At 63.4% G+C, this 56,291-nt stretch carries 52 protein-coding genes, 3 tRNA genes, 4 pseudogenes and 1 riboswitch (1 of these 60 only partly in view); of the genes and pseudogenes, 22 read left to right on the plus strand and 37 right to left on the minus strand.

Features of this window, described 5'->3' with window-relative positions; translation table 11 throughout:
• The first annotated feature begins 654 nt into the window (after window positions 1-654).
• Window positions 655-4,770, plus strand: coding sequence for an FtsK/SpoIIIE domain-containing protein (locus NXY83_RS04070; RefSeq protein WP_258804816.1), 4,116 nt, complete (start codon window positions 655-657; stop codon window positions 4,768-4,770).
• Between the two features lie 66 nt (window positions 4,771-4,836).
• Here the strand turns inward: NXY83_RS04070 and NXY83_RS04075 are convergent, their stop codons facing one another.
• From NXY83_RS04075 to NXY83_RS04085, 3 genes are all read right to left on the minus strand, one after another.
• Window positions 4,837-5,073 carry a hypothetical protein gene (locus NXY83_RS04075; RefSeq protein ID WP_258804817.1) on the minus strand — a complete coding sequence of 79 codons (237 nt, stop codon included), beginning with the start codon at window positions 5,071-5,073 and terminating at the stop codon, window positions 4,837-4,839.
• An 88-nt stretch (window positions 5,074-5,161) separates the two neighbouring features.
• Complete coding sequence (locus tag NXY83_RS04080; protein ID WP_258804818.1) at window positions 5,162-5,572, minus strand: hypothetical protein; 411 nt, start codon at window positions 5,570-5,572, stop codon at window positions 5,162-5,164.
• Window positions 5,573-5,634: 62 nt separating this feature from the next.
• Window positions 5,635-5,982: a hypothetical protein gene (locus NXY83_RS04085; RefSeq protein WP_258804819.1), complete on the minus strand. Its 348-nt coding sequence runs from the start codon at window positions 5,980-5,982 to the stop codon at window positions 5,635-5,637.
• Window positions 5,983-6,203: 221 nt separating this feature from the next.
• Between NXY83_RS04085 and NXY83_RS04090 the strand changes: the two genes are divergently transcribed.
• A complete protein-coding gene (locus NXY83_RS04090) occupies window positions 6,204-6,590 on the plus strand; it encodes a hypothetical protein (protein ID WP_258804820.1) in 387 nt (128 codons plus the stop codon).
• A gap of 70 nt (window positions 6,591-6,660) precedes the next feature.
• Here NXY83_RS04090 and NXY83_RS04095 read toward each other — a convergent pair whose 3' ends face one another.
• The 5 genes and pseudogenes from NXY83_RS04095 to NXY83_RS04115 form a co-directional block, all read right to left on the minus strand.
• On the minus strand, window positions 6,661-7,143 hold the full coding sequence (locus NXY83_RS04095) for a hypothetical protein (protein WP_258804821.1): 483 nt from the start codon (window positions 7,141-7,143) through the stop codon (window positions 6,661-6,663).
• Window positions 7,144-7,171: 28 nt separating this feature from the next.
• Window positions 7,172-7,597: a PadR family transcriptional regulator gene (locus NXY83_RS04100; RefSeq protein WP_258804822.1), complete on the minus strand. Its 426-nt coding sequence runs from the start codon at window positions 7,595-7,597 to the stop codon at window positions 7,172-7,174.
• Window positions 7,584-8,015, minus strand: a complete 432-nt coding sequence (locus NXY83_RS04105) for a hypothetical protein (protein WP_258804823.1) — start codon at window positions 8,013-8,015, stop codon at window positions 7,584-7,586. Before NXY83_RS04105 ends, NXY83_RS04100 begins: the two co-directional genes overlap by 14 nt.
• A gap of 245 nt (window positions 8,016-8,260) precedes the next feature.
• Window positions 8,261-8,740, minus strand: coding sequence for a DinB family protein (locus NXY83_RS04110; RefSeq protein WP_258804824.1), 480 nt, complete (start codon window positions 8,738-8,740; stop codon window positions 8,261-8,263).
• Window positions 8,737-8,862, minus strand: a pseudogene (locus NXY83_RS04115) (VOC family protein); the annotation flags it as partial. The gene NXY83_RS04110 and the pseudogene NXY83_RS04115, both read right to left, overlap by 4 nt.
• 1,071 nt (window positions 8,863-9,933) lie before the next feature.
• Here NXY83_RS04115 and NXY83_RS04120 point away from each other — a divergent pair.
• Window positions 9,934-10,461 (plus strand): GAF domain-containing protein, encoded by a 528-nt coding sequence (locus tag NXY83_RS04120; RefSeq protein WP_258804825.1) that lies wholly within the window; start codon window positions 9,934-9,936, stop codon window positions 10,459-10,461.
• 131 nt (window positions 10,462-10,592) lie between these two features.
• On the opposite strand, the gene NXY83_RS04125 is transcribed toward NXY83_RS04120, so the two are convergent.
• The 5 genes from NXY83_RS04125 to NXY83_RS04145 form a co-directional block, all read right to left on the minus strand.
• The gene (locus NXY83_RS04125; protein WP_258804826.1) at window positions 10,593-11,378 is read right to left on the minus strand and encodes an alpha/beta fold hydrolase; all 786 of its coding nucleotides are present in this window, start codon (window positions 11,376-11,378) and stop codon (window positions 10,593-10,595) included.
• 78 nt (window positions 11,379-11,456) lie between these two features.
• Entirely contained in the window at window positions 11,457-12,356 is a 900-nt protein-coding gene (locus NXY83_RS04130; protein ID WP_258804827.1) for a diacylglycerol/lipid kinase family protein, read from the minus strand.
• Between the two features lie 99 nt (window positions 12,357-12,455).
• Entirely contained in the window at window positions 12,456-12,617 is a 162-nt protein-coding gene (locus tag NXY83_RS04135) for a hypothetical protein (protein ID WP_258804828.1), read from the minus strand.
• Between the two features lie 301 nt (window positions 12,618-12,918).
• A complete protein-coding gene (locus NXY83_RS04140) occupies window positions 12,919-13,170 on the minus strand; it encodes a hypothetical protein (RefSeq protein WP_258804829.1) in 252 nt (83 codons plus the stop codon).
• 222 nt (window positions 13,171-13,392) lie between these two features.
• Window positions 13,393-13,668, minus strand: coding sequence for a hypothetical protein (locus NXY83_RS04145; RefSeq protein WP_258804830.1), 276 nt, complete (start codon window positions 13,666-13,668; stop codon window positions 13,393-13,395).
• A gap of 178 nt (window positions 13,669-13,846) precedes the next feature.
• Here NXY83_RS04145 and NXY83_RS04150 point away from each other — a divergent pair, with 178 nt between their 5' ends.
• Complete coding sequence (locus tag NXY83_RS04150) at window positions 13,847-14,542, plus strand: TetR/AcrR family transcriptional regulator C-terminal domain-containing protein (protein ID WP_258804831.1); 696 nt, start codon at window positions 13,847-13,849, stop codon at window positions 14,540-14,542.
• Between the two features lie 974 nt (window positions 14,543-15,516).
• On the opposite strand, the gene NXY83_RS04155 is transcribed toward NXY83_RS04150, so the two are convergent.
• Window positions 15,517-16,134, minus strand: coding sequence for a hypothetical protein (locus tag NXY83_RS04155; RefSeq protein WP_258804832.1), 618 nt, complete (start codon window positions 16,132-16,134; stop codon window positions 15,517-15,519).
• An 862-nt stretch (window positions 16,135-16,996) separates the two neighbouring features.
• On the opposite strand from NXY83_RS04155, the gene NXY83_RS04160 reads away from it, so the two are divergent.
• Window positions 16,997-17,350 (plus strand): phage holin family protein, encoded by a 354-nt coding sequence (locus tag NXY83_RS04160; protein WP_258804833.1) that lies wholly within the window; start codon window positions 16,997-16,999, stop codon window positions 17,348-17,350.
• A 217-nt stretch (window positions 17,351-17,567) separates the two neighbouring features.
• Here the strand turns inward: NXY83_RS04160 and NXY83_RS04165 are convergent, their stop codons facing one another.
• Complete coding sequence (locus NXY83_RS04165) at window positions 17,568-18,056, minus strand: APC family permease (RefSeq protein ID WP_258804834.1); 489 nt, start codon at window positions 18,054-18,056, stop codon at window positions 17,568-17,570.
• Between the two features lie 325 nt (window positions 18,057-18,381).
• On the opposite strand from NXY83_RS04165, the gene NXY83_RS04170 reads away from it, so the two are divergent.
• Window positions 18,382-18,651, plus strand: coding sequence for a hypothetical protein (locus NXY83_RS04170; RefSeq protein ID WP_258804835.1), 270 nt, complete (start codon window positions 18,382-18,384; stop codon window positions 18,649-18,651).
• A gap of 104 nt (window positions 18,652-18,755) precedes the next feature.
• Here NXY83_RS04170 and NXY83_RS04175 read toward each other — a convergent pair whose 3' ends face one another.
• The 4 genes from NXY83_RS04175 to NXY83_RS04190 form a co-directional block, all read right to left on the minus strand.
• Entirely contained in the window at window positions 18,756-19,118 is a 363-nt protein-coding gene (locus NXY83_RS04175; RefSeq protein WP_258804836.1) for a hypothetical protein, read from the minus strand.
• A 6-nt stretch (window positions 19,119-19,124) separates the two neighbouring features.
• Window positions 19,125-19,577: a hypothetical protein gene (locus NXY83_RS04180; RefSeq protein ID WP_258804837.1), complete on the minus strand. Its 453-nt coding sequence runs from the start codon at window positions 19,575-19,577 to the stop codon at window positions 19,125-19,127.
• Window positions 19,574-20,041 carry a hypothetical protein gene (locus NXY83_RS04185; RefSeq protein ID WP_258804838.1) on the minus strand — a complete coding sequence of 156 codons (468 nt, stop codon included), beginning with the start codon at window positions 20,039-20,041 and terminating at the stop codon, window positions 19,574-19,576. The genes NXY83_RS04180 and NXY83_RS04185 overlap by 4 nt, the downstream gene beginning before the upstream one ends.
• Window positions 20,042-20,349: 308 nt before the next feature.
• Window positions 20,350-20,805, minus strand: coding sequence for a hypothetical protein (locus NXY83_RS04190; RefSeq protein ID WP_258804839.1), 456 nt, complete (start codon window positions 20,803-20,805; stop codon window positions 20,350-20,352).
• A gap of 595 nt (window positions 20,806-21,400) precedes the next feature.
• Here NXY83_RS04190 and NXY83_RS04195 point away from each other — a divergent pair.
• Complete coding sequence (locus NXY83_RS04195; RefSeq protein WP_258804840.1) at window positions 21,401-22,015, plus strand: class I SAM-dependent methyltransferase; 615 nt, start codon at window positions 21,401-21,403, stop codon at window positions 22,013-22,015.
• 66 nt (window positions 22,016-22,081) lie between these two features.
• Here the strand turns inward: NXY83_RS04195 and NXY83_RS20985 are convergent, their stop codons facing one another.
• The 3 genes from NXY83_RS20985 to NXY83_RS04205 all read right to left on the minus strand — a co-directional run bounded on the left by NXY83_RS20985 (window position 22,082) and on the right by NXY83_RS04205 (window position 24,382).
• Window positions 22,082-22,261, minus strand: a complete 180-nt coding sequence (locus tag NXY83_RS20985) for an RNA-binding S4 domain-containing protein (RefSeq protein WP_397427590.1) — start codon at window positions 22,259-22,261, stop codon at window positions 22,082-22,084.
• A 653-nt stretch (window positions 22,262-22,914) separates the two neighbouring features.
• A protein-coding gene (locus tag NXY83_RS04200; RefSeq protein ID WP_258804841.1) for an IS3 family transposase occupies window positions 22,915-24,059 on the minus strand; the annotation gives its coding sequence in 2 pieces (ribosomal slippage) (window positions 22,915-23,783 and window positions 23,783-24,059; 1,146 coding nt in all).
• A 233-nt stretch (window positions 24,060-24,292) separates the two neighbouring features.
• Window positions 24,293-24,382, minus strand: a tRNA-Ser gene (locus NXY83_RS04205).
• A 109-nt stretch (window positions 24,383-24,491) separates the two neighbouring features.
• On the opposite strand from NXY83_RS04205, the gene NXY83_RS04210 reads away from it, so the two are divergent.
• The 5 genes from NXY83_RS04210 to NXY83_RS04230 all read left to right on the plus strand — a co-directional run bounded on the left by NXY83_RS04210 (window position 24,492) and on the right by NXY83_RS04230 (window position 29,159).
• Window positions 24,492-25,946, plus strand: a complete 1,455-nt coding sequence (locus tag NXY83_RS04210) for an HNH endonuclease signature motif containing protein (protein WP_258804842.1) — start codon at window positions 24,492-24,494, stop codon at window positions 25,944-25,946.
• A gap of 185 nt (window positions 25,947-26,131) precedes the next feature.
• Window positions 26,132-27,211, plus strand: coding sequence for a zinc-dependent alcohol dehydrogenase (locus NXY83_RS04215; protein WP_258804843.1), 1,080 nt, complete (start codon window positions 26,132-26,134; stop codon window positions 27,209-27,211).
• Window positions 27,212-27,214: 3 nt separating this feature from the next.
• Window positions 27,215-27,610, plus strand: a complete 396-nt coding sequence (locus NXY83_RS04220) for a 6-pyruvoyl trahydropterin synthase family protein (protein WP_258804844.1) — start codon at window positions 27,215-27,217, stop codon at window positions 27,608-27,610.
• 3 nt (window positions 27,611-27,613) lie between these two features.
• Window positions 27,614-28,720, plus strand: a complete 1,107-nt coding sequence (locus NXY83_RS04225; RefSeq protein WP_258804845.1) for a glycosyltransferase family 4 protein — start codon at window positions 27,614-27,616, stop codon at window positions 28,718-28,720.
• Window positions 28,721-28,796: 76 nt separating this feature from the next.
• Complete coding sequence (locus NXY83_RS04230) at window positions 28,797-29,159, plus strand: hypothetical protein (protein WP_258804846.1); 363 nt, start codon at window positions 28,797-28,799, stop codon at window positions 29,157-29,159.
• Between the two features lie 65 nt (window positions 29,160-29,224).
• Here the strand turns inward: NXY83_RS04230 and tadA are convergent, their stop codons facing one another.
• A complete protein-coding gene (tadA, locus tag NXY83_RS04235; protein ID WP_258804847.1) occupies window positions 29,225-29,728 on the minus strand; it encodes a tRNA adenosine(34) deaminase TadA in 504 nt (167 codons plus the stop codon).
• Between the two features lie 60 nt (window positions 29,729-29,788).
• On the opposite strand from tadA, the gene NXY83_RS04240 reads away from it, so the two are divergent.
• From NXY83_RS04240 to NXY83_RS04255, 4 genes and pseudogenes are all read left to right on the plus strand, one after another.
• Entirely contained in the window at window positions 29,789-30,595 is an 807-nt protein-coding gene (locus NXY83_RS04240; RefSeq protein ID WP_258804848.1) for a phosphatase PAP2 family protein, read from the plus strand.
• Window positions 30,596-30,607: 12 nt separating this feature from the next.
• Window positions 30,608-31,243, plus strand: a complete 636-nt coding sequence (upp, locus tag NXY83_RS04245; RefSeq protein WP_258804849.1) for a uracil phosphoribosyltransferase — start codon at window positions 30,608-30,610, stop codon at window positions 31,241-31,243.
• Between the two features lie 28 nt (window positions 31,244-31,271).
• Window positions 31,272-31,454, plus strand: a pseudogene (locus NXY83_RS04250) (VOC family protein); the annotation flags it as partial.
• A gap of 14 nt (window positions 31,455-31,468) precedes the next feature.
• Entirely contained in the window at window positions 31,469-32,149 is a 681-nt protein-coding gene (locus NXY83_RS04255; RefSeq protein ID WP_258804850.1) for an HAD-IA family hydrolase, read from the plus strand.
• A gap of 97 nt (window positions 32,150-32,246) precedes the next feature.
• On the opposite strand, the gene NXY83_RS04260 is transcribed toward NXY83_RS04255, so the two are convergent.
• Both NXY83_RS04260 and NXY83_RS20990 read right to left on the minus strand, forming a co-directional pair.
• On the minus strand, window positions 32,247-32,954 hold the full coding sequence (locus NXY83_RS04260) for a hypothetical protein (RefSeq protein WP_258804851.1): 708 nt from the start codon (window positions 32,952-32,954) through the stop codon (window positions 32,247-32,249).
• A gap of 5 nt (window positions 32,955-32,959) precedes the next feature.
• Window positions 32,960-33,120, minus strand: a riboswitch (cyclic di-AMP (ydaO/yuaA leader).
• A 227-nt stretch (window positions 33,121-33,347) separates the two neighbouring features.
• Window positions 33,348-33,447, minus strand: a pseudogene (locus NXY83_RS20990) (DNA-binding response regulator); the annotation flags it as partial.
• 700 nt (window positions 33,448-34,147) lie between these two features.
• Between NXY83_RS20990 and NXY83_RS04265 the strand changes: the two are divergent.
• The 3 genes from NXY83_RS04265 to NXY83_RS04275 all read left to right on the plus strand — a co-directional run bounded on the left by NXY83_RS04265 (window position 34,148) and on the right by NXY83_RS04275 (window position 36,647).
• On the plus strand, window positions 34,148-35,011 hold the full coding sequence (locus NXY83_RS04265) for a winged helix-turn-helix domain-containing protein (RefSeq protein ID WP_258804852.1): 864 nt from the start codon (window positions 34,148-34,150) through the stop codon (window positions 35,009-35,011).
• 44 nt (window positions 35,012-35,055) lie between these two features.
• Window positions 35,056-35,583, plus strand: a complete 528-nt coding sequence (locus NXY83_RS04270) for a SixA phosphatase family protein (protein ID WP_258804853.1) — start codon at window positions 35,056-35,058, stop codon at window positions 35,581-35,583.
• 62 nt (window positions 35,584-35,645) lie between these two features.
• Window positions 35,646-36,647, plus strand: coding sequence for an EamA family transporter (locus tag NXY83_RS04275; RefSeq protein ID WP_258804854.1), 1,002 nt, complete (start codon window positions 35,646-35,648; stop codon window positions 36,645-36,647).
• A 487-nt stretch (window positions 36,648-37,134) separates the two neighbouring features.
• Here the strand turns inward: NXY83_RS04275 and NXY83_RS04280 are convergent.
• From NXY83_RS04280 to NXY83_RS04290, 3 genes and pseudogenes are all read right to left on the minus strand, one after another.
• A pseudogene (locus NXY83_RS04280) lies at window positions 37,135-37,323 on the minus strand (TetR/AcrR family transcriptional regulator); the annotation flags it as partial.
• A gap of 7 nt (window positions 37,324-37,330) precedes the next feature.
• The gene (locus NXY83_RS04285) at window positions 37,331-38,785 is read right to left on the minus strand and encodes a dihydrolipoyl dehydrogenase family protein (RefSeq protein WP_258804855.1); all 1,455 of its coding nucleotides are present in this window, start codon (window positions 38,783-38,785) and stop codon (window positions 37,331-37,333) included.
• Window positions 38,786-38,934: 149 nt separating this feature from the next.
• A tRNA-Arg gene (locus NXY83_RS04290) sits at window positions 38,935-39,008 on the minus strand.
• 277 nt (window positions 39,009-39,285) lie between these two features.
• Here NXY83_RS04290 and NXY83_RS04295 point away from each other — a divergent pair.
• Window positions 39,286-41,112 carry a phosphoenolpyruvate carboxykinase (GTP) gene (locus NXY83_RS04295; RefSeq protein WP_258806059.1) on the plus strand — a complete coding sequence of 609 codons (1,827 nt, stop codon included), beginning with the start codon at window positions 39,286-39,288 and terminating at the stop codon, window positions 41,110-41,112.
• A gap of 94 nt (window positions 41,113-41,206) precedes the next feature.
• Here the strand turns inward: NXY83_RS04295 and NXY83_RS04300 are convergent, their stop codons facing one another.
• From NXY83_RS04300 to NXY83_RS04315, 4 genes are all read right to left on the minus strand, one after another.
• A complete protein-coding gene (locus NXY83_RS04300; protein WP_258806060.1) occupies window positions 41,207-42,367 on the minus strand; it encodes a globin domain-containing protein in 1,161 nt (386 codons plus the stop codon).
• A 159-nt stretch (window positions 42,368-42,526) separates the two neighbouring features.
• Window positions 42,527-42,979 carry an RrF2 family transcriptional regulator gene (locus NXY83_RS04305; RefSeq protein ID WP_258804856.1) on the minus strand — a complete coding sequence of 151 codons (453 nt, stop codon included), beginning with the start codon at window positions 42,977-42,979 and terminating at the stop codon, window positions 42,527-42,529.
• Window positions 42,980-42,993: 14 nt separating this feature from the next.
• On the minus strand, window positions 42,994-43,482 hold the full coding sequence (locus tag NXY83_RS04310) for a hypothetical protein (protein ID WP_258804857.1): 489 nt from the start codon (window positions 43,480-43,482) through the stop codon (window positions 42,994-42,996).
• Window positions 43,483-43,487: 5 nt separating this feature from the next.
• Window positions 43,488-44,906 (minus strand): phosphomannomutase/phosphoglucomutase, encoded by a 1,419-nt coding sequence (locus NXY83_RS04315; RefSeq protein WP_258804858.1) that lies wholly within the window; start codon window positions 44,904-44,906, stop codon window positions 43,488-43,490.
• 160 nt (window positions 44,907-45,066) lie between these two features.
• On the opposite strand from NXY83_RS04315, the gene NXY83_RS04320 reads away from it, so the two are divergent.
• Complete coding sequence (locus tag NXY83_RS04320) at window positions 45,067-47,259, plus strand: RecQ family ATP-dependent DNA helicase (protein ID WP_258804860.1); 2,193 nt, start codon at window positions 45,067-45,069, stop codon at window positions 47,257-47,259.
• Here NXY83_RS04320 and NXY83_RS04325 read toward each other — a convergent pair.
• From NXY83_RS04325 to NXY83_RS04340, 4 genes are all read right to left on the minus strand, one after another.
• A complete protein-coding gene (locus NXY83_RS04325; protein WP_258804861.1) occupies window positions 47,183-48,694 on the minus strand; it encodes an MFS transporter in 1,512 nt (503 codons plus the stop codon). The two genes, NXY83_RS04320 and NXY83_RS04325, sit on opposite strands and share 77 nt — an antisense overlap.
• Before the next feature lie 114 nt (window positions 48,695-48,808).
• Window positions 48,809-48,897: transfer RNA gene (locus NXY83_RS04330), tRNA-Ser, on the minus strand.
• Window positions 48,898-48,998: 101 nt separating this feature from the next.
• Window positions 48,999-49,553, minus strand: coding sequence for a GNAT family N-acetyltransferase (locus tag NXY83_RS04335; protein WP_258804862.1), 555 nt, complete (start codon window positions 49,551-49,553; stop codon window positions 48,999-49,001).
• A complete protein-coding gene (locus NXY83_RS04340; RefSeq protein ID WP_258804863.1) occupies window positions 49,523-51,799 on the minus strand; it encodes a prolyl oligopeptidase family serine peptidase in 2,277 nt (758 codons plus the stop codon). Before NXY83_RS04340 ends, NXY83_RS04335 begins: the two co-directional genes overlap by 31 nt.
• 73 nt (window positions 51,800-51,872) lie before the next feature.
• Here NXY83_RS04340 and NXY83_RS04345 point away from each other — a divergent pair, with 73 nt between their 5' ends.
• A complete protein-coding gene (locus NXY83_RS04345) occupies window positions 51,873-53,807 on the plus strand; it encodes an FAD/NAD(P)-binding protein (RefSeq protein ID WP_258804864.1) in 1,935 nt (644 codons plus the stop codon).
• 186 nt (window positions 53,808-53,993) lie between these two features.
• Here the strand turns inward: NXY83_RS04345 and NXY83_RS04350 are convergent, their stop codons facing one another.
• Window positions 53,994-56,291: the 3' portion of an ExeM/NucH family extracellular endonuclease gene (locus NXY83_RS04350; RefSeq protein ID WP_258804865.1), read on the minus strand. 2,232 nt of this gene lie beyond the right edge of the window; only the last 2,298 of its 4,530 coding nucleotides appear in the window; its start codon lies off the right edge, out of view — the gene reads right to left on this strand; it ends in the stop codon at window positions 53,994-53,996.

Here is a 56,291-nt window from a genome sequence, read left to right on the forward strand (position 1 = left end):
GAGGAATGAAAAAATGCGTCGATGACGTCATGACAATGTCAGGAAGGGAAAAGCACTCTTATCGACCTCTGGTACTGCAAGATTGTCAATTTTCTGGTTGTAAGCCCCGTTAAGGGCTCTCAATGCAAGCCAGACCCAAATACAGACAAAGCCTCAAAAGGGACAGCCTGCTGTAGACGATGGCAAAAGAGACACCGAGACGCTTGCGACAGAGATTCTGATCAATCCGTAATTGTCGGCGTCCCTACCTCCATGTCGGTACCGTAGGCAGACCTAGGGCTCAACAGGGCTGAACCCGCAGCGATTGTTCCGTACTTTGGTGCGCCGTTGGATTTGAGGGAGGCCGGTATCGTTCTGGACGTCGCTTCATTGTCATTTCGGTAGACTTTCGTGCTTGCTTCGCTTGTCCGTTACTCTTTGGGGGTTCGTTTGTATACGCAGTTCACCGTCGTCGACGCTTCAGGTTCGCGTGCAGTGGATGTAGTCGTGGAAGCGGAACCCGATGCCGATGCCGCCCGGGTATTGAGAGCAGCAGCTGGAAATTGGGCCGCCCCACGAACCGGGGACACTGCTGTTGCATGGGCTGAGGCCGGTGTTCGGGATGGGGCGGTTGTTAGTGCCGCTACCGATCTGCCGGTCAGCTCTGCCATTGCGTTGTCTGATTCCGGCGCTGCGCGAATCCTGGTGGTGGCCGGTGATGCGGGGATGGTGCACGTGGTCGGTACCGGGCGGCTGAGTATCGGTGCTGGCGCTGATTGCTCGGTGGTGCTTACGGGTGACGGGTTGCCCTATCTGGCCGCCATCGTCGACGTCCAAACCGATGGCGTGTGGGTTGAGAGAGCTCACGCCGATGTAGAGCTGATGCTGAATTCCGAGCCGGTACCGCACAGAGTGCGCTGGCCTGACGGCGAACTGCTTCGGGTCGGCTCGATGTTGTTGGCTATCGCGCTCGATCCAGTCCAGGGCGCTTCCCTGAAGGCTTCCGACGATCCCGGGAAACTGGACTTCAACCGGCCCCCGCGGTTGTTCCCACCGTCCCGAAGCACGAAGTTCCGGCTCCCGAGTGAGCCCCAGGAAGACAGCAAACGCTCGCTTCCGATCATGATGGCGCTGGCTCCTTTGGCGGTCTCAGCAGGCCTGGCCATTGCCACGGCCAGGCCAATGTACCTGCTGTTCGGGTTGTTGTCTCCAGTATTGATGATTACCAGTTACTTCCAGTCCAAAAGGGCCGGCAGGGAAAGCTACCGGGATCGGTTACGGACCTACCGGAACGCGAAACGCACCATTGTGGCGGACGCACGACAAGCCTTGGTCGCTTATGAGAAGGAGGCACGACTGGTCAGCCCGGATCCTGCGACAGCCGGGCTGATTGCCACGACTCCGGGCACGCGTTTGTGGGAGCGCAGACGCAGGAACCCTGACCATCTCTCCGTGCGGCTGGGTGTGGCCACGATGCCCTCAGATGTGGTCCTGGAGGATCCCGCGCAGGTCGAGCACAAGCGTCAGGTCACCTGGGATGCTCGTGATGTACCGGTCACAGTCGCTTTGCCCAGGCACGGGGTGATGGGCATGTGCGCTGATCAGGAGAGCGTACGGCGGACGGGAGCATGGGTCATGGCGCAATTGGCTATCGCCCAAAGCCCACGGGATGTGCGGTTGTACTTGCTCACAGCATCTGATGCTCGCACTGCCTGGGACTGGGTCCGCTGGCTGCCGCACACACAGTCACCAACGCCCGAGCGGTCGTTTGCCTTGGTGGGTTCGGATTCGGTCAGCATCACTGCGCGTCTTGGCGAGCTCGCGTCGATAATTGCAGAACGGAATCGGGTGCGAGGTACGGATTCCAGGATCGAATTCGCTGATCCTGATGTGGTGGTGCTCATCGACGGTATATGGGATCTTCGGGGACGCCCCGGGCTGGCCCAGCTGTTGCAGGATGGACCTGCGGTCGGGGTGTACACAGTATGTCTGGACACCGAGGAACGGCTGCTGCCCCAGGAATGTAACGCTGTTTTCCGGATGAACCCGGACGGGCAATGGGCGTTGCGGCAGCAGCGTGAACCCGATCGTGAGGAGGTCTGCGCGGACCAGGTCAGCGCCGCGTGGCTGGAGTGGGTGGCACGTGGGCTTGCTCCGCTTCGTGACGCCGGGGACGATGCCGAGGGTCTGATCCCGGTCTCCGCCAGCTTCATGGAGATTGCCGGGGTCGAACCGGACATTGTGGGAACTGTTGTGGAACGTTGGTCCCGTTCGCCGCGAAGCACGGAAGCGCTGTTGGGCCTCGACGCGGACGGACCCTTCAGCGTTGATCTGCGCCGCGACGGCCCGCACGCCCTGATTGGTGGTACCACAGGGGCCGGCAAGTCCGAGTTCCTGCAGACACTGGTGGCGTCGCTGGCGTTGGTCAACACCCCGGACTCCCTGAACTTCGTACTGATCGACTACAAGGGCGGTGCTGCATTCAAAGACTGCGTGGCTCTGCCGCACACCGTCGGGACAGTCACTGACCTGGATGCACACCTGGTGGAACGGGCCATCGAGTCCCTGGGGGCCGAGCTTCGCCGCCGCGAGCACATGCTGGCAGCCGTAGGAGCCAAAGACATCGAGGACTACACGATCATTTCAGACCGGGATCCCGCTGTTTCGAAAATGCCGCGGCTTGTGTTGGTCGTCGATGAGTTCGCTGCCATGAAAACGGAACTGCCGGACTTCATCTTCGGCATTGTGAACATCGCTCAAAGGGGCCGCTCCCTGGGCATCCACCTTGTACTTGCGACACAGCGCCCGAGCGGGGCGATAACCGCTGACATCCGTGCCAATACCAACCTGCGCATCGCCCTGCGCGTCAGCGACGTTGCGGACAGCGTAGACATTCTCGCCGCGCCGGATGCTGCGAAGATTTCCCAGTCCACACCCGGACGCGCGTACTCGAGGACCGGTGCTGAAGTGTTGCGCCCCTTGCAGACAGCCAGAGTCGGCGGGCGACGTCCGGGCCACAATGCATCCATAGCACCTGAACCTGTAGTGGTGCCAATGCCTTGGTCGCAACTGGGCCAGCAACGACCTGCGGCAACGACTGAGAAGAACGACCAGGAGGAAACCACGGACCTCATGGTCCTTGTTGCGGGCATTGCCCAGGCGGCCCGGCAATTGCAGATTGAGCCCCAGAGCACCCCGTGGCTTCCACCATTGTCCGAGAACATCCTTTTGGCTGATATCGCCGCGCCGGCCCGGCCCGATGATGCTCCACCCGGATGGATCGCTCCAATCATTTTCGGTCTGGAGGATCTACCCAACCAGCAGCGCCAGCGGCCCTTGACGCTGGACCTGCAGGATTTTGGTCACCTGTACCTCACGGGCTCAGCGCGCAGCGGCCGTTCTCAGGCCCTGCGCACGATCGCAGGATCAACCGCCCAAACGGCTGCCGTGGACGACGTTCATATTTATGGCCTGGACTTCGGCAATGGAAGCCTCGTAGCGCTGACCGGTCTTCCACACTGCGGGGCGGTGGCCACCAGAGCGCAGCCCGAACGCGTCGAACGGGTCCTGGATCACCTCTTGGCACAGATTTCGGCCCGCCAACGGGACTTCGCGGAGGTCGGCTTCTCGAATCTCACTGAACAACGATCCAACACAGGCCCTGGGGAACGGTTGCCGCACATTGTTGTGCTCTTTGACCAATGGGATGGATTCCTGACCACTCTGGGCGATGGCGGAACCAGCATTCTTGCTGAGAAAGTCTTGAAGATTCTGCGTGAAGGACCCTCAGCCGGCGTTCACTGTGTCATCACCGGCGATAAACAGCTCCTCACGCCGCGGATGTCCTCGCTGGTCGACTGGAAACTCATGCTGAAGTTTTCCGACCGCAGCGACTATGCGATGGGCGGGCTGCAACCCCGCAAGCTCCCGGACACCATTCCCGCCGGTCGCGCATTCGCAGCCGACACCGGAAGCGAATCCCAAATCGCCCTGCTCGCACCGAACCCCGCAGGGCAAGCCCAAAGCCAAGCGCTCCACAGCATCGCCCGCGAAGCAAAAGAGCTGACCGCGAACAAAAATGCCCTACACCGGCCACTGGCGCTGCGGACTTTGCCCACCCGGATCCATTTCGACGAAGTATGGACCAACCGCACAGGGCACATGTCGCCACTAACTGCCGTGATCGGCGTAGGTGGTGACGACTTGGACCCTGTCAGCATCGACCTGCAATCCGGCCAGCCCAGCTTCCTCATCGTCGGCACACCCGGGAGCGGACGAAGCACCATGGCTCTCGCGGCGGCGGAGTCCTTTCGCCGGAACGGAGCAGAGCTTGTCATCATCGCATCCCAAGCCTCGCCCTTGCGGCAACAAGCCCAGTTGCCCGCCACACGGGCGGTATTGGATCTACTCACTCTCGACGCTGCGGACCTCACGGCCATCGTGGCAGAGCCGGGAAGCCTGGCTTTGGTCATCGACGACGCGGAACTGGTCCAGGACCCGGGTGCGCGCGAATGGCTCAGAACCTACCTCCGATCAGCCCGAGGGGCGCGACGCGCGCTCATCGCAGCCGCAAGCGCCGAAGACTTCGGTGCCAGTGTCTTCAGCGGCTGGGAGATCGACATGAAAAACAACCGCAGGGGAGCGCTACTCAGCCCCACAACCACTCTCCAGGGAGGACAGATCGGCGTATCCCTGACCCGAACACACCTTGCCCAGAGTGGCATACCAGGACGCGCACTCGCCAACCTCGGCGACGGCGTCATCAGGACCATTCAAGCGCCCCTGATATGAGTTGCTGCGCAAGTACACCAGGAAAATGACAAGAGGCCCACAGACGGTGTTAGTTCAACGCCTGTTCTAGGTGCCTTCGTCCCTCCGGTGAACGAACATGTCACCGAGTCCTCCGGCCCCTCCCTTGATCGTCAGGCGGACCCATTCACGAGTGTCTTCAACGTCCTGGCTTGAGGGATCGGACCATCGAAGCTTCAGCGTTTGGCTCTCATAGTTCTGAGCCAGATTGGGGAGGTCAATGACTCTCAGCAGGAGAGCAAACCGGAGCATGTCGATAGTCAGTGCGTTTATGTCTGTAATCATCTCAATCTCTCTTATTCGGAGATGAGCCGGAGGTCGAATGCCTTGTCTGTGTTCCACCCAGGACTCAGTGACTTTGTCTTGGGATTCTTCAGGAAGTCGCTGAGCGCGTTCTTGCCACGCTCTTCGACTGTGGTCGGCGTTTCCGCCGCCGTCGCCGCGAGCCGGGGCCGTTGAACGGTGGACGGGGAGCGCCGAACCGGGGACCGCTCCAGTACCGCCCGCCGATCAAAATGCCGGCCAGGGCTCCGTAGGCCCACGCATAGGGAAGAGCCATCTGGTTGGTGGCACCGCCGACGAAGATCAACGCGAAGAAAACAACAGGCAGGCCCAGGATGATGAGTGCGTACCTGATTTGTAGTGGAGGCGGGAACCGGAAGACAGCCCAGCCCGCAATAACAGCAGCAATAAGCACCGCAACAGCAGGCGCCGTCGGGGACAGGAGTACCAGTTGAGCAGTTCCGATGCTGAGCAATACCAGCGCGCAGGCGGCGTTGATCACCGCCAGTCGCCAGCCTCCGGAGAAGCTGCCGTCGGCTTCGGGCTTGCGCGGGCGGGACTGTTTTAGTGCTGACCCGGCACGCGGACTGGACCATACGGGCGCGCCGGCTGTACAGCCGACGAGGAACCCGATGAACCAGGCCCCGCCGCTGGTATGTCCAGGACCCCTTCGACGTCAATCGAGATCAAGGTCCAGAAATTCAGCTGGAACGTCCAGAGCATCGCCGTGAACGCCCGGAACGAGTGTGCGGCGACGCGCACCACGAGGACTGCGTAGGTCACCGCGATCGCCAAAAAGGGCAACGACCCAACCAGGTTGTTGCGGGCGAACCACATAAAGGCCGCGAGCATCAGGGCGACCATGCCACCGTAAAACAGCCGCGAACCCCACTGGTCGTTCTTCTTCAGCACAGTAATTCCCCCGTGGACACAAGGGTAGGCCAGGACCAGCCGTGCCCATGCCGAGGAAACACTGACCCTGGTGACGCGGCGTACGCCCCATGCTCGTCTCAGGGGCGCTGCCTAGATCCCAGCGGCGGCAGGTTAGCATTGTGGCTGCCCGGGCTCTCCGGGCTGGGCGAGTAAGAGGGGGTGCCCAGGTGAGATTGCATCGCAGCGCCACAACAGCTGGCTTGGCCGCCCTGGCAATGCTCACGCTGACGGCCTCGTCCTGCGACGAGCGGCCGTTCACGCGTGAAGATGCCCTGGCTGTTCCGCACTCTGTAATCCAGATTGGCGAGTATCGCGACAAAGACTGGGAGTACGTCGACAACGACGGTATGACGCAGAAGCTCAACAGGTGCGAGGACGTAAGCCCTTGGACCGTCGAATACAGGTGCACCTCTCCTGATGGCAGCGTGGAGCTTACCTTCAATAACTCGAAATACGACAGGATGAAGAATGCCACGCTCCACATCAATGACAAGGATGTGCCTCTCCATTGCATCAACGGCGGCTTCTGGACTGACGGGAAGATGTTCTGCATGCCGAATTCAGCCACTCCGAAGCCGACCAGATAGCCAGACCCGCTGAAGACGGGCTTGGATGCTTCCATCGGGCAGGCCGGAAACGGATCCCCGGAGCCCACGCTTATCCAGCTTCCCAGGCCTGCACCAGGTACCGCTCAACTACTTCTGTAGCGACCAGGTCCCTCATGAGGTCCCGGCCGGTGGCATAAACCCGAAAACGGTACAGCGTCGGCTTCTCAATCGTGCCGACTTCGAGGACCTCCGCTTCTCCGGGGCCGTGAAGGTAAGCCCTGCCTTCCGGCAGCATAAGGTCGAGATCCTCCCACACGTCTTCCCAAGGGGACGCTACGTCCTGGTCGGCTGGGTCCTGGGCGTCGTCGGCCGGCTCAGCTGGTTCTTTGGGCTCAGCTGGTTCAGCGGCAAGAACTTCAAATTCCACGTCCACCGGGCCGGCATTGATGCCGGTCTCCATCAGGATTTCGCTTAGTCCCCGCTCTTCATCCGGCGATGCCACGGCCTCAGCCAACGTCCTGGGCGGCGGTTCAACATTCAGGACCAGGCATCCTTCCCAAGCCCTCACGATTCCGCTGGTTGGTCTCAGCATGTGTGGAGTCTACTGCTGCCCTCATCAATCAGCTCGATTGGATGTGGCAGGCGGCAGCGATTGAATCCCGGAAGAGTTCGGTGTTCACATACAACATCGGCCCCTGAAGGTAGCTCGCCAGGACCCGCTCACCGGAGGCGGTGAGCTCGTAGATCTTGCGCTTGGCGCCGGTGCCTGCCACGGATTCCTGACTATGGGTGATGAGGTTTAGTCCTTCCACCCGCCGTAGGGCCCGGTGCAGACTCTGCTCGTCCACCGCCAGGTGCGCTTCACTGAGGTCGGTAATGAAGTCGTGGATCTGTCCGGACCACCGCGGTTCTTCGGATAGGGCAAGCAAGATGAAGAGCATCAGTGTGCTCTTTTTGTGGGTGTCAGTCCATGCAGCGAGGACCTTGCGCTCATAGTCAGAGAGTTCAAGGTCGGGTCCGACTGCTGCCGGCTCAGACTTCGACATGCTCGTAGCCCCTGCTGAGCATGGCGCCGATCGTGTGCACCAGAAGCCCGGCACCCCACAGCACGCTCATCGACACCAGAGGACCGGACCACCCCTGCTGCAATATCTCATCGCGTCCACTGAGCATCAGGATCCAGGCGTGCACCCAGAAACTGCCGTTGATGATCAGGTAGGCGACAGCATGTGCGAAGTAGGCCCCGTACGCGCGTTGGCGCAATGCGGTTCCATACCTCACCGTGAACACCACCATGTAGAGGGCCACCGCAGCGAGCAGCAGCGCCGTGCCGGCTGTTACTCGTCCATCAGCCACGAAGGCGGTGTATCCCTGGACAACCAGTACACCGACGAACAGGGCACCGGTGTACCGGGCGAGTCCTTGATTAATGATCGGGGTGACGCCGTCAGGTCTGGTACCCATAGCCAAGCTCCTTAGTAGACTATAGGTATAGTACCTATGGCTGTTATATCGGTCCAGAGAGAAGTTTAGGAGTCGTGGGTGTTAGCGGTCGTACCTGGCGACGTCGACGTTGTTTAGCTTCGTCGAACTAAGGAAAGACACGAGCTTCAGGGGAACCAGGCACGGCCCAGGGCCCGACAACTTCGACCGCGTGGGCAGACCCGGCGGCAAATGGGCTGCGGTCTGAAGCGTCCAGAGGTCGGGGACTATTCCACTACGAGATTCTGATGTCCGTCGATTAGCTCTCGAACGATGTCGAGGTGGCCCGCGTGGACGGAAGTCTCAGTGAGCACGCGAAACACGACCTCACGCCCATTGGACATCGGTGGTGCGTCGAACACGGTGGCTGGAGGCCACCAGCGGGGAGGGGCATCCAAATCGAGCATCGCAAGAACCTCATCACTTCGAGTGATTTCACGCTTGTAGATGTTGATGGCCTCGGCTCCGGTCATCGGTTCGGACGTCCAACCGTTGTGAAGTTCGGCAATTGCCCTGTCATCACCACCGAGAACGGCCGAAATCCAAAACATCTCGTCGTCGAAGGCCAGGTGGTTGAGCAGCTGCGTCATTGTCCTGCCGGACGGGACTAAAATTGGACGCATCGCATCGTTCTCAAAGCCGTCGACTGTTCGAAGAACATGTCTTCGCTCACCCGCCAGCTGAGCAAGCAATTGGGCGTCGCTCATGTCGCGGGCTCGTATCCGACAAGCCAGTGAAGCCCCTGGCGATCAATGACTTGGCCATCGGACGCGCCCCAAGGCTTGGGCGAGAGTGGATCGAGCACCGACCCGTCAACGGAGAGTTTATCGGGTATTGCGCCCCAGGCAGTCCAGCTTCCAGACAACGAACTCGTTACCGTCCACCAGGTTATCGAGCATCTTCTCCCAACTCGGGCCGGCTGGCCTTTGATCTGCGCACGCCATGTCGGTGAAGATCCGGTGACACCCCTGCGACCTTAAACGCTGCCTGCTGCAGGTCCGCGTTCTGGTCAGCGGTGCTGACCCTGGCATATCCAATACGCCCCAAACGGACTCCCGATAGTTCATCAAAGGCTACTTTCCCTTTTGGTGAGAATGGCCGAGGTGAGACATATTGTTGCAACGGTCAGTGCTCCTTGGAACTGCCTGGAACTCGGGCATTGAAATCATCGGTGAATTTGCTTGGACGTCTTACTAAAGGATCCGTAGATGAGACGGGAGACAGGCGGATATCCGGCTGTCCCGCGCCGAAAATTTCTCTTGACCCTGTGAGTAGCTGCGGGACCCTGGTCTTTGCCGGCTCACCTCTGAGCGCGACTTCCGGGGCTGACTCAGCCCTTTATGCCGGCTCGACAGCTGGTCTGGCGCGGTTCGGGCACACGCTGTCCTGCGTCAGGTTCTTATGTCCTCTGTACAGCCGCCCCAGAGATGAATTGCGAAAATTCCGGGATACTTTTTGTCGCAGTCGTGGGCGTGAACTTGTACGCCCAGCAGCACAATGTCCTCCCTGCGTGCCGGAAGGGTTACCTCAAGCCAACGTAGTAAGTAACCTTATTAGTGCGCTTTGACGCAGTTGCGGGGGTTTGGTCTCATGTACGCGACGTAGTTGGAGGTGGACCGGTGTGGACATGAAGCGCGTGAATGAAGAGGTTGAGCGGCGACGTGAGCTCGCTGCCGCGGTCGGTCTGGATCCCCGGATACTTTGGCCTTCACAGTCCGGTCGATCCCGGTGGTCAGCATTCGAGGTGGACGCTTACTTCAATGGTGCCCGGGCCCTGCCCAAGTTCGACCGCGGTGGTGGTGCTACGACGGGCGCGGGGCTCAAAGCGGGACGGCGGCGGGCTTCGACAGTGGCTTCAAACGCGGGCACCACATCCGGGAGGCGCATTACTCGTCAAAACATGAGTGAAGAGCACGCGCTTTCAGCGCTGGGAGCTGTCGGCAGGTTCCTGCTGACCCCGGAACGGGCAGAAGCGGAACGTTTGGAATCCCTGCGGGAATCGGATCTTCTTCATAGCGGTGCTGAGGATGTCTTTGACCGGGTAGTTAGTGCCGCCAGGAAGTACTTCAATGTGGGCGCTGCGTCGTTGTCACTTATCGCCGAAGACGCCCAGTACTTCAAGTCCGTCGTCGGGCCCCTCCTGGAGGCTCCCCGGGCGGTCGCGCTCTGCACCGCAACGGTGGAAGGGAACGCGATGCTGATCATCAACGACACGCTGACCGATGAGAGGTTTGCCACCAACCCGCTCGTAACCGGGGAGCCTTTTATCCGTTTCTACGCCGGCTATCCCTTGCACGGGCCCCGCGGTTGGAACATCGGGACCCTATGTGTCATCGACCAGAAGCCCCGGGCCTTCCCCCCATCCGATCAGCAGGTCCTGCGGACACTCGCCGCAGTCGTCCAAAAGGAGATTGACGCACGGACCTAGCCGCTGACCGTCCTCCTACCTCGAAAACATGGGGGTTGCCAAGAACCATTTCAGTTGGGGATGACGGCGCCTCTCCCGCCACTGGAGTTCCTCGAAATCCGGAAGTGGTCTGTGAGTCCCGTGGTTAAGCGTCATTGCTGGCGGGTTAGGGCCAGGATGCCTGCGGCTGTCGCGGCGGCGCCGCCGTGTTGAACGATATGGGGTTTGCCCGGTATTTCCAGGAAGCGCCCGTCGGGGGCGGTAGCTGCCAGTTTTTGGCACCAGAGCAGGGGCGCCACAGGGTCCCGTGATCCGCGGATCACCAGGGCGGGCTGATTCGCCAGGGCAAGCCTGGATTGAAGGTCGTAGGTCATCATGACGGGGAGTTCGGTGAGGTACCAGCGCAGGCCGGAGCGGGCATAGTCGGTAAAGACTGTGGCGTTGCCGGCTGGGCTTTCTAGCAGCGAGTCAAGACCCAGGGACAGGCTCTGCTGGAAGACTGTTCGCCGGGTTGGGTCCACCACCGGTCCCAGGAGCACGAGGTGGGAGACCAAATCGGGGCGTTGAACCGCGAGTTCGGTCGCGAACTGGGTGCCCATCGAGTGCCCGATCAGCACCACGCGGGAGGCGCCCATCTTTTCCAGTGTCGCCGCGGTGTGGGCTGCGTAGTCGGCGACTGAAAGCTGCCGGTCCGGTGTGGGCGTTCCACCGAAACCGGGCAAGTCGATGGCATGGGTGCTCCCGTGACGGGCCAGAAGGACCTGAAGCCGCCGGTAGTAGCGGTGGGACATGCCGATGCCGTGCAGCAGCACAAAGACCGGGCCCGATGAACCCGACCGGCCGGCCAGGGTATGCACATGGGAAGTCAAGGAGCTGGTGGTGACGATCCTGGGCGTCAGCCGCGGGCCCCTCCCGGGCACGAGCAGACGGTAAGGCATGGATTCAGTATCTGGTTGTTGGTCGGTTGCGGCGTGCACCGGTTGTCCTATTCCTAAAGGGGTGGTTCGATTTGTTCGTTATCCCAAGGTGGCGAGGGCAGCCGGGGCGGATTCGATGGTGACCCGGGTGTGCGCTTCAACGGATTTCACTTCTCCATCGATTTGATACGGGATGGGTTTGAGGGTGGTGAAGGCGTAGCTGCTGACGCTGGGCTGGTGTCCCAGGCCTTGGGTGGCAGCGCGCAGTGCCGTCAGCAGGATCTGGAACTTTGACCTGTGGGGGAAGATCACGACTTCGAATTTGCCGTCCGAGATCTGGTTGTCGGCTTCGCTGAGGGTTGCGTACTTGGCCATTTCGGCGATGTTTGCGAAGACAAGGCTGTCGAACTTCTGGCGTTTGCCCTCTGTCGGGCGGATTTCAAACGGCTTGAACTTGGAGAAGGTGCGCATGACGGAGAACATTTCCTTCAGGGCGCCTTTGCTGCCCTTTTCCAGGTCGATCGCCATGACCGGGGTCAGACCGAAACCGATGTAGGAGTGGGCGTACTCCGCGGGCGCGTCTGCTGTTGCGCCCTTGATGATGCGCAGGAGGTCGATCTTTCGCACGGCACCTGCGGCGATGGCGCGCTCCAGGGGCTGGGTGGCAATAATGCGGCTGTGGTCGTTGGCGTTGCCCGCAGCCAAGACGGCGCATACCGCGTGCGGGTTTGCCGCCTGCATCACACCGTTGACGACTTCGTTATAGCCCCCGTCCCCGCTGACCGAGACGACCAGCACGTCCCGACCGGTGCGGGCAGCATCCCTTGCCAACTCGACGGCATGGCCAGCATGAGCTGTGGGTTGAAGCCTGATCTCTGCAGCATAGGGGAGAAGCTCACCGAGCTCTGTCCGCAGTTGTTCGGCGAGTGTAGGTGCGTCGCCGGTGCTGTTGGGGTTGAAAATGATGACGATCGATTCGAAGGTCCGTGCAGTGGTCATGATGCGCTCCGCGGTCATTATGCGCTGTGGTTGATTGATGAGTCGCGCCCCCGGCACCTGGTCCAGTCCTGATTTGGCCTCGGCTGGGGGGGCTGGTGCCTAGCTGTTTCCGGTGTGGACGAGGCTGTCGGGATCCTGCTGTAGGGCGGGTGCGTCGGCGAGGCCGCGTGGGGTGAGATCGAGGTCCTCGACGGCGGTGGGGGTCTCTGGCCCGTCAGCGGAAGTGGGGCCGGGTGCAGTGCTGTGGCTGTCGTTCGTCATCTGGATATACCTTCTGCCCGATAGGGCGGGGGCTTGTGAGAGGTTAGTGCCGCTGCACCCGAAACCGGCACCGCCTGGGCAAGGCCTGCGACATGTGCTGCCGTGGTTTCCAGTACCTTTGACCGGCGGCACTTCGAGCAGTGGATGGCCACCGCGAGGGTGTCTGCCTGCCGGCTTGGGACCGCCGGCGACTCTACCGAAAGGTGCTGGTCGGTGTCGCACGTCGGGCACCAGGGATGTTGGCCGCGCGGCTGGTGCACGCCACGGGGAACGTAACTGTTCGTAGCTGTGGTCATCAGGGTTAGACGACAGCCCGGTAGCTGTTCAGAATGTAGTCCGCCGCCGCTGGGCCCTTCATGCGAAGGCACTGTCCGGGCCTGACGCGGTGCTTCATTGCGGCCCAAAAGGTGTGCTCTGTCCGCAGGGTGCTGTGGGAGACGTGGCACCAGCTGGTGTACAGGCCGTAGAAGGAGTCTGCATCAAGAGTGGAGGCGGAATCCTGGTCGCGGTAGGTAGCTTCCTGGAGGAACTGGTCGAACTGTGAATGTGCCATGAACGGCTCTTTTCAAACACGGTGCAAATTATCCGCCGTTCGGCTACAGCGGCCTCAAACCCGGTGCCCTTGCACGGGACACCAAGCGGTACTGCCGGAAGTATCGGGTTCTTCGTCCCAGGCAGGCCAAACAAGGGTAAGACAGGACATTCCTGGCGCAGCACCGTTAGGGGCCGCGCCAGGATCAGTCAGTTCCCGGCGCGGGGGCCGGAAGAGCGCGTGTTAGGCGTGGTTGTTGCTGACCCGGTTGCCGGCCTTCGCCAGGCCGCGGGCCACCATCAGGCCAACCGTGAGGAAGGTGATGTACTGCATTGCGTCATTGGCGTTGAACACGTCGACACCGTTTTCGCTGGCGTCGTCCCCGACAACTGTTGCGGTGATGATCGTGGCGATGACCGCCGCAACATAGACCGCGAACTCAAGGGTCCGGGTCGAGATCTTGATGTCGTTGGCGTTGCGGACAGTGCTGGAGTGCTCGTTGTGGGTGTGCGTAGTCAATGGTTCTCCTGAGACGGTGATGTGAGCGACCGTGGCGGCCATGCAAACCCTGATCCCTTTACTGAAACCATGTCGACAACTTCTCTACACTGTAGACTTTACCCGTAGACTAATTGATAAGCAAGCTTAGGTATCGTCCCGATGGGCGGACCTGACTCCGCGACAGGACGGATACAACATGGGCTTTCCCGATCAATCCACCAACCCAGCCGGGACACGGAAAGCGCGGCTGAGCAGGGAGCTCGTGCTCTCCACAGCGCTGGCGCTTGTGGATAAGGAGGGTCTGGAGGCCCTGTCCATGCGCCGCCTGGGCCAGGAACTACAACGCGACCCCATGAGCCTTTACCGCTACGCGGTCAACCGGGCAGCCCTGCTGGACGGGATCTCCGAAATGGTCTTCGATGAACTGGCCATCTTTCCCGATGACCCCGACTGGCAGGCGCAGCTGCGCAGGATCGCCCATGATCTCCGGCTTTTGGCCCTGCGGCACCCCAACGTGGTGCCACTGCTGGTCACCCGGCCCCTGTCCACACCTCTGGGCCTTCGCCCGCTGGGGACACTGCGCCCACTGGAGCAGATCCTGGCGCTGCTGATCGAGGCCGGCTTCACCCCGGCAACAGCCCTCCACGTCTACCGGGCGTACTACGGATTCCTCTACGGGCACATCCTGAACGAACTCCAGGAATACATCGTGGACCCGGAAGAAAGCGAAGCCATCCTGCGCCTTGGCCTCCACCGCCTGCCAGCCAAGGACTTTCCGCACCTCCGCGCGCTGGGCCCGGTCCTGGCCGAGTACGACGGCGCCGCCGAACTCGACCAGGGACTAAGCATCCTGCTCACCGGCCTCACAAACCACCTAACCACCCATCCCTGAACCGGCCCCTGCCATGCCCGGTCGCGTACTTCACCTCTGCAAGGAAGGCCCTGGCCTGGCTTCGCCGCGCCTATGGCGACATGCCATTAACCAATGAGCACGACGCACACGAACGCCCGGCCGACCGGGCAAACTTTCGCTGTAGGCATACGCGGAAAGTGCCGGAAGGTCTACCAGCACATCTACCGGTGGCAGGAAAGCTGAGACCACGGCGGTACATAGCTGGAGTGCGCTGCGGGGAGTCCTGCACGTATGCTCCGATGTCTCATAACTAACGGCAAATGCCCCGATCTACCCAAAGGTTAGGAATCATAGATAAGAGAATCGCCGGCCGCGGAGGAACTTGCACGGTTCCACCACAGTTAGGGCACTGCCATCGTCACGGTCCTTCCGTCGTTGAGACGTCGCTTATCCCAAGGGTTGAGAGACTGTCAGGTGTACACCCGACATTTTGCTCGCAGAGTTTTCGTGGACCGCATACAGGGCCCTGCGCAACAGCTCGGCTTCGACTAACTCGGGTGGACTTGTGCAAGCAAGAAGTAACTCTTGAGTCAATGAAGTGACACAAGAACGTCCCCTGACACGACCCCAACTATCTGGCGGTTGTTCTGTCGGCGGTACGTGACGGGTTACGTTCGACGAACCTGTTGGCGCGAATTCCCGTCACCATGTCCCGGTTGATTTGACGGGGTCCTTTCCACGGGCGTATCCGAACTACCCCCAGCAGCTTCCACTCCTTCAGCAACCCGGTCTGAACTGTCCAGTTCGGGATCGCGATCATTTCGATGGGCTGGGGCTGGTGGAGTTGCTTATGATTCATAGCTGCGGACGGGTGATGACGGGGGAATTTGGGCCGAAACGTTCTGCTGGTGATATTCACCCTGGTTGCGCTGTCGGGAGCGTACGTCGGCGTCAGACGCCTGAGGTGGCAGCGCCGCTCCACCCGGGTTATGGGCTTTTCACTGTGCTGCTCTCTACAGCGGACCGAACTTCTCCGGGCCTTTGGGGTCCGTTCCGTGTAATGCCAGGTCTTCGAGCTGGCGGCGGGCTTCGGGGCTGTTCTGGATGTGCCGTCTGAAGATCGCCCCGGCATGTTCGGAGTGCCACGCGGGGACGAGCAGCGTATTGGCCATGAACAGCCCGGCCATTACGGAGCCAATAACGTCGCCGGCCGTTATGGAGCGGCTGGCGCCGTAGAACAGCGAAAACAGGATAAAGCCGCACATGAAGATCATGAACAGGGCTAGTGCGGTGACGGCTCCGTTGACGGTACGCGGGGCACGCGAGGATACCCAGCGCCGGTAGGACGCCAAGGGATTTTTCAGGTGATGACTCCGGAGCAGGAGGGCTGTGCCGCCAAGGGCCAGCCCTATTCCTGCAAGCGAACCCCACAGTGCTGGTGCAAGGTTGGCTGCTGCCAGCAATACGGCAAGGACGAGGAGCCAACTGCCCCAGCCGGCCATCATGAGGTAAGTGGCGCGGCGCGCGGAGTAGTTATTGGCCATCACCCGCAGAACGGTTGTTTCACTCTGCCCAGCTTGCGAGAGCTGCGGGGAAAGCCAATACTGCAGCGGGCGTGGGTCCATACTCATTCTGCAAATCCTCCTCTTCACCAACACCAGGGGCGCGCCGGAAAATCCAGATGTATGGGACATGGTCTCCGTCATAGATGGGTTCATTGCGGCCCGGCCACGAGAAAACCCTACTTGCATCCGTAGGTGGTAGGGGACGGGTTTCGCTACTCTTTCGATTGCGGCGACCTTTGATGTTGGGATGCCCTTCCTGATGTTGGGATGCCCTTCCGGTACATCACCACGAATTCCGGGTCAGGGGCGAGGCGCCTCATAGACGACCCGCTTCTCCTTTAGCGGCGCGGTGCGGCGCAACTCAACTATGCGTACTAGCATCCAAACATCAGATTAGTATCATGCCGATCCACGGGGGACGGATCCATATGGACACTTATATTGCCTTGGCCTTCTTAGCGGTGCCGATTGCACTTGCGATTGGCGTCGTATGTAGAAGCGTCCACCAAGACAAGAGGGCCAAAGACAAGCCACCCGCCCACAGGGGGACGTTCCAGTCCCAGCGTGGCAGGGTTTACCGGGAAGGCGGGACTTATCGCAACGCGAGTCCTAGCGACGGCGGCGGAAGCGGCTTTTAACTTAGGGCATCGAAAAGCGGCCATCGGGCCATTGTGCTGATGCCTTCGGTGACGCTGCAGAATACACGTTAGGGCTGTCCCGGCCCCCCAGGAAGTTGGATACTGCCGGTCGGCTGAGGGCGGCCCGGATGCTAGGGCAATTTAGCTCGGGTGGTAGTGGGTTCGCGGGGGTGGCGGCTTGGTTCCGCAGGAGTTGACGTTTTAGCCGTGGCAGACTGGCGATGCTTCAAGATCGGTCGGGCAGAGGCCTGAGCCGGGTTACTAAAGTAAGGATGAACTGAACTGTGAGCATGTTGCACCGTCCAGGGCAGTGGGATCACCATGTCCCGTCTGATTTGAAGGAGCCCTTCCCGTGGGCGCACCCCAACTACCCCAACAGCATCCATCCCTTCAGCAAGCCCATCGGAACCTTTTTATTCGGGGTAGCGGTCATCCTGATGGGGCTGGCGGCGGGGGGAGTTGCTTACGGTTCATGGCTGCGGACGGGCGATGAAGGGGCGATCTGGGCTGGGGCGTTCGGCGTAGGGACATTCGGCCTGGTCGGCCTGTGGGGAGCGTTCGTTGGGGCCAGGCGCCTGAAGTGGCAGCGCCGCTTCACCCGGGTAATGGGCTTTTCACCCTTTTCACAACGACCCCAGCACTAAGCCCCGGGTTTACTGCCGCCTAAGCCGACCGAATTTTGCATACCCTCGATCGGTGCCGTGTAATGCCATGTCCTTGACCCCACGGCGGGCCTCCCCGCTGTTCCCGGTGTGCCGGTGACTGAGGGGATTACCCGGTAGGAGACCAACAATCCGCTGCTCCTACGCTGAGACATTGGTACGACTACGTTCGCTGGTCCCTCGCGTCGCCTGCCGGGCGCTATTCAGGCCGGATGAGCGTCTTACCCCGTTCCCTGCGCAGCTTCTCTGCACGCCGTTCGACGTAGTAGTACCACCAACTCCATGGGGTAAAGATGTAGACCATCACCAGGCCAAAGGCGATCTCACCCCAGTTGAAGGGCTCCCCACCAAGGAGCAGCATGATGAACATAACCGTGCAGAACAAAGTGATGACCGTCAGCACGATCGAGATGGCCAGCAGGCCTCCGGCGGAGTTGACCGGTTTGACCGCGCTGCCGGCCGAGCCCTTGTAGACGCCGTATTCCTCGACGGTGAGTCCTTGTCGGGCGGCGTCTTCCTCTACGGCCCGGCGGTAAAAACCCCGCCTCAGAACCGGCTCCCTGCCTTCTGCTGCCGCTTGCCTGCGCTCGGCGTCCTCCTGCTTTTCGACGCGCTTGTAGTAGGGCACACGGTTCGGTTCTCCCCGGCGGCGTCCGGGGGACTGGCCCGGTTTATTTTTTTCAGACAAGGCTTTACCTCTCGTAGCTCAATAAACGTTCCGTCGTAAATCATCCTGCCCTGTCTCGCTGCATCGCACCTCCGCGGGAGAGGCACAACTTCGCGGTCAGGGACAGTAACCGCCGCCAGCACTGCCCGATTCTCGTCGTCCCCCTTGCCCGGAACACACTGGCAGTCCTATGAGAGGTTCCCGCCATGAATATCCCCGGCCTCCGCCTGGGCCTTGTGAGCCGTGGGAGCACTGTTTTTTCTCTGACCCCGGACGTACTGTAAGCGGAATCCCTCTAACCTGGGATTCCGTTTCAGGGGGAAATGGTGAGGATGGGCTGAAGGAGATGACCCTCAAAGAGGAGTGGGACCGACTTGATTCAGAGACACGCCACTGGCTTCTCGACAATCCAGGATGTGTGCTCGTTCCGAACACGATCACAGCCCGGATCCGGCAAAACTCCGAAAAATCCATCGAAATCGATGAGCACGGCCAGATGGTCCTCTCCCGCGAAGATCTCGACTTCATCCGTGGAAAAGGAACTGGCTTGGGCGCGGCCCACGTCAATGACAACCTACGTTTCTTCGATGCAACCCAACCGAGGGAAAACGAATAAAGCCTCTCCCTGGGAGCCGGAGGCTGGCAGGGACGGCGCATTCTCCTGCTTACGCGGGAACTTCTCCAATCAGTGCAGACGACTTCTGAAAACGACAACCAGATTCAGAGGCTGTTGGGGAAGTCCAGGACGGGCGAACCGGGTCCGTAGTGGGCTTTCCTGATTTCAGCGCGCCAGGGGTCGTACTGTTCGATCGCTGTCTTTAACCGCTGGCGATCCACCTTGTACGCTTTGGGATACTTCATTGCAGCATTCATCAGCCCCCAGCGCTCCGCGTGGGGTTTGAGGTCCTCGCCCGGCTGGATGTCCACACCAAATTGCTCCACGTGTTCCAGTGCGGCGTTCAGTTTCGGTATATCCCGGCGGGGAAGCTTGACCTTGAAGTGGTACCACAGCGGTAGGTACATCAAGCCAAGAAGCACCACCATGCCGATGAGTGCATAAATGATTTCTTCGGATTCACTCATCGCCGCTCACTTCGGTCCGTCATAGCGTTCCCTGACTCCTTCTTGTTCCCAGTAGCGCTTGTATATGCCGTCATTACCGTGGTTTGTTTCAAACCCGAGGTCATTCAGGTAAATAGTAGAGGCCCTGTCTGCACTGAAGACCTCCCAGCGCAACCTGTTCCGCCCGTCCTCCTGAATCTTCGGAATGATCGCTTCCCAGGCACGGTACTGAACTGCCTGCATCTCGGTGTAGTCGTTGGTGTCGGTGTAAATCCGTGTATCTAGAAACTCACCCGCTACCCCGCCCCCTTTTCGGAACTCCACCTCGACGGCTGTGACTCCTTCCACCGACGAAAGGGTCTCAGTCCAGGAGCTCTCTACCTCCCGTCCGACTTTTTCCCAGTTGGCGCAGGAGGACAGGGTAAGCAGGACGAGAAGTAACCCCGCCAGTCTCCAGGAGCTGCGCGACTGCTCTTTCATGTGGATGTCTTTGGCCGGTCGGGAGCGTTCTGATCCAGATCCGGGAAATGGGCGTTGAGGTTGCCCGTGCCGGGCTCAGGAGAGCCGCGGAGTTTTCGCAGCTGTTTTCCCCGGTATTCAGCGCGGGCCAGGATTAACGCGTAGGGCGTGAGAAACCCTGTCATGCCTATGATCCACAATGCGCCCCAAAAAGGCCCTTCTCCATCCCATATTGGGGACAGCAGCATCCAGCAGCCCCAAATGAATAAAAGCACTGAGAACACCAGGAGAATCCCCATACCCCACCAGGTACTGACTTGGGCGTGGCCTCGGCCGGGAGTGAAGCCAATTTCGTCCCAGGGGTAGCTGTACAACTCCCCAGTCTTTGTCCTGCGGAGAACTCGCTTCTCTCCGGCAGCCACTGCCGTTTGATGCTCGGCATAGACGGCACGATCCCGCTGGTCACGCTCGCGGTCATAGACCATCCTGATCCCCTTGCTTGCTTACTGACCCTATTGATGCCGGCCTGCACGCCCTCGCCCCGCAAAGACATTCTCATTTCAGGCCATTTGGGCCGTGACATCAGCACACCCTCTGAAGCTAACAACACGAAGCCGCACATCCAACCCGAAGCCGTCTGTCGTTTTCAGAAGCCAACTGCACAAAATCCCGCTGAATGCCGGGGTTTGTGCAGACGGGTTGTGATTAGCGACTGGCCGGTACTCCTGTGCACAAGTGCCCGTTTGCTCAGCACTCCTGTTCACAATCCGCGACATCGATTTGTCTCGAAACCTTAGCGTTTCGAGGCATGTGGGTTAGGAGACTCCTCAATCTCAGCGGCTAGGTTGTTGTCGTCTACCCCCGGGCGGCCAGGCACAAGCTTGTCGCGATCCTGGATATACGTTGCGATAGCAACTTTCAAGCCTCCGTCTTCGTCCTTCACCTGGGCCTTATAGACGGCTTTCTGGGACGCATAGATAGAGTCATTCCACCAGTGGGGGTGAAACTTCAGAGCTACAGACGTTGCCGCGGCCAGCAAATCATTGTTTGCTGATGCGAGGTGGTAATCGAAGTCCTCGCCGATCTCATCCGCGAAGTGTCGAAGTAATGCTTCCCAGTCGGGGAGGCCTAAATATCTCCGTGAGACGCCGCTTCCTAAGAACAGGTACGGCAGTGCGGAACGAGCAGCAAGAGATGCTTGCAGGTCTTCCGTCTGCGGAGTGACACTTGTGCTCGTATCGGTAGGCATTGCTCAATTATCTAGGTTGCAATGCTCCTGTTTTCCGCGGCTCGCTGACCCCCGAACTATAAATCCAGACTAGGCGTCTAAACGATGGCATTGCGCCCTTCAAGGTGCGAGCGTATTCATCACTGACCTAAGAAGAGCACGGTGGCCTTACCGTGTCCGGCGCCAAGTGCTGACTGGACCATAGGGCCCCCGATAGGGACACCGACGTGCTTCACCTGGGCTACGCCCAAGTCCGACACAACGTCAATGCCCTGATCGTTGCCGGAACCTGTAGTCCTTGCCCCCTTCATCCCTAGGGTTTCGCGCATGTACCAGGCAGCCAATCCTCGCCGTCGCGCCAATCGGCAAGCAGTATTTCCCTATGATGGCGGGAACGAAACGGTACGGTCATAGCCCAAACGATAGCGTTTCAGGCCACGGGCAGCGAAAGTGGAAGTCGTGGAATGGCTGTTGGCGGGACCGACCCAATTCGCCCGGCGAGGCGTTGATAAGCCGTAGGAAAGCAGTTGACGCCTCGAAAGGGAACAGAAACTTGACGCCCGAAAGGGGAAAGGTACTCAATGCGGCCCCGCCATCGCGGACTAGACTCTCGAATGTGGCAAAAGAATCGCTCTGGGAGGCAGGAAAGCGTCAGGATCCCAACCGCTCAGCGGCCTATATCCGGCGTTTTGAGGAGCTGATCGCGCAAGGCGTAGATTTGCACGGGGAGGCACGCTGTATTGACGCGCTGGCTGCCCGAAGTTCCCGCATCCTCGACGCCGGTTGCGGGCAGGGACGGGTCGGCGGTGAGCTTGCCCGGCGGGGCCATACGGTGATTGGGGTTGACGCCGACGCTGAGCTGGTCGAAGCTGCCCGGACGGCCCATCCGGAATCTGCCTGGCTGGTGGGGGATTTGACCGAGTTGGACCTTCCTGCGCGCGGCATCGCGGAACCTTTCGACGTGATCGTCTGTGCCGGAAACGTCCTCGCTTTCCTGGCCCCGGGTACGTCGCAGGAGGTTCTTACCCGCTTACACCGCCATCTGGCGAAGGGCGGGCGCCTGATTGTCGGTTTCGGCGCAGGGCACGACTACACCTTCGAGAAGTTCTTTGCTGACGCGGCCGGCGCCGGTTTCACCGTCCCGGTACGCCTGGCTACCTGGGACCTGAGGGCTTGGACGCCGTCGTCAGATTTCCTCGTTGCAGTGTGCGAGGCCGAAGGCTCGGACTAGCAGTTGTGCCGATCCACCTCTATCTGCCGTCACATGCGATCTGTTGAGGGCAAGTCGTTGGGCAGGCTACCCCGGCACTACGGTCACGGTAACGCCGTTCACAGTCACCGAATCACCCGGGTGAATCTGTCGTCCCCGGCGGTCCTCGACCGTTGAACCGACCGTCGAATGACGCCTGCACTGACATATGGCGGTCTGTGGTGATCGATTGTGAAAAGCTGCCGTCCGGGTTGGTGATGGCGCCAGTGAGTATCACCGCATAAGACTTGAGCCTATTTGGCTGTGGGCTCGGAGGGCTCGATGAGCTCCGGGCCATTGTTGCGCACGCTCATTTCTAGACTGGAAAGCCAATCGAAAACCCGCTGAGCAATATCAGGGGCACCAAGACGCATAGGTCTTGTTGGACTTGGGACGCCCTGGTGGACCAGTGAATTCCTATTGGCCGACAGATCCTGGACATGTTTCCATAGGTCGAGGTCGGCCTTATCAAGACGGATTCCACATACTGCCTGCATCAGATCTAGAAAAAGGTAGTGAAACGATGATCCTTTGCTAAGTAGAAGGTGAAGCATCGCAGCGTTCAGTTCGTTCGCGGCCGCTCGGACATGTTCCTGGACTCTGATTTCGCAGGCAATTGCTGCAAGGATGACAGCGCGCTTGCCATCCGGTCTATCCGTTCCCTCTGTCAGGTGCCAAGCATCAGCCAGGAGAGCTTGCGACGGTGAGACCTCTTGCCCACTTTCGACACCATTCATCACAAGTTGCAGTCGAGATACGTCTATCCGACTTCGCGAAGAGACGAAAGTTCTACTCACTGCGGGCCCGAGTCCAGCGATCGGTTTACCTGACTCGGCATAGTAGACGCCAGGGACTGCCCCGGCTTTTGTTGACTCGGGGTTTTAGGCCGCTGTGAGCTCGGTCCGGTTGATTGTTTCATATTCAATAGGTGTGAGTTTTCCCAGCCGTCTTTGCCGTCGCCGCCGGTGGTAGGTCCTTTCGATCCAGGTCGTGATGGCGAGGCGGAGGTCCTGTCTGGTGGGCCACCGCTGGCGGTCCAGGACGTTTTTTTGCAGCAGCGAGAAGAACGATTCCATCGCGGCGTTGTCCGCACACGCGCCAACCCTGCCCATCGAGCCTGTGAGCCGGTGGTGCCGGAGCGATTCGACGAAGCGGCGGGACCGGAACTGGGACCCCCGGTCCGAGTGCACGACCGTCGCTGCCGGGCAGCGTGCCCGCACTGCGTTCTCCAGCGCAGCGACGGCCAGCGAGGCCTTCATCCGCAAGTCCATCGAGTAGCCGACGATCCTTCCGGAATAAACGTCCTTCACCGCGCAGAGGTAGAGCTTGCCCTCTGCGGTGGAGTGTTCGGTGATGTCCGTCAGCCACAGCTCGTTCGGCGCTGCGGCGGTGAAATCCCGCTCGACCAGGTCGTCGTGGACCGGCGGCCCGGGTCTGCGGTTCAGGCCCCGCTTCTTCGAGAACACCGACCAGATGCCGTGGTCCCTGCACAGGCGCTGGACCCTGTTCTCACCCGCTGTGATGCCCTTCTCCGGGAGTTCGTCGGCGATGAAACGGTACCCGAAGGCAGGGTCCTCGGCATGGATGTCCAGGGCGGCGTTGACGAGGTGCGCATCGATCCAGTCGCGTTCCGTCACCGGACTGGCCTTCCACCGGTAATAGCCTTGCTTGCTGAACTTCAACACCCTGCAGGTCACCGCCACGGGAACACCGTCGGCGGCAAGATCCGTGACCAGCGGGTAGATCATTTTGGGTTGATGTCCCTGGCCAGATAGGCCGCGGCCCGGCGCAGAATCTCGTTCTCCTGTTCCAACAGGCGGTTCCGCTTCTTCAGCTCCCGCACCTCGGCCGACTCCGCCGCCGCCGGGCCGGCCCCGGATTCCTTACGCTCGGCAATGGCAATCCAGCGCTTGAGCGTCGTGACCGAAAGCCCGAAATCCTTCGCAATCTGCGCCAGCGGCGCCTCGCCCTTCCGGGCCACATCAATAACATCCTGGCGGAACTCCGCCCCATAAGGCGTCGGCATGGTCAACATCCTTCCACGAGCACAAGCTCGCTAGGTCAAGGAGTCAACAAAACCGGGGGCAGTCCCTTGTGGTGCGAGTACTGGAACATCTTGCTTTGGGCTGAAGCGCAAAGTTGGCGGCTAGGCGAGCCCGCCGTAAAGAGTTTTGCCAATTCTTTGCCAACGAGTATGTTTCAAGCAAAGCAAAAGGTCCTGCTTCCCTTGGCTTACAAGGGAAGCAGGACCTTCTCAGTTGGCGGTGACGGTGGGATTTGAACCCACGTTGGCTTTTACACCAAACAACATTTCGAGTGTTGCACCTTCGGCCGCTCGGACACGTCACCAACCTCAATAGGGTACCGGAGCGAGGCGTACATCCCCAAAACGGGCGGCCAAAACGCCGGTGACTGGTGGTGAACTCGGATTGTCAGACCCCCCTGACAGGATTTGGATATGGCAAACAAAGCAGCACTTGAGGCGTTGGAGGTCCTGGAGGCGTCCCTTGCTGAGCTTGCTGCTGTGATCCGCGGGACCGGTGCCGCTGGTGCTGGTGCCGTTGTTGATCTGTTGCGGGAGCAGGCGGATCGTAGCCTTGACGGGCTCGAGGGGGTTGCCCGGCTTGAGGCCGGGACTGCTGCGTTGAAGGTGCGTCTGGCGGCGGAGTACGCAGAAGCAGCGAACTCTATGGCGGGACCCGCCGTATTGCCGTATGAGGCCACGGCCCGGGAGATGTCGATGGTCGCTGAGGTCGCGGGCGTGTTGACGGTGAGCGCCCCGGCTGCCGGTGCCTTGCTGAACCAGTCCCGGGTGCTGACCACTACCTTGCCGTTGACCCTGGCCGGGTTGCAGGACGGGACCCTGTCCTGGGCGCACGCGAAAGCCATGGTCGAGGAAACCGCCGCCCTGGATCCTGCCGGGGCCGCGGCGCTGGAGGGGCACTTCCTGGATCCGGACGCGCCGAACCCGGCCCGCGGCTGCCCTGCCGGGGAGCTGGTCCCGCACCGGTTCCGGCACAAGGCCCGGACCTGGCGCGAACGCCACCACCCCGAAAGTCTTGAGAAGCGCCACGCCAAGGCCGTGGTGGACCGGCGCGTCGAGTGCCGCCCGGACCAGGACGGGATGGCCTGGGTTAACGCCTACCTGCCTGCCAACACCGCTACGGCCATCTGGAACCGCACCAACGCGACCGCCCGCGGCCTGCAGGGCCCGGAGGAGGCCCGCACCCTTACCCAGCTCCGGGCTGATATCTTCGCCGCCGCCCTCCTGGGCAACGGACCCAGCCACCAGAGCACGCCCGGGGATGATGACGAACCGTTCGGCGGAAGTACAGGTCCTGCCGACGTGCCCGTGGCCAACGCCCAGGTCCTGGTCACCGTCCCCGTCTTTTCCCTGCTCGGTCTCACCGATGAACCGGCGATGCTCGACGGGCACGGGCCCATCCCGGCCTCGATGGCAAGGAAACTGGTCGCGCACGGAGCAGACTCGTTTCACCGGGTCCTGGTTGACCCAAGGGACGGGGCGCCGCTGGAAATCGGCCGCAGCAGTTACCGGGTCACCAAGACCATCCGGCGCTGGCTGCAGATGCGGGACGCCAAGTGCCCGTTCCCCGGCTGCTCCAACCACTCCCTGGACAACGAAGCAGACCACCTCCTCGCCTGGCACCAGGGCGGAACCACCGGGATCAGCAACCTCGGCCAGCCCTGTCCCAAACATCACCGCCTCAAACACGCCAGCGGATGGACACCCACACCAGCCACCAAAAACGAACCACCCGGCTGGACCTCACCCACCGGCAGACAATACAAAAGCGAACACCAGGACTGGGAACCACCCCACTGGCCTCGAGGATGCCTGCCCGCGGACCGAAGCGTTTTGGAGGAAAAGATTGTGGAGTATCTGTCGTCATAGAGAGCTCAGTCGTGCCGCTTGCATGTCTGGCGCATCGCCCACAGGCGCAGAAGTGCTGGCTGGAATGCCTTACCAGCACGGGCGTGAGGCATGGCAACTGCCCTTCGGCTCCTATTTCCTGCAAGCTTCAACCCCATTGTCCGACTTTCCCCCTGCGCATCAGTCCGGCTAGATTCATCAGCACAATGACTAATGCGCAAACTCCCGTCCACGCGACCGCCTACTGGACCACAGCCTGTGAACACGGCGAGCTCCGGTCCGAGGAGCTGCCGGCCCCCGGCCCAGGTGAAGCCTTGGTCCGGGCCCTCTTCTCCGGCATCAGCAAGGGCACCGAATTGGTGGTCCACCACGGCGCCGTCCCGCCCCGGGTCGCCAAGGAAATGCGGGCTCCGCACCAGGAGGGCCAGTTCCCCGGGCCGGTGAAGTTTGGATACCTGTCGGTGGGTGTCGTCGAAGAGGGGCCGGAAGACTGGAAAGGCCAGCGCGTGTTCTGCCTTAACCCGCACCAGGACCGCTACGTCGTTCCGGTCGGGGACCTGACCAGGATTCCTGACAGTGTGCCCAGCCGACGCGCCGTACTAACGGGAACGGTGGAAACTGCAGTCAACGCACTCTGGGAGGCTGGACCCCGCCTGGGGGACCGGGTAGCAGTAGTAGGTGCTGGCCTGGTGGGTGGCATGGTGGCTACGCTCCTGCGCACCTTTCCGTTAGGCCGCCTGCAGCTCGTGGACCTGGACCCCGGCAGGAAACAGCTGGCGGACACGTTGGGCGTGGACTTCGCCCAACCGGATGAGGCCCTGGCCGACTGCGACATCGTCTTCCACTGCTCCGCATCACAGGAGGGCCTGAAACGCAGCCTGCAGCTGGTCGGCGACGAAGGGGACGTCATCGAGATGTCCTGGTACGCCAACCGTGAGGTCACTCTGCCGCTGGGGGAGGACTTCCACGCTCGGCGCCTCTCCATCAGGGCCAGCCAGGTAGGGGTGGTTGCGCGCGCCCGCCGCCACCGCCGGACCAACGCAGACCGCCTCGATCTTGCCGTATCCCTGCTGGTTGATCCGGTCTTCGAGGCCTTCCTCACCGGCTCGTCGCCGTTCGACGAGCTGCCCGAAGTGGTGCAGGGCCTTTCCCACGGCACTTTGGAGGCGCTCTGCCACGTCATCGAGTACCCCCAGGACGCCAAGAACCATAAAAACGCTGGAAGCCCTCAGGACCCTGAAAGCAACCAGGACTCACCGCCCGCCGACTCCCAATCCACGAGGTAAACCATGTTCAGCCTGACCGTCCGCCGCCACTTCATGATCGCCCACAGCCTTCCGCACGAGGCCTTCGGCCCGGCCCAGGCCCTGCACGGGGCAACCTTCGTGGCAGAGGTGGCGTTCCGCCGTCGTACCCTCAATGACCACGCCATCGTCCTCGACATCGGCGCCGCCGGCACGATGATCGAGGAAGTGCTGGCCGGGCTGAACTACCGCAACCTGGACGAACATCCGGACTTTGCCGGCAAGCTCAGCACCACCGAGGCGCTTGCCCTGTATATTGCCGAGTCCGTTGCAGAAAAGATCAAAAATGACGACGACGGCCGTGACCTTGAGGGTATCGACGTAACCCTCCGCGAGAACCCGGACGCCTGGGCCACCTACTCGCTCGACCTGTCCGCCTAAGCCATGCGCCCCATCCGCCTGCTGGTTCCCGGCAATATCCTCCACAATTCGGGCGGTAACGCCTACAACGCCCGGCTGGTCCAAGGGCTGAAGGCCCACGGTGCCGATGTCGAGGTGCTGGCAGTTGAAGGATCCTGGCCCGAAGCCTCGGCTAAGGAGCGGCGCCGGCTGGGCACGCTCCTGGGTGGCTGGGAACCGGAGCCAGGACGGGAGCCAGCCGTGGTCATCGTCGACGGGCTGGTGGCCGTAGGCGTCCCGGACGAACTGGAGTACGCCGCCAAGGCGGGGCGCGAAACGTGGGTGCTGGTCCACATGACTGTTGCCGAGAGTGCCGATCCCCGCCCCTTGGACTGGGAGGCCCGGGCCCTTCGGGCTGCTTCCGGCATTATCTGCACCAGCAGCAGCAGCGCCGCGGTCCTCAGGGAGCGTTACGGCCTTTCCGGCATGGCGGTTGCACTGCCCGGCGTTGATCACGCTCCTGAAGCGTCCGGTTCCCAGCCGCCCCACATCGTCGTCATCGCGGCGCTCCTGCCCACGAAGGACCAGTTGCTGACAGTCGAAGCCCTGTCACAGATCCAGGACCGGGAGTGGACGGCGGCGCTGGTGGGTTCGGACCAGGCCGACCCCGAGTATGCGGGAAAGGTGCGGACTGCCGTCGCGGCGTACGGACTGGAGGATCGGATCAGGCTGACCGGCGAGCTTACTGGTGAAGCCTTTGAACGCGAGTGGGATGCTGCAAACCTGAGCCTCCTGGTGTCCCGGGCAGAGGCGTTCGGAATGGTGGTCACCGAGTCGCTTGCCCGGTCCATCCCGGTGGTGGTGCGCGAGGGGACAGGAGCCGTGGAAGCATTGGGGCTGGCCGGGCTGACAGATGACGACGGCGGTCCCAGGCTTCCCGGTGTAGCTGTAACTCTTCTGCCGGGGCACCCCCAGAGCCCGGCCAAGCTGGCCGATGTACTGCGCAACTGGCTGGACCATGCCGAAACCAGGGAAGCCTGGCGGGAAGCAGCATCGGAAGCGCGGAACAGGCTGCCGGGCTGGAACCAGACGGCGAAGACAGTTCTGGAGGCGCTTTCCGCGCGCCAGCGGGACGGGGTGCCTGACCTGTAGCCATTGTGAACCGGAAACCGGTGCGAAGGCGGGAACACCGTGGCTCCACCCGGTGTTAACTCTGGTGGAGATAATCATGGTGAACACGACGAACTACACAGCACTGATCATTCCGGCCGAGCACGCTGAAGCGGTCCGTGTTGACCTTCTGGAATACAATCCCGAGGTCCTCGAAGGCCTGGTTTGCGGCGTGTTGGAGGATGTCATCCGCGGTGACTGGTGCGTCTACCTGAACGCCGAAGGCCACTCCGCGAACCAACCCGTCAATGTTCGGGCCGCCCGACTTATGCAGGAGTGCGGTGTGGATGATGTGGTGGTGCCGCGCGGTACCGCCGTTTTCCTTGGCCGCGGCAGGAATTGGGGAACTGCTGCAGACGTCCCCGAACACCTCATCCACCGTGCGGAACAGCTCTTTGGCGTAGTCACCCAGGCAGCCTGACCCGGCCGGGTTGCACCAGCCGCGGGGGCGGCAGCGTCGGCGGACGGACCGGGCGATTGCAGAAGCTAGAGCCTGCTGCGGTGCCCGGCGAAAAATTCGCGCAGCAGCGCCGCGCACTCGGCTTCCCGGACCCCGGAGTAAACCTCTACCCAGTGGTTAAGGCGGCGCTCGCGGAGGACATCGAACACAGAGCCTGCGGCCCCGGCTTTCTCGTCCCAGGCCCCAAACACCACCCGGGGAATCCGCGCCAGGACAATCGCTCCGGCACACATGGCGCACGGTTCCAGGGTGACCACCAGTGTGCAGTCGGACAGCCGCCAGCCGTCAGCCGGGCCGCCGCCGAGCAGTGCACGCTCCCGCAGCCGCTCCGCAGCCTGGCGGATCGCAACCACCTCGGCGTGGGCGGTGGGGTCTCCAAGCTCTTCCCGCTGGTTCCGTCCGGAACCCAGCACGGCGCCGTCGGGCCCCAACACCACGGCGCCGATCGGCACGTCCTCTGTAGCAAGTGCACGGCGGGCTTCTGCGAGGGCAAGCCCCATCCACGTGTCGTGTTTTCCAGCGGAGACCATGGCTCAATGATAGTTTCGAAGGACACCAGAGCCCGTGACGCACATCCGCCGGGAGGCACAATGAGCACGGTCCGAGACCGCGTGGACAAGTGGATCAAGCCGTATGCCGCCCTGTGGCTGACCTTGATCGTCGGCGGGACCCTGGTGATTGCCCTTGCCATGCTGGGCACCGAGGTGTACTCCGACGTTGTGGACGAGGAAGGGCTGGCGAGCCTTGATATTCCCGCCCTCGAATATTTCCAGTCATTGCGGAACCCGGAAACGGATGCCTTCGTCACCGGCTTCACTAATGTCGGCGGCGGCATCGGTATGCCCGTCCTGGCGAGCCTCCTCACGGCCTGGCTCACCTTCCTGAGCAGGACGTGGCGGCCCATCATCCTGGTAGGGGGCGCGGCAGCGGTATCGACAACGGCCACCGCAATGGGCAAGCGGCTCGTGGGCAGGACCCGCCCGGACCATACGGAGGCGGTCCCGCCCTACGAGACCTCACCGTCCTTCCCCAGCGGCCACACACTGAACACCACCGTGGTGATCGGCGTGCTGCTCTACATCATGTTCCTGCAGTTCCAGATGCTCTGGGCGCGGATTACCGCCATCACGGCAGGGGTCGTCTTCATCATTGCGATGGGCCTGAGCCGGGTGTTCCTGGGCCACCACTGGCTGACCGACGTTATGGCCGGCTGGCTCCTGGGCCTCGCCTGGGTGGGAATCGTGATCCTCGCCCATCGGCTGTTCCATCTGACCCGACGGCGGGAGCATGCCGGCCCTGCACCCACGTTCGAGCACCCGGTGGTGCGCGATGTCGTGGCTGAGTCCCTGCACCATGACGGCGGCCACACAGAGCGCGGGAGGGATAATGCCGGATGATAGTTTTGTCGCATGCGCACTCTCGTTGTGGACCACCCGCTGGTCGCCCATAAGCTCACCGTTCTCCGGGACAAAAACACTCCGTCCCCGGTTTTCCGGCAGCTGACCGAGGAACTGGTGACGCTCCTGGCCTACGAGGCCACCCGTGAGGTCCGCACCCAACCCGTCACCATCGAGACCCCCGTCAGCACCACCGTGGGCACCGCGTTCACCAAGCCCACTCCGCTGGTGGTTCCTATCCTGCGCGCAGGTTTGGGCATGCTCGAAGGGATGACCAAACTGGTCCCCACTGCTGAGGTGGGATTCCTGGGGATGGCCCGGGACGAGGAAACGCTGGACATCATCACCTATGCAGAGCGCCTCCCCGAGAACCTCACGGACCGGCAGATCTTCGTCCTGGACCCCATGCTGGCCACCGGTGGAACCCTGCGCGAAGCCATCAAGTTCCTGTTCAAGCGCGGGGCATCGGACGTGACCTGCATCTGCCTGCTGGCAGCGCCGGAAGGCCTGGCCAAGCTGGAAGAGGAACTGTCCGGCGCCAACGTGACCATCGTCCTGGCATCCATTGACGAGAAGCTGAACGAAAAGTCCTACATCGTTCCCGGACTCGGGGACGCGGGCGACCGCCTGTACGGCATCGCAGGCTAAGGGCGGCCACGCCGGCATTCCCCGCGGGGCGCCGCCGGGAACGGGCTCGAACCTCCAGCTGGTGGTCAGCGACATCCAGGCAGCCCATAAGCACCTGAAGGACAACGGGGTGGACGTCAGAGACGTGGATGTGCAGGACTGGGGCCACTTTGTCTACTTCGCAGACCCGGACGGGAATAAATGGGCGGTGCAGTACATCCCTGGCCGGTAGGGCAGGATGGAGGCATGAGCCTGCCTGCCTCCACTGCCCAACAGACCCTGACCTGCCGTGCCGTCCTTTTCGACATGGACGGCACCTTGGTTGATTCCACCGCAGTGGTGGAACAGGTCTGGAGCGAATTCGCGGTGCGCTACGGCCTGGACTTCGAGGAGATCCTCAGAACATCGCACGGTGTACAGGCCATCGACACCGTCCGGCGCTTTGCGCCCGCCGGTGCGGACGTGTTTGCCCTGGCGTCCGAACTCGGCGCAATGGAGCGTGTCCGGACGGAGGGCATTTTGGCCTTGCCCGGAGCGGCCCGGCTGTTGGCTGCCTTGCCAGGGGACGTCGTTGCCCTGGTCACCTCTGCCGACCGCGTGCTGGCCGACATCCGGATGGCCGCTGCAGGACTCCAGATGCCGGCTACGGCAGTGACAGCCGAACTGGTGAGCCGGGGCAAGCCGGATCCGGAGGGCTACCTGAAGGCCGCAGCCCTCCTGGGCGCAGAGCCCGCCGAGGCGCTGGTCTTTGAGGATGCCCCCGCCGGCATTGCCGCCGGGCTGGCAGCGGGGATCCGCACCGTGGCGGTGGGGCCGAACACCGGACCGCTCCCGGACGGCGTGCTGCACATCGCGGACTACAGCAGCATCACCGCAGAAGTGGATGCGGACGGACCGGGCCGGCCGGTTATTTCTTTCCGGCTTTGAGGTCCGCAACCCTGCCCGGCCGCCTCCGCAGCCATCGCAACAGAACAGGCCACTTCAACAGGTCAGTCCGAACCTGGTGCCGGGAACCTGTCCGGCTTTAGTACCAGTTGTTGGCGTAGTGGAAGTTCAGGGCGCCGCACGGGGACTGGTAGCGCTCCTGGATGTAGTTCAGTCCCCAGTTGATCTGCGTGCGGTAGTTGGTGAGGTAGTCGGCTCCGGCGCTCGCCATCTTTTCTGCGGGCAGGGACTGCACGATGCCGTAGGCGCCGCTGCTGGGGTTGGTGGCCGTGGTGGTCCAGTCCGACTCCTTGGTCCACAGCGTCTGCAGGCACTGCATCTGGTCCGGGGCCCAGCCATAGGAAGCCAGTTGGCCGGCAGCGTAGGCCTGGGCACCGGCGGGATCATTAACCGCGACGACGGGAGCAGGTTCGGGTGCCGGGGCCGGAGCGGGTTCGGGGGCGGGTGCCGGAGCAGGCTCGGGTGCGGGAGCGGGCTCGGGCGCCGGAGCGGGCTCGGCAGCCTGGGGCACAACGTCGATCCCGGCGGGAGCGGGTGACTCGGCCGGGTTGGAGCGGATCTCGCTCTTCTCGATGCTCATCTGCGCATCTGTCGTTAAGGACTGCTCGGTGGAAGCAACTGTCGTCAGCGACTCGGTGGCCTGGCCTGCGGCACCTACTCCTACCAGCAGCGCACAGGACGCTGCGAGGACTGCCGCGCGCTGTCCCATTGTGAAGTTCTTGCCTTCAGGGCGCTCGTTGCTTGTTGACCCGTTTTTCGGGCGCGGTTTTACCGGGAATTTGAACATGGTGGATCGCCTCTCACACCTGCGGAGTTAGCTGTCGGGTTCGGATGAGGGCATCCGGCCACACGGAAAGATCACGTGCTGGCTTAACCCCAAGGGCAGTCAGTGCCCGGGACGGTGGGTCCCCCGCCTCTGCCTTTGGTCAACCGGAATCCGGGAAGTGGCAGAGTTTGGCGTCATCCGGATATGCGCCCCGTCGGGAACCGCACCCAATCGACGGTACAGGAGTGCAGCACTTAAGTCACATTTAGGTAACGGAGATCACGACGACGGCGCGTCGGCTTGCCCGCGATCGAGCAGAAGGTGCCGGCCATCTCCAAGTGGGTGCCCGCCCGGCTGTGATGCCACCGTTACCGCCCGCCCTCTCTTTCAGGATGATTGCAGAATGGATAAGCCCAGCCCGGGTTCGTCGTCCACCGCCAGGGCACGGATAGGGGAGCCGTCCGGGGTGGGAGGGCGTGGGAAGGTTGTTGGTCACGGAGTGCGAACTGGCCATGGGACGACTCTCCGATCATTCGTTTGAGCCGGGCTGTGGGCTTCGTGTGTTCCTGGCTGTGAATCCCAAGCGGGCCGGCCGGGCTGGTACTGCTTTTGCTGTCCCACTCCATCCGTGCTGTGGAAGGCCGGTGCGGGGTTCTGGAAGGAGTTCATCCGGCGGCTACGACAGATTTCCGGGGCTGCTGCGGAAATTTTTCTTTTCCAACTCCGCGCGCCGCTGGACACGTACTCCTGTAGGTGCGGGCATTTTGGCATCGAGCACTCAGTTGAATAAGGGCGAGCAAAAAAGGCCACATGTCGAATAAAGTTTCAGGAAAGGGGCGGATGAGAGGCTCCCACCAGATAACGAACGTTATTCTTTCGCCTCATCCAGAATCGTGATCTGCACCACAATGGAGCATTTTGTCTCACCATGCGGACGACCCGGTCCATTGTTACTTGCAAGTTGCCATTGTTACGCTGCACACTTCCAATGTGAACAAGAACTCAACAGCACCTGCAGCCGCAGAATATTGGCCCAGCACATCAGCTGCTGCCGACATGCGCTGTTGTCGAATGCACGCCTGACCTTCCCACCCTCCGAAGTTCTTAGGCATTCGCCCCCAGCCCAGCGTCGGGCGCCCCTCCCCAGTTCGCATTGCGGGAAAACCCAGCATTCGAGCCGCGATGGCGGCCATTCACATTGAGGTAAGCATTTCATGTCAGTTGCATCCGGATACGTCCACATCTCTGTCCGTAACGCCGCCAAGGCCGGCCAGCCGTCGGGCCTGCGTCCCGGCTTCGCACCCCGTCCGTCGCTTGCTCCTTCATCCGGAAGCACCTTCCCTGCACAGGGCTACGCGCCCCAGGGATACAACCCCAACTCCTATGGTCAGCTCCGCGCCGTTCCGCCGTCCGACTCGGCGCCCGTCACGGCCCCCACTCCCGTGGTAGCCGGACCGAATGCCGTACGCCCCGTAGCAAACGACAACGTGGCCCGCGGGTTCGTCCTGTACATGGGGATCGACGAGGAAACCGCAGCAGCAGCAGGCACCTCCATCGCCAAGCTCGCCCAGGAAATCCGCGCCTACGCCCAGTCCCTCGTGACCGGGGCGGAGAGCTACGCAGCCGTGGCCGTCGCCCCCGCCGGCACACCCGGTTCCGCGCTCGACGTCGTCCGTTCCACCTTCGGCGACCCCACCGTGAACTCCCGCCAGCGCACCGAGGCGCAGCGCCCGCAGCAGCCGCAGGAACCGCGACCCTCCGGCGTCCTCATCGACCTTGCCCGTCGTGAAGTCCACCTTGACGGTGAATCACTCAACCTGACGTTCAAGGAGTTCGAACTCCTGAACTACCTGGTCGAGAACGGCACGCGCACCGTGGGCCGCGACGAACTGCTTGAGGGCTTGTGGCGCAACGCCGAAGAAGTGCCCAACGAACGCACCATCGACGTCCACATCCGCCGGCTCCGCTCCAAGCTTGGCCGTCTCGCCAACACCGTCCGCACCGTCCGCGGCCAGGGCTACCGGTTCTACGAGCACCCTGAAGTTGTTGTCTGGGCCGCTCCGGAATACTCGATCTAGCTCGTGCCTCCGCGGCTTTTTTAGCGGCGGACTAGGCTTTAGGCATGAGTGAGCACCATCTTCGACGGCTTGTGATCATGCGGCATGCCAAAGCTGACTGGCCTGGCGGCGTGGCTGACCATGAGCGTCCGCTGGAGGAACGCGGGCACCGGGAAGCGCCGCTTGCCGGGCGCTGGCTGCTCAAGCACAACATCGTTCCCGACTTCATCCTGTGCTCCAGCGCCCTGCGGACCCGGCAGACCTGCACCTGGGTCTGCTCCGAGCTGGGGGACAAGGCCCCCACGCCCAAGCTGGAGGACGGACTGTACGCTGCCTCCGCCCTTCGGATGCTCACCGTCATCAACCATGTGCCGGACACCGTGACCACACTCATGCTGATCTCGCACCTGCCGGGCGTGCAGGACCTGGCCATGCACCTCGCCTCACGGGATTCCGACCACGACGCCTACATGGACGCCGCTACCCGCTATCCCACCAGCGCGCTGACGGTGCTGGAGACGGAGAAGTCCTGGGCCGAGCTCGACGGACAGGATGCACGCATCACCAAGTTCAAGGTTCCGCGCGCCCACTAGCGGCGAGGGCTGCCGTGCCCGCCGTCGTGGTCCCGGGCCGGTACATCTGCCACAGTGGGACCGTGAACCTTCGAGATTCCCTCCTTGCTGTCCTCGTTGCCGTGCTGTGGGGCCTGAATTTCGTGGCCATCGACGTTGGACTGCACCCTGCAGGCCACGAAGTGCCGCCGCTCCTGTTCGTGGCAATGCGCTTTTTGCTGGTGGTCTTTCCCTGGATCTTCTTCATCAGGAAGCCGGATATCAGCTGGAAGGCGATCATCGGCGTCGGGCTATTCATGAGTGCGGGCCAGTTCGGCCTCCTGTACCTGTCCATGGCGCTGGGCATGCCGGCGGGCCTGGCGTCCCTCGTGCTGCAGGCGCAGGTGCTGCTGACGGTCCTCCTGGCCGCCGGATTCCTGGGCGAGCGGCCGAACACCAGGCAACTCGCCGGCGTGGTCCTGGGCGTTGCCGGCCTCGCCGTCGTGGCAGTGGGCCGCAGCGCCGTGGCACCGCTGCTGCCGCTTCTCATCGTGCTGGCCGCGGCCCTCTCCTGGGCTGTCGGAAATGTTATCGCCCGCAAAGCCAAGGCCGCCTCCGGGCTGGGCCTGGTCGTGTGGTCAGGCGCGGTGGTTCCGCTGCCCCTTGCCGCGCTTTCGCTGCTCGTTGAAGGCCCGGACGACGTGTTCTCGACGCTCGGCAACCTGCAGCCGCCCACTGTCTTCAGCGCGCTCTACACTGCTGTGTTCGCATCCCTGGTGGGCTACGGAATCTGGAACCGGCTCCTCGCCAGCCACCCGTCGTCGGCCGTTGTTCCGTTTACTTTGCTCGTCCCCGTGGTGGGCATGACTGCTGCGTGGCTGGCGCTGGAAGAGGTGCCGACCCCTGCCGAACTGGCTGGCGGGCTGCTGCTCCTGGGCGGGGTTGCGACGGCGGTCGTCACCGTTGGCGGCCGGCGGCCTCAGCGCCGTGTTGCCGAGCCCGCGCCCGGCCTGGGTGCAGGTTTCCGGGCCGGTGAAGCGGACGACGACGGCCGCTTGGCTGCTGGCGGTACCCGTGCCGGAACGCGGGTACCGGACGCCCGTTGAACCGATGTGCTTCTGGTGGCCGGAGGCCGGACCGCCGCCGCCGGCCGGCGCGTGCCAGGGGAGCGCCTTCCGCTCGAGCTGCCGAAACGGCTTCCCGCAGGCCAGGCCGCGCCGAGGAACAGGACCAACAACGTTGCCACGAAGGAGGCAGCGGCAGCAAGGAAATAGTTGTCCGGATCATTGGTGGGCAGGGGAGTGCCTACGAACGAGGACTGCCCGTCGTATGCCAGCTCCCAGGTACTGATGAAGGCCAGGGCGAAGCCGATCGCCAGGCTGGTGCCTGCCCCGGTGGCCAGCAGGACTAAGCGCCGCCCCCGGGCCAGGACCTCAGCGACGGCCGATAGATAGGACAGCCCCAGGACGCCGAGGAACGCCACGAAGACCGGCCCGGCGAGGGTCATCCCGGTGAGCACCAGCAACCCGGCCGCGACGATGCCGGTGATGACCGCAAACTTTCCGCTGTTCCCCATGTGGCGCATGTGCACCATCATCCCTGAGGAGCATCCGGCTTCAGCACGTAGCCGCGCATGATGGCCATGATTGCTGCAACGCTTTGGTCACGGGTGCGCTCCGGGTTGTACGTCTGGCGGTCCAGGCCCACCACAAAGCAGGCACCAAAAATGGCTGTTTCCAGGCTGCCCCGCGGCACTGATTCATCCACCGGGTATGCCGTGGCGTATAGCTTAGAGTCCGTACTTCTCCAGCAGCCTGAGCCACACTTCGCTGATGGTGGGGTAGGAGGGGACTGCGTGCCAGAGCCGGTCCAGCGGCACCTCGCCCACCAGGGCAATCGTGGCCGCATGCAGCAGTTCAGCAACACCGGGTCCGGCGAAGGTTGCCCCGAGGAGCACTGTGCGGTCCTCGTCAACAACCAGTTGGGCCCAGCCCTCGTAGTTTTCGGAGTGGAGCGATGACCCTGCAACCTGAATGGGAAGTTCCACGGTAGAGGCGTTATATCCATCTTTCCGCGCCTTCTCCAGCGTGCGGCCCACGGAGGCCAACTCGGGGTCCGTGAAAACAACGCTGGGCACCGCGTGCTGGTTGGCAGTTTGGGCGTACCGGCTCCAGTTATCCGGAGTGCCTGCAAGTTCCCCCTTGGCCCTGGCGGCAATGGCGTCACCGGTGGCACGTGCCTCGTACTTTCCCTGGTGGGTAAAGAGATTCTTGCCGGCGGCATCGCCCACAGCGTAGAGCCAAGGTTCGTCGCCGGGTGTTCCCTGCACCAGGCCGGAGGTGTCCGTGGCCAGGGCGAGATGCCCCTGCTCGTCCGCTTCAAATCCGACGCTCTCCAGGCCCAGGCCTTCCAGGGCAGGGCGGCGGCCGGTGGAAACGAGGACCTTGTCGGCAGTAATGCTGGTTCCATCGCCCAGCGCCAGGCTGAACGTGCCGTCGTCGTTCCCGCTGATACGTTCCGTGGCGGTATTGAGGCGGAGTTCCACGCCGTCCGCTCGCAAGCCGGCTGCGACCAGCCTGGCCGCCTCCTCGGGAAATTTTCCGAGCAGCCCGCTGCGTGCAACGAGTGTGACTGCCGATCCCAGCCGGGCAAAGGCCTGGGCCAGTTCGGTCCCCGCGACTCCACCTCCCAGGACGGCAAGCCGTTCCGGAACCTCCTTGGCGGATGTGGCCTCACGGGTACCCCACACCTGCACGTCTTCCAGTCCCTCGATCTGGGGCATGGTGGGCATGGACCCCGTGGCCAGCACTACTGCGTGGCGTGCGTGCAGCTGATGGGATGATCCGTCCAGCCCGGCAACCTCAACGGTTTTCGGCGCCGTCAGCCAGGCATGGCCGCGCACCAGTTCGATCCCGGTGTCCTCGACCCACGAAACCTGGCTGTCGTCCTGCCAGTTGGAGGTGAAGTAATCCCTGCGCTGAAGGACCGCGGCGGCGTCGAGCGTACGGGTCACCGCTTCCTTGGCACCGGGCGTGGTCTGGGCCCCATGCAGCGCGGTGCCCGGCCGGAGCAGTGCCTTGGACGGCATGCACGCCCAGTAGGAACATTCACCGCCCACCAGTTCCGCCTCCACCAGTACCGCGGTCAAGCCGCCCTGCACCACCCGGTCGGCAACGTTTTCCCCCACGGCACCTGCGCCGATCACCACAACATCAAATTCGCGTTCAACAGCTTCGGGCGTCATGGGGAAAGACTACGCCCGGATGTGGTGCGGGATCTGCTGGCTGCATGCAGTGGGGGGGCCGGCATAACGGGGAGCCCGGAGATCATCGGCAGAGGTAACAATGCTTAAAGCAAAGGTCCGCACCGGCGAACCGGTGCGGACCTTCTCTGTGCGCCCAAAGGGATTCGAACCCCTGACCTTCTGTTCCGTAGACAGACGCTCTATCCAGCTGAGCTATGGGCGCATCTCGTGTTCCTGGAGAAGAACCGCTCTCCCTGAACCTCGAATTACTTTACGCGAGGGTTGGCCGTAGTGCCAAATCGAAGCGGGTGTAATCTGCGCGACTAGACCGGTATAGGTGACCTTCGTCACTTAATCCGCCTCGTTCCGGTCATTTTTCCTTGAATTCGCGCGGAATTGGTATTCGGTGCAGGTATTTGCCAGACATCCTCCCAAAAATCAGCGGTGGTCCGGACCATAGCATTTAGCACACACCGATGAACCCGAGGAAGGGAACCGAAATGGGCGATCTGGCGCAGAAACCGCTGCTTGAGAATGCACCCACCACACATGCCGGCCTGCTGGCATGGGTAGAAGAGGTTGCTGAGCTTACGCAGCCGGACCGCATCTACTGGGTCGACGGGTCCGAAGAGGAAAACACCCGTCTCACCGATGAGCTTGTTGCAGCCGGAACCCTGACCCGGCTGAACCAGGAGCTGTTTCCCAACTCCTTCGCCGCCTTCTCGGACCCCGCCGACGTGGCCCGGGTTGAGGAACAGACCTTCATCTGCTCTGAAAACAGGCGCGACGCGGGCTTCACCAACAACTGGATGGCCCCTGCCGAGATGAAGGAGAAGCTGCGCGGGCTGTTCGCCGGATCCATGCGCGGCCGCACCATGTACGTCATCCCGTTCGTTATGGGCCACCTCGACGCCGAGGACCCGAAGTTCGGCGTCGAAATCACGGACAGCGCCTACGTTGTTGCCTCCATGCGCATCATGGCGCGCATCGGCACCGATGTCCTGAACCGGATCACCGAGACCAACGCGTTCTACGTCCCCGCCCTGCACTCCCTGGGTGCCCCGCTGGAGGCGGGTCAGGCCGATGTGCCGTGGCCGTGCAACCCGGACAAGTGGATCGTCCACTTCCCCGAGGAACGTTCCATCTGGTCCTTCGGCTCCGGCTACGGCGGGAACGCCCTGCTGGGCAAGAAGTGCTACGCCCTGCGCATCGCCTCGGTCATGGCACGTGACGAGGGTTGGCTGGCTGAGCACATGCTCATCCTCAAGCTCACCTCACCGGAGCAGAAGACCTACTACGTCTCCGCGGCTTTCCCCTCCGCCTGCGGCAAGACCAACCTCGCACTACTCGATCCCACCATTGAGGGCTGGAAGGTGGAGACCCTCGGCGACGACATCACCTGGATGCGGTTCGGCAAGGAAGGCGAGCTGCGGGCAGTCAACCCCGAAGCCGGCCTGTTCGGCGTTGCCCCCGGCACCGGCTGGGGCACCAACCCCAACGCCATGCGTGCCATCGCCAAGGGCAACAGCATCTTCACGAACGTCGCACTGACCGACGACGGCGGCGTCTGGTGGGAGGGCATGACCGACGACGTGCCTGCGCACCTGACTGACTGGCAGGGCAACTCCTGGACCCCCGACTCGGACAAGCCGGCAGCCCACCCGAACTCGCGTTTCTGCACCCCGATCGACCAGATCGACATGCTCGCCGAGGAGTACCACAGCCCCAACGGCGTGGAGCTCTCGGCGATCCTGTTCGGCGGCCGCCGGAAGACCACCATCCCCCTGGTCACCGAGGCGCGCAGCTGGTCCAACGGCATCTTCATGGGCTCCACCCTGTCCTCCGAAACCACTGCTGCGGCAGCCGGTGCGGTGGGCGTTGTCCGCCGCGACCCCATGGCCATGCTGCCCTTCATCGGCTACGACGCCGGTGACTACCTGAATCACTGGGTCAACCTGTCCGCCAAGGCAAACCCGGAGCGCCTGCCCAGGATCTTCCTGGTCAACTGGTTCCGCCGGAACTCTGAGGGCGGCTTTGCATGGCCCGGCTTCGGCGACAACGCCCGCGTCCTGAAGTGGGCCATCGAGCGCCTCGAGGGCAAAGCAGATGCCGTGGAGACCCCCATCGGGTTCGTCCCCACCGGTGATGCCATCGATCTCGAAGGCCTGGACATGACTCCGGCGCAGGTGGAGGAAGCCGTAAAGGTCGATCCCGCGGAGTGGGCCGCCGAGCTTGCATCCATTGAGGAGTGGTTCGCCAACTTCGGTGACTCGCTGCCGGAGGCACTCCAGTCGGAGCTGGCCGGGCTGAAGGAACGCCTGGGCTGATTCTTCAGTACGACGACGGCCCCTCACCTTTGTGAAAAAGGTGAGGGGCCGTCGTCGTGCTGCGGCGCCTTTTGCCCGGGCGGGCCGGCTGGTGTCAGCTGGCCAACCAGATGTCAGGACCAAAGACTTCGTAGTGGATACGGGTAGCCGGAATGCCGGCGTTGATGGCTTCACTGCGGATATTCTTCATAAAGGGCAGCGGGCCGCAGAGGTAGAGGGATGCATCGGCCAGGAGGTCCACTTCCCGCAGCGACATAAAGCCCTCCCTGGCTCCCGCCTCGGGCTTTTCCAGCCATAGCTGAAGGTCGGCACCGTCGAGGCGTTCGACGTCGTCCGTCATCTGGCTGCGCAGCGCCCAGCTGTCCAGGGTGCTTTCCGCATGAAGTACCAGGACCTGCCGGTCCGTCCCGGTTTCGGCGAGTGAACGCAGGATGGATGCGGTGGGTGTGCAGCCGCTGCCGGCGGACGCCAGCACGATGGGACCGTCGCCGTCCTTGAGCGTGATCTCGCCGTACGGATTGGAAATCTCAAGGATGTCGCCCACCTGCACGTTGTGATGAAGCACGGGGGAGACCTCGCCGCCGTCGTCCAGCTTGGTGGTGAACGTGCGGCTGGTGCCGGCATCAGCGGACAGCGAGTACTGGCGTACCTGCCGCAGGCCTTCAGGCAGCACGACCTTGACGCTGATGTACTGCCCGGGGAGCGCGGGGGTCGCCGGGGTGTCATCCGCCGGTTCCAGGGTGAAGGTCATGGCACCCGTGCCGGCGGCGGTTTTCGCTGCCACCCGCCACGGCATCCACATGCGGTCGTTGGCCTGGCTGGCGTAAAGCCCCTTCTCGATCTTGATCAGGGCATCGGCCATCAGCCAGTAAACCTCGGTCCAGGCTTCGGCAATTTCCGGGGTGATGACCTCCGCGAGGTCCTCTGCGATGGCGGCGAAAAGGTGCTCATAGACCACCTGGTACTGCGGCTCGGTAATGCCCAGGGAAGCGTGCTTGTGGGCGATCCGGGACAGTACGGCCTCTGGAAGTGTTCCCGGGTTGCTGACCAGGTGGCTCGCGAACGCCGCAATACTGCCGGCGAGGGCCTGCTGCTGGTTGCCCGAGCGTTGGTTGGAGCGGCTGAAGAGTCCATCCAGCAGTTCCGGGTGCGCTGCAAAAAGACGGGAGTAGAACTTGGGCGTGATCGCGCCGATCCGTGACCCGACCAGCGGCAGGGTGGCTTCAATGACGGGGCGGGACTTTTCCGAGAGCATGCGGACTCCTGAGATAGCGGCCGGGGCCTTCGTCCGGCCATCTGCGAATACAGGCATTTGGAATGCTTGTATTCAGACCCCAATTTCTACAGCGTGTAGAAGATGGAATCAAATCGCGCGGAACGTTGCAGCAGCGGTTCAGCGTTGGGGGCGAACGGGTTACCGGAGGCCGGGGCGAAGGCCGATCATGTCAAAGACGGGTGCCATCTGGCGGGAGCCCGGAAGCTCCGCGATCAACACTGAATCGAGCTCCCGGTAGAACGCCTCCCGGGCCCGGGCCAGGGCGCCACGAAGTTTGCACTCGTCGATCAGCGGACAGTTGCCACTGGGTGCGACGCATTCTGCGGGATCGCTGCGGGTGTCGAGTTGCCGCAGGATCTGTCCCACCGTTGCCGTCCGGCCTGCGTGGCTCAGCCGGGAACCGCCTGTCCGGCCCCGGACCACTTCGATCATGCCCAGGATCCGCAGCTTGGACATGGCCTTGCTGACGTGGTTGTAGGGGGTGCCCACCGCATCCGCGACGTTCTGCGTCGTCAGCAGCTCGTCGCCGGGAATGGCCGCAAGCACCATCAGTGCCCGCAGGCTGACGTCCGCGAACGCGTTGATCTTCATGCCGGGCCCGCGGTCTAGTCCACCCAGATCACGGGTTCGCTGGTGTCTGCGCCCAGCTCCCCGAACTGCCAGGTCCGGGTGGCCGTATTGGCAGCGTAAGGCAGCACTGCTGCGAAGATTGACCCGTCACGGTGTTCCGCTGCCACGTGAATGGCGTCAGAGTCGTCTTCCACCAGCAGGATGTCGCACACGACGGCGGCAGCGCGGAAGTCGTCCCGGTTCTGCCGGAGCAGCGCCTGCAGGTCGCTGATCATCGCGTCGGCGTCGAAGTCACCGTCCGTGCCCTCCGCTGCGTCGGCAGGGGAGACCGCCACGAGCCGCACCTCGCCGTCGTTTTGCACCGTCAGGGCAAAGGGCATGAAACCGCCGTTTCGCTGGAGTTGCTCCTGGGCGGCGCTGACGCCCGTGCCCAGGAGGTTTTCCAGGTCTGTTGCCGTGCTGTCCGGAACTGACTCCCGCCAGCTGGACTGTTCCTCCGCTGCTGGCCTGGTATGTTCTGCCATCCGGTTCAAGCCCGAACGATCGACAGGACCCGGTCCCGGATGCGTTCCATGGTGCCGCGGTCCGTGGCTTCGGCGTTAAGCCGGAGGAAAGGTTCGGTGTTGGACGGGCGCAGGTTGAACCAGTAGCTGCCGTCGTTGGCCGTGAAGGTGCTGCCGTCCAGGCTGTCGATGGTGATGTCCTCATTGGCGAAATCCGCGCGTACCCGCTCGACGGCGGCGGGCTTGTCATCAACTTCCGAGTTGATTTCCCCGGAGCTGACGTAGGGCTCGTATTCGCGGGCCAGTTCGGACAGGGGGCCGTCCTGTTCGCCCAGGGCGGCCAGTACGTGCATGGCGGCCAGCATGCCCGTGTCTGCATTCCAGAAATCGCGGAAGTAGAAGTGCGCTGAGTGTTCTCCACCGAAGACCGCGCCTTCCGCCGCCATAACCGCCTTGATGAAGGAATGCCCCACACGGGTACGCACTGCGCGGCCGCCATCGTGCTCTACGAGTTCTGATACCGCGCGCGAGGTGAGGAGGTTGTGGATGATCGTAGGAGTGGCTTCACCCTGGGCCTTCGCACGGGCAATCTCGCGGCGTGCCACCATGCCGGTAATGGCCGACGGCGAAACAGGCTGGCCCTTCTCGTCCACGACGAAACAACGGTCGGCGTCCCCGTCAAAAGCCAGGCCGATATCTGCGCCGTGCTCCAGCACTGCCGCCTGCAGGTCGCGGAGGTTCTCCGGTTCCAGCGGGTTGGCAGGGTGGTTGGGGAAGGACCCGTCCAGCTCGAAGTACAGGGGAATGATGTCCAGCGGCAGCTTGGGGAGCAGGGTGTCGCCCAGAACCGCGGGGGTGGTGAGGCCGGCCATGCCGTTGCCTGCATCCACCACCACTTTCAATGGCCGGGAGCCAGACAGGTCCACCAGCTTCCGAAGGTACTCGGAATAGTCCTTGAGCACGTCGCGGACACCGATCTGGCCGCGGCTGCCCGATGCGGGTATGGAGCCAGTGTTCAGGTACTGCTCGGCGAGGGCCTGGATATCCTTGAGGCCCGATTCGGAGGAGATGGGAACAGCACCGGCCTTGGACATCTTGATGCCGTTGTAGCCGGCTGGATTGTGACTGGCTGTGAAGGTGGCACCCGCGCGGTTGAGGAAACCACACGCGAAATAAAGCTCATCGGTGGAAATCAGGTCCAGCAGTTCCACGTTGGCGCCGCGGGTGGCTGCGCCATTGGCGAAGGCCTTGCTGAACTCGGGGGAGGAAGGACGCATGTCCCCGCCCACCAGGATGGTTTGGCCTTCGAGCTGCAGGACATCCACGAACGCGGCCCCCACGGCTTCGACGATTTCGGCGGTGATGGACTCGCCCACGATGCCCCGGACGTCGTACGCCTTGAAGGATGCCGAAAGGTCAAAAGCCGTTGTCTGTTCGCTAGTCACGGGCTTTATCTTACGGTGAAGCCCGGGCTCGGCAATTGAGGGAGGGCTATGTTTGTGGATAAGCACATCCGGTGTGAAGGATTTCGGCTGGCCGGCTGTCAATATCCACATGGCAGCCGCAGTGCTCCTGAGTGTCGGAGGTGGCTGGGATACTGAATCAATGGTCGATAACCAGCACGCCACCGTACTTTCCGAACCAGCAGCCACTGACCTGCCTTCCTCGACAGCAACACACGCCCAGGCCCTCGACGTTCTTCGCGAGTTGGTGGGGCATCCTGAAGCAGGCTTCCACGAAGGGCAGTTTGAGGCCATCGAGGCACTGGTCGACGGCGGCCGGAGGGCGTTGGTGGTCCAGCGCACCGGCTGGGGGAAGTCGGCAGTCTATTTCGTGGCTTCCCTGCTGTTGCGGCGGCGCGGCGCCGGGCCCACGCTTATCGTTTCGCCACTCCTTGCCCTGATGCGGGACCAGGTGGCTGCCGCCGCCCGGGCAGGGGTGCGCGCCGTGGCCATCAACTCCGCCAACCAGCTGGAATGGGACAACGTCCGCGAACAGCTTGCCGCAGACCAGGTGGACGTCCTGCTGGTTTCGCCGGAACGGCTGACCAACCCCTCCTTCCGTGAAAACCAGCTGCCCGAACTGATCCGCCGGACCGGACTGCTGGTGATTGACGAGGCCCACTGCATCTCTGACTGGGGCCATGACTTCCGCCCCGACTACCGCAGGATCGCGGACCTGATCACCCAGTTGCCGGACACGGTCCCGGTGCTTGCCACCACTGCCACCGCGAACTCACGGGTGGTGCACGATATCGAAGAACAGCTTGGTGCCGGTGTCCTCACTATTCGAGGCGCCCTTGGCCGGGATTCGTTACGGCTTGGCGTCCTGTCCCTCCCGGACGCCAAACAGCGCCTGGGCTGGCTGCTGACGCATCTGGCTGACCTTCCAGGCAGCGGAATCATCTATACGTTGACGGTGTCTGCCGCAGAGGACACAGCCCGGCTCCTCGCGGAAGCGGGACATGAAGTGCTTGCCTACACCGGCCGCACCGACCCCGCGGACCGGGAACGCGCCGAGCAACTGCTGAAGGACAACCAGGTTAAGGCGCTGGTGGCCACCTCAGCCTTGGGAATGGGCTTCGATAAACCTGACCTGGGCTTTGTGGTCCACCTCGGCGCGCCGTCATCTCCGGTCGCCTACTACCAGCAGGTGGGCCGCGCAGGCCGTGGTGCCGCCAACGCCGATGTCCTGCTGCTGCCCGGCTCGGAGGACCGCGAAATATGGCAGTATTTCGCCACGGCATCCATGCCCTCCGAGGAGAAAGCCGCTGCTGTCCTCACCGCCCTGGGCGAGGCCGGCACTGCGCTCTCCACAGTTGCCCTGGAAGCCCGGGTTGACCTCCGCCGCACTCCGCTGGAACTGCTGCTGAAGGTCCTCTCGGTGGACGGCGCCGTCGAACGAGTCGGCGGTGGCTGGCGGTCCACGGGGCAGCCCTGGGTCTATGATGCGGAGCGGTACGAACGGATCTCTGAAGCCCGCGTGGACGAGCAGGACTCCATGGTGATTTACCAGGACACGGCCGGCTGCCGGATGGAGTACATCACGTCCGTGCTGGACGACGAGACAGCCCACCCCTGTGGGCGGTGCGACAACTGCGCCGGGCAGTGGTTCCCGGCGGATGTGGCAGCAGACGCCACAGCGGCGGCAAACCAGACGCTCAGCAGGGCAGGCGGTGTGCTCGAGGCGCGGCTGCAGTGGCCCAGCGGCATGGACCGGCTGGGCGTCCCGGTGAAGGGAAAGCTCAAGCCGGCGGAAGGCCTTGCGGAGGGCCGCGTCCTGGCCCGGCTGACCGATCTGGGGTGGGGTGGTGCCCTGCGTGAGCTGTTTGCTGCAGGCGCAGAGGACAGGCCGGTTGACCCGGGCATGCTGCAGGCTTGCGTGCAGGTCCTGCGGGAATGGGGTACCGGTGACCCACGTACGCCGGGATGGAGCGGCGCGGGAAGGCCTGCCGCCATCGTCAGTGTCCCGTCACGGAGCAAGCCGCAGCTTGTTGGCTCCCTCGCCAGGGGGATCTCGGAGATTGGCCGCATTCCCTACCTTGGCGAGCTGCAGCTGGCGCATGGTGGCCCCACCGGAGCCCGTGGCGGCAACAGTGCCTATCGGTTGGCCGGAGTGTGGGACCGCCTGGTGGTTGGTCCGGAGCTGGAAGCGGCACTTGGCGGCATCCAGGGGCAAAGCGTGATGCTCATCGATGACCTGGCGGACAGCCGGTGGACCCTTACAGTCGCGGGCCGTGTCCTTCGGCAGGCCGGGGCGGGCGCTGTTCTTCCGCTGGTTCTAGCCCAGGCCGGCTGACTTCGGCCTGGCTGGGCCGGGGCCGGCTGACTTCGGCGCCCGCATGGCGCGGCAGGAAGAGGCTGTCCGCAGTGCTGGCGAGCATCAGTGCCGCCATGGCCAGGAACGCGCCGCGGAACGGCCCCGCAGGGTCCTGCGGGAAGGCGGCCAGCCCGTCGAAGATGCGGATCAGCAGGGCCGCCAGGGCAATGCCCGCGCCCGTGGCCAGGTGAACCAACGTAGCGGAGACTGTGTTCGCGGACGTCAACTGCGCCGGCACGATGTCCGCGTATTGCACGGAGGCGTAGGCAGAAAAGCCGATGGACCGGAAGGCTCCGCTGCAGACGAGCAGGGCGAACATCAAAGCCTGCGGAGTCCCAGGCGTCAGGAGGGAACAGAGGGCAAACGTTCCTGCCGACCCCAGGGACGCGAACACCAGCATGGCCTTGAACCCGAAGCGCCGGATCAAAGGCGTGGTGGCCGGCTTGATCCCGATGTTGCCGATGAAGACTGCTGCCACCATGATGCCGGCGTGGATTGGGGACCAGCCGAATCCAGCCTGGAACATCAGCGGCAGCAGGAAGGGGACCGAACTGATCGTGAGCCGGTACACGAAGCCGCCTGTAGCCATGGCACGGAAGGTCCGCGTGCGGAACACGTCCAGGTCGAACAGGGGATTCCGGGCCCGGCGCATCCACAGCACGGCGGCTGCGAGTGAGGCCGCTCCTGATGCGGCGCTGATCCCGGCCCAGGGTGACTCCGGATGGGCGCTGGCCAGTTCAAGCCCCACAACCAGGGCGCCGACTCCCACGGTGGTAAGGAACAGCCCTGCCCAGTCGAGCCGGCGGCCCGCGTCTCCCGGGGAGTCCGGCACCAGCCGGAGCGCGGCAATGAATGCCGCCGCACCAAGGGGGAGGTTGATCAGGAAGATCCAGTGCCAGGACAGGTATGTGGTGAGTGCACCGCCCACCAGCGGCGCCAGGACGGGGGCCAGGAGTCCCGGCCACACCAGGAAGGCCGTGGCGCGGAGAAGTTCTGATTTGGGCGTACCGCGGAGGACCACAAGGGTCCCGACCGGAACCATCATGGCTCCGCCGGCCCCCTGGACGATGCGGCTGAGGGTCAGCGCAGTAAGGTCCTCGCTCAGCGAACAGGCCAGGGACGCGGCCGTGAAGATTGCAATGGCAAGACAGAACACCCGGCGCGCCCCGAACCGTTCTGCCAGCCACCCGCTGATGGGGATGCCAACAGCCACGGTCAGCAGGTAGGCAGTCATGGTGATGTTCACGTCGGCTGCCGGGACCCCGAAGTCGGCAGAGATGTTCGGGATGGCGGTGGTGAGGACCGTGCCGTCCAGGAACTCCATAAAGAACGCTGCCGCCACCAGGAGCGCCAGGCGGGGGTTCCACTCTTGCCGGATGCCGTCCGATCCGGTGACGTGGGTGCTTGCTGCCATGCGTTTATCGTGCCACCGCAGCAGTGTCTCCGGGGTGCCCTGTCCGGTCTCCGGACGGACGCACGCCTGCCTCCGCAACGCAAAAGGCCCCGGTCCAGGGACCGGGGCCAAACGCGGAGACGGGGGGATTTGAACCCCCGGTCGAGTTTAACCCCGACCCTTCATTAGCAGTGAAGTCCATTCGGCCGCTCTGGCACGTCTCCAATTGCTATTCCTAGCCCACCAAGGATACGCAGATCGGGGCATGCAGTGCAAAACGGCTGTCCGCCGGCTCCAAAGGGGCGCCGGCAGGAAGCCTGCAACATCAGGAGGAAGTCTGCGGCGGGCGGACCATCCGGATTTCGCGGAGGTTCTCCCAGCTGGGAATCACGTCCTCGGCGCCGTCGGGTTCAAAGCCGAACCTGCGGTAGAAGCCAATCGCCCGGCCGTTGTCCGCAGCCACCCAGAGGCTCGCGGCCTCATTGCCGAGGGCGGCTTCCAGCAGCCGCCGTCCCAGGCCAAGCCCTTGATGCGAGGCCAACAAGTACAACCCCCACACCTCAAGGTCCGCCGATGGGGGCGGCGCCTCATGCCAGGACCAGGCAGCAGGCCCTGGGCGGACGCCGGCGAATCCTACGATCGTTCCGCCGTCGCACGCGATCCACGCCGCGGCCGGCTCAGGCCGGTCCAGGAGTCCTCGCCACAGCGCCAGCCGGCCGGCGGGGTCCACTGCCTTCAGGAACGCGTCGGACAGCATGCCGCGGTAGGTTTCCCGCCAGCACTGGAGATGCACCTCGGCCAGCGGCTCCACGTCCCCAGCGATGGCCGGCCGCACAGACAAACCTGCGGTCACGACGTCCTGCCCGCCAGTGCCTTCCACAGGAAATGCTGGCTGCGCGCCTGGAGCGCAGCGGCCTGCCGGTTGTCGGACGCGCCGGCGTGGCCACCCTCCAGGGCCTCGTGGAACCATACGTTGGGAATGCCCATGGCCAGCATGCGGGCCGCCATCTTGCGGGCCTGGACAGGTCCAACCCTGTCATCCGAGGTCGCCGTCCAGATGAACGTTTCGGGGTAATCCACGCCGTCCTTCAGCAGATGGTAGGGGGAGAACGTCCGGATGTAGTCCCACTGATCGGGCACGTCCGGGTCACCGTATTCGGCAATCCAGGAGTGGCCCGCGGACAGCTTGGTGTAGCGGCGCATGTCCAGCAGGGGAACGCCGCACGAGATGGCACCGAACAGTTCCGGATACTGGGTGAGCATGTTTCCCACCAGCAGCCCGCCGTTGGAGCCGCCTACGCAGCCGAGCCTTTCGCGGGACGTGACCCCGCGGGAGATGAGGTCGCGGGCCACCGCGGCAAAGTCCTGGTATGCCTTGTGCCGGTTCTCCTTCAGGGCTGCCCGGTGCCAGGACGGCCCGTATTCGCCGCCGCCCCGGATGTTGGCCACCACATAGACGCCGCCTCGGGAGTGCGGCGCTTCCCCCGCGTCCCCGGGCAGTCCGTTCGTCCTGCGCTCCAGCCAGGCCCTGCCCACCGTGCCGCTGTAGGCAGGCGTTCGCGAGATCTCAAACCCGCCATAACCGGACAGCTGGGTGGGGTTCTGGCCATCCAGCGGCAGGTTCCGTGCGGCCACCTGGAAATAGGGGACACGCGTGCCGTCATCGGAGACGGCGAAGTGCTGCTGCACCTCGTACCCGCTGTCCCTGAAGAACGACGGCGACGTCTTCACCGTCGCGTGCCGGCTCACCACGCCAGGGGTCCCGGCGTCGCCGTGGCTGCGTTCCAGCGTGCCCCGCATCAGGGTGCTGGGCGTGGTGAAGCCGGTGGCGATGAGCCAGAAGTCGTCACCTGCACCGCCTTCGGCCGCAGCCGCGTCCTCGTCATCCACGGCGTAGGCGTTGACGTCGTGCAGGGGCGGGCAGGCATCCAGGGGAGTGGATGCCCAGGCGCCCCCTGGGCCGTCATGACTATCAGGGCCGTCGACGCGGCGGGACGGGTCAAGGACCCGGATCTGGGACGAGACGTCCTTCAGGAGGTTGAGCAGCAGGAAATTCCGCGTCCAGCTCCAGGACTGGAGTGAGGTGCTGGTATCCGGAGTGAACAGGACGGCGAGGTCCCGGGCGCCTGCGAGGTAGTCCTCGAACCCTGCGGCCAGCAGCGACCCGGCGGCATAGGTGGTCCCGTGCAGGACCCAGTCCTGCTGCGGGCGGAACAACAGCCAGTCACGGTGGGCGCTGACATTGACGTCGGTGGGCACATCCAATGCCACCCACTCGCCGTCCCGCAGCACCAGGTTCGTGCGGTTGAAGAAGTCAATGTAGTCCACGGCGAAGGTGCGTTCGAAGCCGGGTGTGGAGTCGTGCGCCACCACCGCCATCATGTGGTCCTCGGGGACCTCGAACAACCGGGGCGCGCCGGCCAGGCCGGCGCCGCGCTTGAGGGTGACAGCGGTCCGGGCGTAGGAGGACGCCGTCTTTGGGAGCCCTTCCGCGGTGGAGGCAACCAGCAGCGTGTCCGCGTCCAGCCAGGACACGTTGCCCTTCGCCGTCGGCAGGTCGAAGCCGCCCTGGGCAGGGTCCACAAAGCCGCGGGCCTCGACGTCGAATTCGCGGTAACGGTTGGCGTCCCCGCCGTCAGGGGAGAGCGCCAGCAGGGCCAGCCGGTACGGTTCACCGGGGGCGGGGCGGAGGAACGTTGCGCCGTGGAACACCCACTCCTCGCCTTCGGCGGCGGCCAGGGCGTCCACGTCCAGCAGGACGTCCCATTCGGGCGAGTCTGTGCAGTAGCTCTCCCAGGTGGTGCGGCGCCACAGGCCCTTGGGGTTTTGCTGGTCCTTCCAGAAGTTGTAGTACCAGTCGCCGCGCTTGCCCACCATGGCGATGCGGTCCGTGGAGTCCAGCACCTCGAGGATGCTGCCCTCCAGCTCTACATAGTCGGCGTCCTCGAGAAGGTCCTCCGTGCGGGAGTTCTGCTCCTTGACCCAGGCAAGCTGCTCTTCGCCGTAGATCTCTTCGAGCCAGACATTTTCGTCAGTGGGCTCGGGCGCGGTGCCCACAGGGGCGCTGCCGTGGGAGGCCTGGCCGGAACCTGGGGCGGTCGCTGAATCAGCTGCAGTGGTGGTCATGCGCCCCATCCAAACAACATCCCCGGGGGCTGGCAAGTCAAGCGTTCAGCCCTCAGCGGATACTCTGGATGCCGTGGAAATAACGCAGAGCACCCGGACCGCCATTATTGGTGCCGGACCCCGGGGCACCAGCGTGCTGGAACGCCTGCTGGCCCACGTGGCTGCCCACGCCGCGGCCGGCCCCGTCCGGCTCCACATCGATGTGATCGATCCCTTCCCGGCCGGTCCCGGTCATGTATGGCAGCCGGAGCAGCCGCGGTTGTTCCTGATGAACACGCAGTCCTTCTATCCCACCCTCATTCCGGAGGACCCGGCACTCCCGGCGCCGGTGGCGGGCACCACCTTCGACCAATGGCGGGTCCGGCAGCAGCGCGACCCATTACCGTTCCTTACGGGGGATGAACGGGCGGAACTTGCCGTGCTGGGATCCAATGACTTCCCCAGCCGGGCCCTGTATGGCAGGTACCTTCGCTGCACCCTGGAGGACCTGCTGGACAAGGCGCCCGATGGCGTCACCATCGATTTCCATGAAACGACGGCCCTGTCGGTGCGCCCCGCAGGAGACGGAATGTTCGACGTCGGCCTGGCCACCGGCAACACGCTCCGCACCAATTCAGTGGTCCTGGCGCTGGGCCACATCCCGTCCCGGCTGAATCCCGAACAGCGGGAACTCCAGGCTTCGGCGGAGCATCTGGGCCTGCGGTACCTGCCGCCGGCAGTGCCCGCCGACGTGGACTGGTCGCAGATCCCCGCCGGCGAACCCGTCCTGGTGCGCGGCATGGGATTGAACTTCTTCGACACCATGGTCCAGCTCACCGAGGGCCGCGGTGGAAAGTTCGTCAGCAGCGGCGGGCGCCTGGACTACGAGCCGTCCGGCCAGGAACCGCGCATCATTGCCGCGTCCCGGCGTGGCACCCCCTACCGGGCCAAGGCGGCGCTGGAAGGCTACTACCCGGCGTCGGTCACCCTCCGCTACCTCACGGAGGCAGCGCTGGACCGCTTCCGGAAGGCCGGCATCCGGCCGGGGTTCGACCACGACCTGTGGCCCCTGCTGCACCGTGACAGCATCTGGGCCTATTACTCCACCCTGGTGCGCTCGCAGCCGGGCGCGGTCCCGGATGCTGCCGCGTTCCTTGCGGCGCTGGATGAAGCGCTGCACCCCCACGCCCACGCGGCAGGCAATTGGGAGGACAGCGTGGAGAGCGTGCTGGCCATCCATGTGGGGCCCAGGCACCGGCTGGACCTCCCCGGCCTCGCGGCGCCCCTGGCGGGGCGTTCCTTTGCTTCACGGGCGGACCTCGATGCCGCCGTGGTGGAGTACCTGCTTGACGATGCCCGCCGTTCCGCCCTGGGCGAGGACGACCCCGTGAAGATGGCCATCGGTGCCCTCCATCACGGACGCGCTGTCCTCAAGACGGCAGTGGCCGACGGCGGCATCACCGACGAATCGTGGGTCGCCGGCCTGCGTGGCTGGTTCGAGTCCTTCGTGGAAGGCCTGGCCAGCGGACCGCCTGCGCTGCGCTCTGAGCAGCTGGCTGCACTGGCGCGGGCCGGAGTGGTGAGCTTCGTGGGACCGGATCCCAAGTTCGTTGTTGACCGCAGGTCCCGGATGTTTACTGCGTCCTCGCCGTGGGTTGAGGGTGCACCGGCGGCGGCCCGGACCATGGTGGAGGCGCTCGCGCCGGGCAACAGGGTCTCGGCCAATGACTCGCCGGTGCTGGAGCAGCTGCTGGCGGACGGACTGGTCCGCCCCCGGCTCATGATGACGGCGGAGGGAGCACCCGTGCAGTCAACTGGCCTGGACGTGGCACCCCACCCATACCGTCCGATTGCGGCGAACGGGTCAGTGACGGAGGGCCTGTATGTGCTGGGCCTGCAGCTCTCCTCCACCCAATGGGGAACCGCTATTGCTGCCGAAGCCATCCAGCCTGGGGGGCCGGTATACCGCAGCGGCCAGCGGACCCTGCGTGACGCCGACGAGATCGCCGCAGCCATCCTGGACCTCTAACCCCCGGACGCTCTCTCACATCCTGCAGCCAAACGCCCAACGCTCTCTCACCTCTGGCGCTTAAACGCCCAACGCTCTCCCACCTGCGACCAGTTCATGGGTGAGAGAGCGTTGGGTAAAAACGCGCAAAATGTGAGAGAGCGTCGAATGGGGTCTGGCTTTGCCGGGTTGAACCCCATCAGCAGCTCAGCCGCGCAGGCAGGCCCGGTAGGCGGCCATGGCCTGGCCGTAGTTGCCTTGCCCTGCCACGTCCGCCGGGCGGGACGGCTTGACCGGCGCCGTGCAAACGGGCGGCACGGTTCCACCCGTCGCCACCTGCACGTCCACCGTGACCACCGTGCCCGATTCGGCAGCGGTGAGCACCAGGGTAGCCCCGCCGTCAGCCGCGCCTTCCGGAACGGCGAGGCTGACGCTGGCAGTGCCCGCACTGACAGGCACCGCGCCCAGCTGCGTGACCGTGCCGGCCGAGTCCGTGAACACAGCGGACAGCGCTGTGTTGGCAGGGCTGCCCAGCGACGTCAGGTCCAGCTTGGAGACCGTGAGGGCAACCACCTCACCGGGCTTGACCTCGCCGGGGGTGGAGTTGGTGACGGCCACCGAACGCCGGGCAAAGTCCGGTGAAACGGGACTGCTCTTTTGCAGGTAACCGATCCAGGCGTCCCGGTCCACCAACCCCGAGTCGCGGGTGTTGGTGCCCTCCGTGAAGATCCGGAAGTTGTCGCCGCCGGTGGCCAGGAAGCTGAACGTGCCCACCCGGTATGACTTCGTTGGGTCCAGCAGCTCGCCGTTGACCCGCACCGACGTGATGCGGTCACCTCCCGCGCGGTCTGCGTCGTACGTGTAGTTCACGTTCCTGGACAGGCCCAGTTGGATGTAGGCGCGGCTGGGAACCGTGCCGTCCGCGTTGGTCTGCCACTGCTGCTCCAGCAGCGTCTTGAACTGGGCTCCGGTCAGGGACGTGGTCCACAGGTTGTTCACGAACGGCAGCACAGCATTGGCTTCGGCGTAGGTGATGGCGCCGTCGGGTGCGTAGTACAGCTCGTTTCGCAGTCCGCCGGCGTTCACCACGCCGATTTCCGCTCCGCCCAGCTCGGCCGGCTTCAGCGAATCAAGCAGCGAGTCGGCCACCAGGTTGCCCAGCGTGGACTCGTTGCCGCGGTCGTCGCGCTTGGCGGCACCGGTGGCGTCTGTGGTGAAGGCGGTGGTGATGTCCGCGGTGACGGAGCCTACCGGCTGGCCGCCGATGACCGCCGCGTCCGCTAAGGCCTTCTGAACGATGGTGTCGACGGCGGCAACGCGCGGGTAGGCAGCGATCAGGTCAGCGGCGGGCTCGGTGGTGCGCTTGACGTTGCCGGCCTTGTACGCCGTGACCTCTTTGGTGGCCGTATCCACCGTCAGCTGGATCTGTCCCACGTTCTCGCCGTAGTTACCGGTCTGCACGATGGGGCGGGTCCTGCCGTCCCCTCCCGGAACGGGGGCATCCCAGGAGTATTCCTTGTGGGTGTGGCCGGTGAATATGGCGTCAACCTCCGCCGATGTCCCGGTGACCAGCTTGGCGAAGGGGCCGCCGGCTGCCACTTCTTCCTGCAGTGTGGCGCCTTCCACGGTTCCCGAGCCGGCGCCGTCGTGGTTTACCACGATGATGACGTCGGCAAGGTTCTCCGCCGAGATCCTGGCAGCAGCACGGTTGATGGCGTCTACCGGATCACCAAACTCAAGGTCTGCGATGCCGGCGGGGGTCACCAGTGATGGAACCTCCTGGGTGACGGTGCCGATGACTGCCACCTTAATGCCGTTCAGCTCCAGCACGGTGAACTCCGGCAGCAGGGGTTCAGTAGTGCCTTTCCGGTAAACGTTGGCTCCCAGGTAGGGGAACTTCGCATTGGTTCCACCGGCGATGACGCGGTCCCTCAGGTCCGCCCAGCCGCCGTCGAATTCGTGGTTGCCCACGGCCGCGGCCCGCAACTCGAGGGCGTTCAGCACGTCGATGGAGGGCTGGTCCTTGGCAACGGCGGAGGCAAACAGGGAGGCGCCGATGTTGTCACCGGCAGAGAGGAACGCCGTTGCGCCGGGGGCTGCCGCCGCGCGGAGCTTTTCGATGGTACCCGCGAACTGGACGGTGTTGGCATCGATCCGGCCGTGGAAGTCGTTGATGCCCAGGAAGTTCAGGTCAACGCTGGTAGGCCCGGACTCGAGGTTCAGGCCTACCACCACCGGATCATGGTCGCTGGCCCGGAACTGGTCCGGCGCGTAGTAGTTGGTGACGTTGTTGTTATAGCGGCTGTACTCCAGCGCCACGGACTCCACCGAATTGATGTTCCAGATGTCCGCGCCCGTGACCACGGCATCAGCGGCGGGCGAAGCCAGGATGTGGTCCAGGGACCCGACCATTCCGCCGAAGAGGTAGGAGTGCTTGGCCGAGCCGTCGGCGTTGCGTGCCTTGTCGTCCTGGTTGACGTAGCCTGCGGAGGTGAAGACGTTGAT

Source organism: Pseudarthrobacter sp. NS4, from assembly GCF_024758005.1.
Taxonomy (GTDB): Bacteria; Actinomycetota; Actinomycetes; order Actinomycetales; family Micrococcaceae; genus Arthrobacter.

Coding starts and splice junctions, on each gene's coding strand:
- NXY83_RS04075 (WP_258804817.1), bottom strand. CDS start 5,073: ATGATTACAGACATAAACGCACTGACTATCGACATGCTCCGGTTTGCT.
- NXY83_RS04095 (WP_258804821.1), bottom strand. CDS start 7,143: ATGCTGAGACCAACCAGCGGAATCGTGAGGGCTTGGGAAGGATGCCTG.
- NXY83_RS04100 (WP_258804822.1), bottom strand. CDS start 7,597: ATGTCGAAGTCTGAGCCGGCAGCAGTCGGACCCGACCTTGAACTCTCT.
- NXY83_RS04105 (WP_258804823.1), bottom strand. CDS start 8,015: ATGGGTACCAGACCTGACGGCGTCACCCCGATCATTAATCAAGGACTC.
- NXY83_RS04110 (WP_258804824.1), bottom strand. CDS start 8,740: ATGAGCGACGCCCAATTGCTTGCTCAGCTGGCGGGTGAGCGAAGACAT.
- NXY83_RS04120 (WP_258804825.1), top strand. CDS start 9,934: ATGAGTGAAGAGCACGCGCTTTCAGCGCTGGGAGCTGTCGGCAGGTTC.
- NXY83_RS04125 (WP_258804826.1), bottom strand. CDS start 11,378: ATGCCTTACCGTCTGCTCGTGCCCGGGAGGGGCCCGCGGCTGACGCCC.
- NXY83_RS04130 (WP_258804827.1), bottom strand. CDS start 12,356: ATGACCACTGCACGGACCTTCGAATCGATCGTCATCATTTTCAACCCC.
- NXY83_RS04135 (WP_258804828.1), bottom strand. CDS start 12,617: ATGACGAACGACAGCCACAGCACTGCACCCGGCCCCACTTCCGCTGAC.
- NXY83_RS04140 (WP_258804829.1), bottom strand. CDS start 13,170: ATGGCACATTCACAGTTCGACCAGTTCCTCCAGGAAGCTACCTACCGC.
- NXY83_RS04150 (WP_258804831.1), top strand. CDS start 13,847: ATGGGCTTTCCCGATCAATCCACCAACCCAGCCGGGACACGGAAAGCG.
- NXY83_RS04155 (WP_258804832.1), bottom strand. CDS start 16,134: ATGAGTATGGACCCACGCCCGCTGCAGTATTGGCTTTCCCCGCAGCTC.
- NXY83_RS04160 (WP_258804833.1), top strand. CDS start 16,997: ATGTTGCACCGTCCAGGGCAGTGGGATCACCATGTCCCGTCTGATTTG.
- NXY83_RS04170 (WP_258804835.1), top strand. CDS start 18,382: ATGACCCTCAAAGAGGAGTGGGACCGACTTGATTCAGAGACACGCCAC.
- NXY83_RS04175 (WP_258804836.1), bottom strand. CDS start 19,118: ATGAGTGAATCCGAAGAAATCATTTATGCACTCATCGGCATGGTGGTG.
- NXY83_RS04180 (WP_258804837.1), bottom strand. CDS start 19,577: ATGAAAGAGCAGTCGCGCAGCTCCTGGAGACTGGCGGGGTTACTTCTC.
- NXY83_RS04185 (WP_258804838.1), bottom strand. CDS start 20,041: ATGGTCTATGACCGCGAGCGTGACCAGCGGGATCGTGCCGTCTATGCC.
- NXY83_RS04190 (WP_258804839.1), bottom strand. CDS start 20,805: ATGCCTACCGATACGAGCACAAGTGTCACTCCGCAGACGGAAGACCTG.
- NXY83_RS04210 (WP_258804842.1), top strand. CDS start 24,492: ATGGCAAACAAAGCAGCACTTGAGGCGTTGGAGGTCCTGGAGGCGTCC.
- NXY83_RS04215 (WP_258804843.1), top strand. CDS start 26,132: ATGACTAATGCGCAAACTCCCGTCCACGCGACCGCCTACTGGACCACA.
- NXY83_RS04220 (WP_258804844.1), top strand. CDS start 27,215: ATGTTCAGCCTGACCGTCCGCCGCCACTTCATGATCGCCCACAGCCTT.
- NXY83_RS04225 (WP_258804845.1), top strand. CDS start 27,614: ATGCGCCCCATCCGCCTGCTGGTTCCCGGCAATATCCTCCACAATTCG.
- NXY83_RS04230 (WP_258804846.1), top strand. CDS start 28,797: ATGGTGAACACGACGAACTACACAGCACTGATCATTCCGGCCGAGCAC.
- tadA (WP_258804847.1), bottom strand. CDS start 29,728: ATGGTCTCCGCTGGAAAACACGACACGTGGATGGGGCTTGCCCTCGCA.
- NXY83_RS04240 (WP_258804848.1), top strand. CDS start 29,789: ATGAGCACGGTCCGAGACCGCGTGGACAAGTGGATCAAGCCGTATGCC.
- upp (WP_258804849.1), top strand. CDS start 30,608: ATGCGCACTCTCGTTGTGGACCACCCGCTGGTCGCCCATAAGCTCACC.
- NXY83_RS04255 (WP_258804850.1), top strand. CDS start 31,469: ATGAGCCTGCCTGCCTCCACTGCCCAACAGACCCTGACCTGCCGTGCC.
- NXY83_RS04260 (WP_258804851.1), bottom strand. CDS start 32,954: ATGTTCAAATTCCCGGTAAAACCGCGCCCGAAAAACGGGTCAACAAGC.
- NXY83_RS04265 (WP_258804852.1), top strand. CDS start 34,148: ATGTCAGTTGCATCCGGATACGTCCACATCTCTGTCCGTAACGCCGCC.
- NXY83_RS04270 (WP_258804853.1), top strand. CDS start 35,056: ATGAGTGAGCACCATCTTCGACGGCTTGTGATCATGCGGCATGCCAAA.
- NXY83_RS04285 (WP_258804855.1), bottom strand. CDS start 38,785: ATGACGCCCGAAGCTGTTGAACGCGAATTTGATGTTGTGGTGATCGGC.
- NXY83_RS04295 (WP_258806059.1), top strand. CDS start 39,286: ATGGGCGATCTGGCGCAGAAACCGCTGCTTGAGAATGCACCCACCACA.
- NXY83_RS04300 (WP_258806060.1), bottom strand. CDS start 42,367: ATGCTCTCGGAAAAGTCCCGCCCCGTCATTGAAGCCACCCTGCCGCTG.
- NXY83_RS04305 (WP_258804856.1), bottom strand. CDS start 42,979: ATGAAGATCAACGCGTTCGCGGACGTCAGCCTGCGGGCACTGATGGTG.
- NXY83_RS04310 (WP_258804857.1), bottom strand. CDS start 43,482: ATGGCAGAACATACCAGGCCAGCAGCGGAGGAACAGTCCAGCTGGCGG.
- NXY83_RS04320 (WP_258804860.1), top strand. CDS start 45,067: ATGGTCGATAACCAGCACGCCACCGTACTTTCCGAACCAGCAGCCACT.
- NXY83_RS04325 (WP_258804861.1), bottom strand. CDS start 48,694: ATGGCAGCAAGCACCCACGTCACCGGATCGGACGGCATCCGGCAAGAG.
- NXY83_RS04340 (WP_258804863.1), bottom strand. CDS start 51,799: ATGACCACCACTGCAGCTGATTCAGCGACCGCCCCAGGTTCCGGCCAG.